Raw genomic sequence first — 55,784 nt, 5'->3', positions numbered from 1 at the left:
CTTGATCCCCCTTCAAGCCGCTTCGAACCGGATCGAGCGGCGCAGGAATTGCGTTGCCTTGCCGGAAACACGCACCGGATCGCCCGTGGTCAGGTATTTCGACACCTGCCCGGCCCCAATGAATTCAGGCCTGCGCTGCAGATAATCCGCGAGGCTTTCCGCCACCAGCCCTGCCTGGCTGTAAACCTTGACCTGGGGGCCAAGCGCGGCTTGGAAAGCCCCTTCCATCAGGGGATAATGCGTGCAGCCCAGAATGGCGGCCTCGGGCGACGGCATGCGGCGCAACAAGGCCTCGACATGGCTGTGAACCAGCGCTTCGGCCAAAATTTCGTCACCCATTTCAATGGCATCGACCACACCGCCGCAAGGCTGCGCCTCGACATCGACCCCGACCGCGCGAAATGCCAATTCGCGCTGGAACGCCCGGCTGGCCACGGTTGCGGGCGTTGCGAACAACGCCACGTTATTGACGGCCACACGACGGGGCGGCGAATTGTCGCCCCAGCCACGTTCCGTCAGGGCTTCGATCATCGGGACGAACACACCCAGCACCCGCTTGTCCTTGGGCAGCCATGTTTCCTGCATCCGTCGCAGGGCGGCGGCGCTCGCCGTGTTGCAGGCCAGAATAACCAGATCGCACCCTTCGTCCCACAGCCGTTCGACCCCGGCGCAGGTCAGGTCAAAGATGTCGTCCGAGGTCCGCACCCCATAGGGCGCATGCGCATTGTCACCCAGATAGACCAGCGGCAGATCCGGCAGACGCGCCGCAATCGCCTGATGGACCGTCAGCCCGCCAAGCCCTGAATCGAAAACCCCGACCGCCATTGCCCGCTCCCTCGTATCGCGTGTCGCCCTTCATAGGGCGACACGTCGCTTTTGCAAACGGTCCCGTTCACTCGGCCGCTTCACGGATCGGTGCATGCCCGTCGCGGAATTGCCGAAACAGTTCGGCACGTCGGGCGGCTGCCAGATCGGCGGCCTTGTCCTTGACCGGACCGTAACCCCGCACCGACATCGGCAGCTGCGCCAGTTCGACGGCGATCGGCATGGTGGCATCCGTCACGGCAGCAAAGATTTCGGTCATGTCACGCTCATATTCGCGGATCATCGCGCGTTCCCGCCGCCGTTCCGCGGAATATCCGAACGGGTCCAGCGGCGTGCCGCGCAAGCCCTTCATCGCGGCCAACACCTTGAACGCCTTCAGCACCCAGGGCCCGAACTCGCGCTTCTTTGGGCGGCCGTTCGCATCCTTTCCGGTCAACATCGGCGGCGCCAGATGCAGCGACAGCCTGACGTCGCCATCCCATTTCTGCGCCACCTGTTCAGCGGTCGTCAGGTGAAGACGCGCGACCTCGTATTCATCCTTATAGGCCAACAGCTTGTAGTAGCTTTCCGCGACGATTTCGCGCATCGGCGCGGGCGCTGCCTGAACCAGCTTGGCAAACCGCTTGGCCAGCCGCTTCCCTTGGTACCCGACCAGCCGCTCTGCGCGCAGGGCCACGGGATCGGTCGGCAAGGCCGTGACCGTCGCTGGTTTGCGGGTCTGATTGGGGAAGGCCATGGCCCAACGCCCAATCTGGAAAGCACGCTGGTTTTCATCAACCTTCGCGCCGTTCAGCCGGATCGCCTGCATGATCGTGTCCAGCTGCAGCGGGATCAGGCCGAGCTGCCAGCACGCCCCCAGCACCAGCATGTTGGAATAGATCGAGTCCCCCAGCATCCGCAGCGCCAGATCATTGGCATCAAAAAAGGCGACCCGATCCTGCAGACGCGCCTGCAGCGACACTTTCAACCGGTCCGAAGGCACCTGGAAGTCCCGGAAACGGGTGAAATCGCCGGTGATGATCTCGTGGTCGTTGACCACGGCGCCGGTGCGCCCCTGGGTCATCAGCCCGATGGTCTTGGCGCCGGCGGTCACGACCAGATCGCCGCCGATGACACAGTCAGCCTCTCCCACGGCGACACGGATGGCGCTGATATCGCCCGGCTTTTCGGCCAGGCGCAGGTGGATATGAACCGCGCCGCCCTTCTGGGCCAGACCGGCCATCTCCATCATCCCGGCGCCCTTGCCGTCCATATGCGCGGCCTGCGCCAGAACGGCGCCCACGGTCACGACGCCGGTGCCCCCAACGCCGGTGATGACGATGTTATGGGTGCCATCAATCGCCGGCAGGTCGGGTGTCGGCAGGTCCGGCAGCTCGAACGCCTCTGCCTTGGGCTTGCGCAGCGTTCCGCCACTGACGGAAACAAAACTGGGGCAGAAGCCCTGCACGCAGCTGTAATCCTTGTTGCAGCTGGACTGGTCGATCTGCCGCTTACGCCCCAGTTCGGTTTCCAAGGGCACGATCGACACGCAATTCGACTGGACCGAACAATCGCCGCATCCCTCGCAGACCTCGGGGTTGATCCAGACACGGCGATCCGGGTCGGGGAACTGACCTTTCTTGCGGCGGCGGCGCTTTTCCGCGGCGCAGGTCTGGATATAGAGGATCGCGCTGACCCCCTTGCTGCCTTCGATCTCGCGCTGGACCTGCGGCATCTGGGCACGCTCCTCAAAGCGCAGGGCCTTGGGGAACTGGTCGCGGTCGACATCCTCCTTCTCGTCATAGACGACGACCACCGGATCGACGCCCATGGCGACCAGCTCGCGCGCGATCTGGGGCGCGGTCAGCCCGCCTTCGTTCGGCTGCCCACCTGTCATCGCGACAGCGTCGTTATACAGGATCTTGTAGGTGATGTTCGTGCCCGCAGCCAGCGCCGCGCGAATGGCTAGGATCCCGGAATGATTATAGGTTCCGTCGCCAAGGTTTTGAAAAACATGACCTCTGGTGCTGAATGGCGCTTCGCCGATCCAGTTCGCACCTTCACCACCCATATGGGTGAAACCCTCGGTGTCGCGGCCCATCCACTGAACCATGTAGTGACATCCGATCCCCGCATAGGCGCGGCTTCCCTCGGGCACCTTGGTCGAGCTGTTATGCGGGCAACCCGAACAGAACCAAGGCGTGCGCGTGGCGATCTCTGGCGCATTGTCGTTTCGGCGCACCTCGGTCAGACGGGCCAGACCGGCGCGGACGCGTTCGGTGCCGCGCCCTTCCTCGATCAGGATGCCCCCGATCTTCTGGGCGATCATCACCGGGTCCAGCGCATAGCGGGTAGGGAACAACTCCTCACGGGTACGGTCGTGCTTCCACCCGTGGACGCGGCGACCGTGGCGGTTGTCGAAGATGGCTTCCTTCAGCTGCACTTCGATCAGCTTGCGCTTCTCCTCGACGCAGACGACCAGCTCCAGGTCTTCGGACCATTCCTGGATGGACTTCATATCCATTGGCCAGGTCTGACCGACCTTGTAGGTGGTCAGGCCCAACCGCTCCGCCTCGGCCTCATCGATGCCCAACAGGGACAGCGCATGCACCAGGTCCAGCCAGTTCTTCCCCGCGGCCACGAAGCCGATCTTGGCGCCGGGCTTGCCCCAAACCTTGCGATCGATGCGGTTGGCGCGCGAAAACGCCTCGGCGGCCCAACGCTTGTGGTCGATCATCCGCGCTTCCTGCGCGACCGGCGTGTCGCCAAGCCTTATGTTCAACCCACCCTCGGGCATGGCAAAATCGGGCGTGACGAAGCTCAGGCGGTGCGGGTCGCCGTCAACCACTGCCGTCGCCTCGACCGTGTCCTTCATCGTCTTCAGGCCCGTCCAGACGCCTGCAAAGCGCGACAGCGCAAAGCCATAGAGACCGTAGTCCATGATCTCCTGCACGCCCGCGGGCGACAGGACGGGGATATAGGCGTCGATCATCGCCCAATCCGACTGGTGCAGCACCGTCGAGCTTTCGCCCGTATGGTCATCCCCCATCGCCATGACGACACCGCCATGTCTGGACGATCCGGCCATGTTGGCGTGCTTCATCACATCGCCCGTGCGATCGACGCCCGGTCCCTTGCCATACCACAGGGCAAAGACACCATCATGGCGCCCCTCGCCGCGCAGTTCGGCCTGCTGGCTGCCCCAGATTGCCGTTGCGGCAAGGTCCTCGTTCAACCCCGGCTGGAACAGGACATTCGCCTCGGCCAGACGCTTGGCCTCGCGCGTCATCTGAAGGTCAACCGCCCCCAACGGCGACCCCCGATATCCCGTCACCAACCCGGCCGTGTCCAACCCGGCCAGTTTGTCGCGTGCCGATTGCATCAGCATCAGGCGCACCAATGCCTGCGTTCCGTTCAGCAATACATGACGTTTTGATAAATCAAGGCGGTCCGCTAGCGAAAATTCCTGCTTGCTCATCCTGCCTATCCTCCAATGCCTGATGACCTTTATGCCAGTATAGGTCAGAATTGCTGACCGACGAAGACAAAAAACTGTCCGTGAGCTTATCTTGCGAGAAAACCGTCCGCGGGTTAGGTCTGCAATAAGCGCATGGCTGATATGGCAGGATTGTAATAACGATGGACTGGGACAAGCTCAGAATCTTTCACGCGGTCGCGGATGCGGGCAGCCTGACCCATGCGGGAGACGTGCTTCACCTGTCCCAATCCGCCGTCAGCCGCCAGATCCGCGCGCTCGAGGAAGGGCTGGGCACGACCCTGTTTCATCGCCACGCCCGCGGGCTGATTCTGACCGAACAGGGCGAACTGCTGTTCGAGGCGACCTCGTCGATGGCGCGCAAGCTGGACAGCGCCTCGGCGCGCATCCGCGACAGCGAGGAGAATGTCTTCGGCGAATTGAAGGTCACGACCGCCGTGGGCTTCGGCACGCTGTGGCTGGCCCCGCGCCTGGTCAAGCTCTATGAAAAATATCCCGACCTGCGCATCGACCTGATGCTGGAGGAGCGGGTTCTGGACCTGCCCATGCGCGAGGCCGACGTCGCCATCCGCATGAAGGAACCCAGCCAGTCCGACCTGATCCGTCGCCGGCTTCTGAACATCCGCATGCGTCTCTATGCCAGCCCCGGTTATCTTGAGGCCCGCGGCATGCCTCAGTCGCTGTCCGACCTGACCGATCACCGCCTGATCTGTCAAAAGCCGGATGTGCCGCAAGTGACCGCCGGTGCGCGGCTGGTTCAGGACCTGATGGCGCAGAATGTCGGATCGACGCTGACGGTGAACAACTATTTCGGCGTCCTGCAAGCGGTGTTGGCCAATCTGGGCATCGGTGTGCTGCCCGACTACCTGACCGCCAGCCACCCCGATCTTGTCCGGGTCTTCCCCGATCACGAATCGGGCGAGGTTCCCGTTTTCCTTGCCTATCCCGAAGAACTGCGTCAGACCCGCCGCGTCGCCGTCTTCCGCGATTTCGTGCTGGAAGAGATCCAGGCCTATCGACGGCATCAGAGCCAGGCCGGCGTCGAATAACGCCATTCGCCCACCAATCAGGCACCTTCGTTCCGCAGGGTGCTGAAATCTTCGGCATTTCAACCTGAAAGTGCAGCCATTACACCACTGCATGGCCGCTATGCTGCAATTGCAGCATCAAAAAGCTTGCGGAGTTCACATCATGCACATAAATCAGGCTCAGAAGGCGATGTTCAGCGTAATCGCTAATCACCTTCTACCTCCCTGTTGGACTTAGGCCGGGCCTTGTGCCCGGCTTTTTTTTGTCCCGACGATGGCACGGCCACCCTTCCCATGACCGCGACTAGGGCCTAAAAGGCCCGTGATTTCATGCGCAGGAAGGGCCCAACCATGCAGGAACCGTCGATCACCCCGGAACTGATCGCCGCGCACGGGCTCAAGCCCGAAGAATATGACAGCATCCTGCAGATCATCGGCCGCGAACCGAGCTTTACGGAACTGGGCATCTTCAGCGCCATGTGGAACGAGCATTGTTCCTATAAATCCTCCAAAAAATGGCTGCGTACGCTGCCCGTCGACGGCCCTCAGGTCATCTGCGGACCCGGAGAGAACGCGGGCGTGGTCGATATCGGCGACGGCCAGGCGGTGGTATTCAAGATGGAGAGCCACAACCACCCCAGCTATATCGAACCCCATCAGGGCGCCGCGACCGGCGTGGGCGGCATCCTGCGCGATGTCTTCACCATGGGCGCCCGTCCCATCGCCGCGATGGACGCACTGTCCTTCGGCCGCCCCGAACACCCCAAGACCCCGCATCTGGTCAAGGGCGTGGTCGAGGGGATCGGCGCCTATGGCAATGCCTTCGGCGTCCCGAACGTGGGCGGCGAGGTCCGCTTCCATTCCAGCTATGACGGCAATTGCCTGGTCAACGCCTTCGCGGCGGGCCTGGCCGATGCCGACAAGATCTTCTATTCGGCCGCGTCCGGCGTCGGTATGCCCGTCGTCTATCTGGGTGCCAAAACCGGTCGCGACGGCGTCGGTGGTGCGACCATGGCCAGCGCGGAATTCGACGACACAATCGAAGACAAGCGTCCCACCGTGCAGGTCGGCGACCCCTTCACCGAAAAATGCCTGCTGGAGGCCTGCCTTGAGCTGATGGCATCGGGGTCGGTCATCTCGATCCAGGACATGGGGGCCGCGGGCCTGACCTGTTCGGCCGTCGAAATGGGCGACAAGGGCGGGCTGGGCATCAAGCTGGTGCTGGACGACGTCCCGCAGCGCGAAACCAACATGACCGCCTATGAGATGATGCTGTCGGAATCCCAGGAACGGATGCTGATGGTGCTGAAGCCCGAAAAGGAAGCCGAGGCCCGCGCCATCTTCCAGAAATGGGACCTGGACTTCGCCATTGTCGGTGAAACCATCCCCGAGGATCGCTTCCTGATCGTCCACCGCGACACCGTCATGGCCGATATCCCCCTGTCCAAGCTGGCCTCCAGCGCGCCGGAATACGACCGTCCCTGGGTCGAGACGCCCCCTGCAGGCGACATGCCCGCCCTGCCCGCGATCACCCCGATCGAAGGCCTGAAGGCGCTGATCTGCAGCCCGAACCACGCGCACAAGGCTTGGGTCTGGCAGCAATACGATACGCAAGTCGGCGCAGACACCATCCGCCGTCCCGGCATGGGCGCAGGCGTCGTGCGGGTTCACGGCACCCGCAAGGCGCTGGCCTTCACCAGCGACGTCACCCCGCGCTACGTCAAGGCGAACCCCTTTGAGGGCGGCAAACAGGCCGTGGCCGAGGCCTATCGCAACCTGACCGCCGTGGGCGCGCTGCCCTTGGCCACCACGGACAACCTGAACTTCGGCAATCCGGAAAAGCCCCAGATCATGGGGCAGCTGGTGGGTGCCATCAAGGGTATCGGCGAAGCCTGCCGCGCGCTGGACTTCCCCATCGTTTCGGGCAACGTGTCGCTCTACAATGAAACCGACGGCAGCGGCATCATGCCGACCCCGACCATCGGGGGCGTGGGCCTGATCGCGGATCTGGACGACCTGATCGCAGGCCTCCCCGACAAGGGCGACGTGGCGCTGGTCATCGGCACGACGACAGGCCACTTGGGCCAATCCGCCCTGGCCGCCGAAGCCTTCGGCATCGAGGCCGGCGATGCCCCCCATGTCGATCTGGCGGCCGAACGTCTGCATGGCGAATTCCTGCGCGCCAATCGCGGGCTGTTCAGCTCGGCCACGGACCTGTCCGACGGCGGCCTGGCCCTGGCGGCCTTCGAGATGGCCGAGGCTGCCGGCTTGGGCGTCACGCTGGACAGCGCCGACATCGCCCAGCTGTTCGGCGAAGATCAGGCCCGCTACCTGGTGGCCTGCACGGCCGATGCCGCCGAACAGTTGACGGATGCCGCGCGGAAAGCTGGCGTTCCCGTCGCGGTCATCGGCCGCTTTGGCGGTGACAAGATCACCATGGGTGACGACAGTGCCGATCTGGCCGATCTGTCCGGTCTCTATCGCAGCGCCTTCGCCAAGGCGATCAAGGGCGACATGCCCGACCACGCATGACCGTCACGGCCCCCGCGGGTTACGCCGCCATCGTCACTGCGGCCGGTCGCGGCACCCGTGCCGGGCCGGGCGACCCCAAGCAATGGCGCGAAATCGCAGGGCGTCCGGTTCTGGACCGAGCGCTCGCGGCTTTCGCAGGCTTTCCACGCGTGGTGCTGGTGGTCCATCCTGATGACATGGGCGCGGCCATCGCACGCTATGCCGGTCCGGTCACCATCGTCACCGGAGGCGACAGCCGATCCGACAGCGTCCGCGCGGGCCTTGAAGCTCTGGAGGGACAGGCCAGCCACGTCCTGATCCACGATGGCGCTAGGCCGCTTGTGGACGATGACGTCATTTCCAGCGTCATCGACGCCCTGCAGGCGGGATCAGTCGCGGCGGCACCGGCGCTGCCCGTGTCCGATGCGCTGTGGCGCGCGAATGGCAAGCGGGTTGCGGGGGCTGCGCCGCGCGACGACCTCTATCGCGCCCAGACCCCGCAGGGGTTCCGGCTGGACGCCATTCTTGCGGCGCATCGCGCCCATCCCGAAGGGGCCGCCGACGACGTCGAACTGGCACAGCGTGCCGGGCATCCGGTGGACATCACGCCCGGATCGGAAGACAATCTGAAAATCACCTGGCCCGCCGATTTCGCGCGGGCCGAACGCATCCTTGGGGGCCGCATGGATATTCGCCTTGGCAATGGCTATGACGTTCACGCCTTCGGACCGGGCGACCATGTCTGGCTGTGCGGTGTGCAGATCCCGCATGACGCGGGGCTGGTCGGCCATTCCGACGCCGATGTGGGGATGCACGCGTTGACCGATGCCATCTATGGCGCCTTGGCCATGGGCGATATCGGCCGGCATTTCCCGCCCTCGGACCCGCAATGGAAGGGGGCCGACAGCCGCATATTCCTCGAACATGCGGCCAATCTGGCGCGTGAACAGGGGTTCCGCTTCGGCAATGCCGACGTGACCCTGATCTGCGAGGCGCCCAAGATCGGCCCCCACGCTGGCGCCATGCAGGACCGCCTGGCTGCCATCATGGGGCTTGAGGGCGGACGCATCAGCGTCAAGGCCACCACCTCGGAACGGCTTGGCTTTACCGGCCGTCGCGAGGGGATCGCATCGATCGCCACCGTCACCCTGATCAAGGATTAGACCATGGAACGCCTGCTTTGCATCTGGTTCGGCGCGGGCCTGCTGCGCCCGGCACCCGGCACCTGGGGATCGGCCGTCGCGGTGGCGCTTGGGCTGCTGTTGCACCGGATCGGGCATTTTCCGCTGCTGGCGGCGGCGACCGTCGCCGTGACGGCCACCGGCTTCTGGGCCATCGGTCGCCACACGCGGGGCATGACCGACCCCGACCGCAGCGAGATCGTCATCGACGAGGTCGCGGGCCAATGGATCGCCCTGCTGTTTCCCTCCTTCGGTTTCTGGATGATGGGCCTGCCGGCGGAAAACTTCCCCTATCCGGGCTGGGTCGCCGCGTTCCTGTTCTTCCGGATCTTCGACATCTGGAAGCCGGGCATCATCGGTCGCGCCGATCGCCGCCATGACGCCAAGGGGGTGATGATGGATGACCTGTGGGCCGGGCTTTTCGCAGGCATTGCCACAATGATCGCCGCCGCAGCCTTCCACATTCCGATGATGCTGTGATGCAGGCCGCCGATGTTTTGCAGGCCGCGCGCGACCGCGGCGTCATGATCGCCACCGCGGAAAGCTGCACGGGTGGCCTGATCGCGGGCGCCCTGACCGAGGTGCCGGGATCGTCGGACGCGTTCGACCGCGGCTTCGTCACCTATTCGAACGGCGCCAAGCAGCAGATGCTGGGCGTGACGTCGGATACGCTGTCCGAATTCGGCGCTGTCAGCGAAGAGGTCGCAGCCCAGATGGCCGCAGGCGCGCTGCGGAATTCCGATGCGGGCATCGCCGTGTCGGTCACCGGCATCGCGGGTCCCGGCGGGTCGGAGCACAAGCCCGAAGGCCGCGTCTGCTTCGGCATCGCCCAGGCCTATGGCACGCGCACCGAAACGGTCGAATTCGGGGCGATCGGCCGCCACCGCGTTCGTGCCGCGACCGTCGAACACGCCCTGCAGCTGTTGCTGGACGCCTTGCGCGGCTGATCAGCCCGCCAGGATCTCGGACATCGCCCTGATCTGATCGTCGGGCGTATCCCAGGCACAGACCAGACGGATGGAGACCAGATCCGGACCTTCAACCGACGGGTCCGGCCAGGGATAGTAATATGCCCCCGCCGCCTGCGCGCGGCGATGGGCCTCGACCGGAATTGCGGCAAAGACGCCGTTCGACTGAACCGGCTGCAACAGCCGTCCGCCACCGGCCTGCACCGCCTGTCCCAACAAAGCGGCCTTGGCATTCGCCTGCCCCGCCAGGTCGCGCCATAGCCCATCGGTCGCCAGCGCCAGCATCTGCGCCGCCAGGAAACGGTTCTTGGAAAACACGTGCCCGGCCTGCTTGCGCCGATAATCAAAGCCGGCCGCGCGGTCAGGGTCGAAGAAAACCACCGCCTCGGCCCCCATGGCACCGTTCTTGGTGCCGCCGAAACACAGCGCATCGACGCCCGCGCGCCAGGTCAGATCGGCGGGCGAACAGCCAAGATGCGCCGCGGCGTTGGAAAACCGCGCGCCATCCATGTGCAGCGGCAGCCCTGCCCCATGCGCCACATGCGCCAGCGCGGCCACCTGATCGGGCGTATAGACCGTGCCCCATTCGGTCGCGTTGGTGATCGAGACCATGGCGTTCATCCCGCCGTTCAGACCTTCCTCGGCCCCTTCGGCGATGGCGCGCGACAGAACATCGGGGGTCAGCTTTCCACCCTGACCGGGCAGCGTGACCAGTTTGGCCCCATGCGAAAAGAACTCGGGCGCGCCGCATTCGCTGGTCTGGATATGGGCGTCGTCGTGGCAATAGATCCGGCCATAGGGGGGCGACAGCTGCGCGCAGACCAGCGCATTCGCCGCCGTTCCGGTCGCCACGAAGCGGACCTCGGCATCAGGCGCTTCCAGCAGCTCGCGGATGGCGGCGCGGGCCTGATCGGTGACGTGATCGGCGCCATAGCTTTTCGCCGCACCCGAATTGGCGCGCACCAATGCCTCGATCACCGCCGGATGGGCGGCATGCACGTTGTCGGATGCGAAATTCATGACAGGTCCTCGATGATGTGATCTTCCCAGTCATCCTCGTCGACCGAAAGCTCGTTGACGGTCCAGCCGCGCACGCTGGCCCCGGCCTGATGCACCGTCTCGCGGTCGCCCGAAATCAGGTAATGCCAGTCGTAGAGGGGCTTCCCTTCATGGCGCAGGCGATAGGCGCATGTGGCGGGCAGCCACCAGGCGATCTCCTTGATCTTCTTGGGGGTCAGCACCACGCAATCGGGCACATAATCATGGCGATTGACATAGCTGCTGCATTGGCAGGCCTGCCCGTCCAGCAGCTTGCAGGCGACGCGGGTGAAGGCCAGTTCGTTCGTATCCTCGAACTCGATCTTGTTCAGGCAGCATTTGCCACAGCCGTCACACAGCGCCTCCCATTCGACCGGAGTCAGCTTGGGAAGGGGCAGTTCCCAGAAACGATCGCGCATCAGCGGCCCGCCAAAATGGCTCGGGCGTCGCTGGCGTCCTGAGCGATCTGGTCGATCAGCGCCTGGATACCGTCGAACCTGGCCTCGTCGCGCAGGAAATCGACCAGCGCCACGGACAGGTGCTGACCATAGAGATCGCCGTCGAAATCGAAGAGATGCACCTCAAGGTTCGGTTCGTTGCGCCCGAACATCGGACGCACCCCAAGCGATGCAACCCCCTGGCAGGACATGCGATCAGGCCCCGTCAGCACGTCGACCAGCACGGCATAGACCCCAAGCCGGGGCAGATGCAGGTCATCCATCCGCAGGTTGGCGGTCGGCCAGCCAAATTCGCGACCACGCTTCTCGCCATGAACGACCTCGCCTTCGATGCGGTGCCAATGGCCCAGCATCCGCTCGGCGTCATGCGTGCGGCCTTCGGTCAACGCTTGGCGGATCGCGGTCGAGCTGTAGCGCGCATCGCCCGACCCGATCAGCGGCACAACCGTGACGCCGAAACCCAGTTCCCGCCCCAGCTCCTCAAGGGTCTGCGCCGTCCCCTGCCGATCCTTGCCAAAGCAGAAATCCGCGCCGATCGTGACATGCGACACGCCCAATCCCTGCGCCAGGACCTGCCGGGCAAAGCCTTCGGGCGTCAGCCCGGCCAGCACCGTGTCGAAGGGCAGTTCATACAGATGATCGACGCCGAGCCGCGCCAGGCGATTGGCGCGCGCCTCGGGGTTCATCAGGCGGAAGGGCGGCGCGTCGGGGACGAAATACTGCCGGGGATGCGGTTCGAAGGTGACAACCCCCAAAGGCGCGTCGCCAGCTGCGCGGGCGGCGTCGATGACGGCCCGGTGGCCTTTGTGAACGCCGTCGAAATTGCCCATGGCAACGCTTGCCCCGCGGGCATCAGACGGCTGTCCTGTCCAGTCTCGATGGATCTGCAATGCGCCCCCAATGGAACGCCCCTGCGTCCCGTCAGTCGAACTTGCGGCTTGGGGCCAGCACGACCGCCTCGCCTTTCAGCACGACCCTATCGCCCACGAGGCAGCGGGTTGCAAGCGTGACACGCCTTTTTGAGTGATCGATCGTCTCGACCGTCACTTCGGCGCGCACCACGTCGCCGGGACGCACCGGCGCCAGGAACTTCAGCGTCTGTCCCAGATAGACCGTGCCATGACCGGGCAGCTGTTCCCCGATGACCGCCGAAATCAGCCCCGCCGTCAGCATCCCATGCGCGATGCGCCCTTCAAAGATCGTGTCCTGCGCATAGTCGTCGTCCAGATGGACGGGGTTGTGGTCGGTCGAAACGGTGGCAAACATCTGGATGTCCTCATCGGTGATCTGCTTTTGCAGATGGCGGGACATCCCCACCTCCAGATCCTCGATGACGATCGTGCCCTTGGGGAAATTGTCCAGCATGTCGTGATCCATTCGCCTGATGCCGTTTCATCCGTCTGATGCTGCATAGCAGAATAAAATCCGCATCGCAACAATGTGTCGAATGATCCGACATCAATGCAATTATCTTCCGCGCTGATCCCATAAAAAAGCCCGCCGGGTGGCGGGCTTTCCAAGGCGATGGTATGATGGATCAGCGCAGACGGCCGATGGCATAGGCCGGCGTCCGTTCCCGCGCCGCCAGCCAGTCATCCAGCTGGTCGGCTTGCGGATTTTCGACATCGCTGCCAAAGGCATCTGCGGCCAGCCCGCCCGTCACGAAGATCGCGTCGATCCCCTGCTGCATCGCACCCAGGATGTCCGTATCGATCCCGTCGCCCACCGCAAGGCAGCGTGCCTCGGAGCCAAGATCCATCAACCGACGCGCCCGGTCATAGATCGGGGCGTGCGGCTTGCCGTAATACAGCGCCTTGCCGCCCATGCTCTCATAGAACTCGGCCAAGGCCCCGGCGCAATAGATCCGGGTTTCACCCATATCCACCACCAGATCGGGATTGGCGCACAGCATCGGCAGCCCGCGATCCAGCGCTTGCTGAAAGCGGTCGCGATAATCCTCGGGGGTTTCGTTCAGCTCGTCAAAGGGACCCGAGGCGACGATGCCTTCGGCTTCCGACAACCCCACCCTTGAAACAGCTGGGCTGTCGGCATGACCCTTGGGGATATCGGTAAAGAAACCGAAATCCTTCTCGGTCCCGATATGCCACAGCTTGCGGCCCACGGCGCCCTCGAACATCGCATCCTGCGCCGCGTCGCCGGAACTGACGACAAGGTCCCAGGCATCGCGCGGCACGCCCATGCGGTCCAGCTGGGCGACCACATATTGGTTCGGCCGCGGGGCGTTGGTCATCAGGCAGACCTTGCCACCCTGGGCGCGGAACGCCTGCAGCGCGCTGACGGCGGCCTGATAGGGCTGCTTGCCATTGTGCAGGCATCCCCACAGATCGCAGAACAATGCGTCATAGCTGGCCGAGATCTCGGCCAGCGACTGGATGATGCGGGTCATCAGACGGCCAGGACCGGGATGATCTGCTTCTTGCGGCTCATGACGCCGGGCAGAACCACGCTATCGCCGGTGACGGTGACGGCAAAGCTGCGCTCGGCCACCTGTTTGACGAACTCGTTCGGGACCAGCAGCGTCGCTTCCTCGCGCAGGATGTCAACGATGAACAGCAGGATCTCGTCGGCACCGTCAGCGGCGGCCACGGCGGGCATGGCGGCCATCAGCGCGGCCTTGCGGTCCAGAAGGACCTGCGGAGCCGTCGTTTCCAGAACCGAAACACGCAGCTGCTTGCCGCCCAGTTCATATTCCTTGCTGTCCATGCGCAGCAGCGCGTCGTCGCCAAAGGCGCTGACGTCGGATTTGGCTGCAAACATCTCGTTCGCGAATTCGTGGATGTTCACGCCCAGGTCGGCGGCCAGCTTTTCGGCGACGGCGCGGTCATGGGCGGTGGTGGTCGGGCTGCGGAATTCCAGCGTGTCAGACAGAATGCAGGTCAGCATCGCGCCTTTGACGCCTTCGGGCGCGCGGGCCATGTCGTCACCGATCAGGTCGTGCATGATGGTCGCGGTGCAGGCCAGCGGACGGATGGTGATGTTGATGGGCGCACGGGTCTTGATGCCGCCGGCCAGCAGGTGGTGGTCGATGATCTCGATCACGTCAGCCTCGGCCAGCGAGGCAGGCAGCTCGGCGGGGTTGTTGGTGTCGACGATCACACATTGGTCGCCCGCTGCCACATCCGCGATGATCTCGGGCTTGTCCAGGTTCCAGCGGTTCAGCATCCAGGCCGCTTCGGTATTGGGTTCGCCCTGCAGGACCGCCACGGCGGGGGTCTTGCGGACCTCGTTCAGGTACCATGCCCAGATGATGGGCGAGCCGGTGGAATCCGTGTCGGGGGAAGTGTGGCCGAATACCTTGATCATCATACGCCTCGATCGTTCTTCAGGGTGAGTTTCTGGCCGGGGTTATAGGCGGGACGCAAAGCGTTGTCCACGTTTGGAACATCGCCCTGCCATCAGAAAAGGGCGCCCCGAAGGACGCCCTTTTCCGTTCTGAGGTTCTGACGATCAGGCGGCGGCGCGCGAGGTCAGGACATCTTCGACGCGCTTCTGGGCGCCACCTTCGTCGATGCCGACGACGGCTGCGACTTCGCGGGTCAGCCGGTCCAGGGCCGCTTCGTACAGCTGGCGCTCGGAATAGGACTGTTCGCGCTGATCGTCGCTGCGGTGCAGGTCGCGCACCACTTCGGCGATGGCCATCAGGTCGCCCGAGTTGATCTTCTGTTCATATTCCTGCGCACGACGCGACCACATCGCCCGCTTGACGCGGGCCTTGCCCTTCAGCGTCTCCAGCGCGCGATCGATCAGGTCGGGCGTGGACAGGCTGCGCATGCCGATTTCGCTGGCACGGGCCGTCGGGACGCGCAGGGTCATCTTGTCCTTGTCGAACGAAATGACGAACATCTCAAGCTTGAGCCCTGCGACCTCCTGTTCGTCGATGGACACGATCCGGCCGACACCATGGGCAGGATAGACGACGAAGTCATCGGGGCGGAACTCGTTCTTCTTGGATTTCGACATCTGGCTTCCTTATGATAGTGCCCTAGGGACGGACACAAAGGCCCGCAGGGGGCTGTCGCCACCTTGGGCCCGTTCGGTTTGGTCTATGGCTCTGCCCCGGCAGAAGGCGCAGAGAACGGCAGCATCGGGCATCAACCCGAAAGTGCCCCTGACTGTCGCCAGAAGCACGTCTGCTGCATATATAACATAAAAATGACGCCAAAAAAAGCGTCGGCATGCAAATTGGAAACGGTGACCGGAAAATGCGTTCTCCAGTCACCCCAATGGCTTGCCGTTCAGCGCCGGCGGGGTTGCCCCCTGCCCGCGCGAATCACCTCAGTCGCCCGCACCCGGCGCTTCCGAGAAATACTTCTCCAACTTGCCGTCCTGGCCATCCATTTCGGTGGCGGTCGGCAGCGGGTCCTTCTTCTGCGTGATCACGGGCCACTGCTCGGAATACTTGCGGTTGAACTCGACCCATTTCTCCATGTCCGGCTCGGTATCGGCACGGATCGCGTCGGCGGGGCATTCGGGTTCGCAGACGCCGCAGTCGATGCATTCGTCGGGATGAATGACCAGCGTGTTCTCGCCCTCATAGAAGCAATCCACGGGGCAGACTTCGACGCAGTCGGTATATTTGCACATGATGCAGTTGTCGGTCACGACATAGGTCATCTGGGCACTCTTGTCTTGAGGTTCGCGACGTCACTAGACCCATCCGGCGGATCATTCAACCCGTCGTCATCGTCCAGATACATCAGGCTTGCTTCCGAGGCGGGGCCGCGACGGTCGGCGAAATCGACGACCGTCACGTTGCGGATCTGCTGATAGGCCGAGATGCGCAGCTTGTCACCGATGCGCACAGTCTTTCCGGGCTTGCGGCAGGGCTGGCCGTTCACCCGGACGCCGCCCCCTTCGATGCGGTCGGCAGCCAGGCCGCGGGTCTTGAAGAACCGCGCGTAGAACAGCCATTTGTCCAGCCGCAATCCCGCAGCCGCGTCGGTCACGTCAGGATTTGTCCTTCAACGCCGCCAGGATCGCGAAGGGGCTGTCCGGGTCGGCCTTCTTTTCGGGACGCGAGGAGAAGGATTTGGGACCGGCATTCGCAGGCTTGCCACCCTTCTTGGGACCGCCGGGCTTGCCCTGACGGTCGCGGCGTTCCCCCTGAGGCGCAGCGTTCTTGCCGGCCTCGCGGCGCGGACCGCGGTTGCCCTGCGGACGCTCGGCACGATCACCTTGCGGGCGATCGCCTTGCGGACGGCGGTTGCCGCGCGGCTTGGGGGCCCATTTGAAGGTGTAGAACACCTCGGTCTCGGGCGGGGTGATCTCCTCGGCGGGGGTCTCGGTCTCCTCGGCCACCGGCGTGGTGGGGTGTTCGGCTTCCCACTTGGCGCGCGTTTCCGCAGCCAGGACCGATTCCTCCTCGGTCATCGGCGCTGCCGAGGCATCACCCTCGGGTGCCGGCGTCACGACCGGCGCCTCGGTCGCCTTGACCTTGGGACGTTCGCCCTTTTCGGCCGAATAGCCCAAACCCTGCATCAGTCCCGAGAACTGCTCCAGAGTCATGCCGGTGATCGACAGCATGTCGGGGTTGGCCTCGAAGCCGCCGCGGGTATCCTGTGCGCGCAGCAGATCGGCCAGACGTTCCAGCATGTCGATGCGGATCGCCCGTTCGCCCGCTGGACGATAGCCGGACAGGGTGTACACTTCGGCGGGCAGATCGCTCAGATGCGGGATCGTCACCAGGCCCGGGGGCGGGCTTTCGGGGAATTCGTTCAACCCCTTGGAAAGCGACCACAGCACCAGACGCAGGCGCGTCGGCGCGGGCTTCAGCAGCGCGGGCATGAAGATGGTGAACTGGCCAAAGCGCACGCCATGCTTGCGCAGGGCGCCGCGCGATTCCTGATCCAGCTCCTTGACCTCGGTGGCCACCCCGTCGCGCGGCAGGACGCCAAGCGCCTCGACCATGCGGAAGGCGAAACCGCGGGCCAGACCGGTCAGGGTCTCATCCTTCTGCAGGCCCAGCAGGGGCTCGAAGGCGGCCGCGATCTTGCGGTCGATGAAATGCTGCAGGCGGCGCGTGACCTTTTCCGTGATCTCGGTGCCGGCCTCTTCGTCGACGAAGGCCTGGACGCCGGGATGCAGGGGATCAGACCCCGCGATCAGCTTGCCGATCGCCTGGTCGCCCCACATCAGGCCGCCCTGTTCGGTAAAGTCCATCTCGGTGTCGGGCGCGTTGTAGAAACGGTCCGCCCGCAGGTGGAATTCGGGGCGCAATGCCTCGTAGCCGGCGCGGTTCAGCATCTTCGCCTCGTCCGCCGAGGCGGTCTGGTCGGGTCGGAAACGGAACCCTTCAAGACGGCCGGCGAACTCGCCCTCGACCGTCACTTCGCCCTTGTCGTTCACTTCGGCCACAAGGCTCTCCTTCTGCTTGAGCCGGCGCATCAGCACGGATGTGCGCCGGTCCACAAATCGTTGGGTCAGCGCCGCGTGCAACGCGTCTGACAGGCGGTCTTCTACAGCGCGCGTTTCCCCGCGCCAATGCTTTTCGTCCTGAACCCACCCGGTTCTTTGCGCGACATAGGTCCAGGTCCGGATATAGGCCAGCCGCTTCGAGATGGCATCGATGTCGCCATGGGTCTTGTCGATCCGCTTGATGGACCGGTCCAGCCAATCGGCCGGAATCGTCCCATCCTGAAGGAAACCGAAGATTCGCGCCAGCAGCGTCGCATGCTCCATCTGGCTGATGCCACGAAAATCGGGCACCCGGCAGACATCCCACAGCAGTTTCACGTCCTTGCCGCCGCGCACACGGTCCTTGATTTCAGGCAGTTCGCGCAAGATCTTCAACGTGGCGACATCGTCTGCCTCGCGGCCGCGGCCCAGCAGTTCCTGGCCCGACGCGGCCTCCAGGCTCTCGACCAGCCGATCCATCGTACCGAATTCCAAGCGCCCGTTGCGCCAGGTCAGGCGGCTGATCGGGGCAAAGCGGTGGTTTTCCAAGGCATCGACCAACCCCTCGTCCAAGGGCTCGGCCTCACCCGTCACGCCGAACGTGCCGGATTCGGTATGCCGCCCCGCCCGGCCGGCGATCTGGCCCATCTCGTGCGGAAACAGGGGGCGGACGCGACGCCCGTCGAATTTATGCGTGGCGCTGAAGGCCACGTGCTTGATGTCCAGGTTCAAGCCCATGCCGATGGCGTCGGTCGCGACAAGATAATCGACCTCGCCGTTCTGATACATCTCGACCTGGGCGTTGCGGGTGCGGGGCGACAGCGCGCCCATGACGACCGCACACCCCCCCTTCTGACGACGGATCAGCTCGGCCATGGCATAGACGTCATCGACGCTGAAACCGACGATGGCGCTGCGGGCCGGCATGCGCGACAGCTTCTTCGACCCCGCCCAGGACAGCTGGGACATGCGGGGGCGCTGGACGAAATGCACGTCCGGGATCAGCGCCGCAATGGCGGGCCGCATGGTCGAACTGCCCAGCAGCAGCGTCTCCTTGGTGCCGCGCATGTTCAGCAACCGGTCGGTGAAGACATGGCCGCGCCCTGGATCGGCGCAAAGCTGGATCTCGTCGATGGCCACGAAATCGGAGGCGATGTCGGGCATGGCCTCGGTGGTGGCCACCCAGTATTGGACGCGGTCCGGGATGATGCGTTCCTCGCCGGTGACCAGCGCCACCACGGATGGACCGCGTGCCTTGACGATGCGGTCATAGACCTCGCGCGCCAGAAGGCGCAGCGGCAGCCCGATGACGCCAGTGCGATGGCCCAGCATCCGCGAGATGGCCTCATGCGTCTTGCCGGTGTTGGTGGGGCCCAGAATGGCGGTGACCCGTCCGCGCGTCATCATGTTCATTGCCTAGATATCGGTACCAAGTGCCTTGCGTTCCAGACGTGCCACGCCATCGATCGCTTCTTGCTGGTGGGGGTGGATCGTCAGGCTTTGACGATATGCGGTCAGGGCGCGGTCATCCTCGCCCATTTCCTCCAGCATGCTGCCCAGTTGGGTCAGCGCCTGGAATTGTCGGGGCTCCAGTTCAAGCGTGCGTCCCAGATCGGCCATGGCGGGTCCGTATTCGCCCGCCGCGGCATAGGCCGCCGCCCGAGCCTGGAACCCTGCGGCGAAATCGGGCGCATAATCGGTCAGCGCTGTCAGATGCCCGATGGCCGTCGGGATGTCGCCCAGGTCCAGCGCCTCTTCTCCGCGCTTCAGCAGCAGGTCCATCGACGCGGAACCCGACCGCGACCAGTCGCGCAGGATGTCGCTTTCCGCGATGCGCCAGCCCTCGCCCTGGGGTTCGGCCAGCCGGGCAAAGGCATCGTCTTGGGACAGCGCAGGCAGCGATGCGGCAAGAACGATGAAAATCGTCAGTACCTTCTGTCGCAATGCCGCGACGGCAGTATGGAAAAGCGGACCGGACGTCTTCATATTGCAAGCTGTAACCCGGCCAGCAGGCGGGGTGCCAGCCAAAGCGCACCATGAGGTACAAAATGAGCGATGTTGTGAACGCAGCCGTCCGCAAGCTGAGCGAGAAGATCGACAGCTTCGATTCGACCGCCAAATTCGTGATCGAGGATGAAGGCGCGATCATGATCGACGAAAGCGGCGTGCGCGCTGGCGACGAAGAGTCCGAAGTGACCCTGACCGCCAACCGCGACACGTTCGAAGGCATCCTGAACGGCGACATCAACCCCGCCACCGCCTTCATGACCGGCAAGCTGAAGGTCGACGGTTCGATGGGCGTCGCCATGCAGTTGGGCCAGAAACTGTCCTGATAACAGATGCAGCAGGCGCCCTTTCATCAGCTTCCCGACGATCGGCTGGCCCCGGCCAGCGCCTTCTTCGTCACGGCAGATGATGGAAAGCGCCTGCGCCTTGCCCTTTGGGAACCAGAGGACAGCGCCGCGTACGGCACTGTCCTTCTGTTTCCCGGCCGCACCGAGTATATCGAAAAATACGCCCCCGTCGCCCGACGGTTGACCGATCGCGGATATGCGGTCCTGGCCATCGACTGGCGCGGTCAGGGCATGTCCGAGCGGTTGCAGGATGATCCTCGGCCCGGTCACATCATCGAATTTTCCGACTATCAGCGCGACGTGATCGAAATGGTCGTCGCCGGGCGGCATATCGGATTGCCTGAACCCTGGCATCTTCTGGCCCATTCCATGGGCGGCTGCATCGGCCTTGCCGCGCTGGAAAACGACCTTCCGGTTCAAACCGCGGTCTTCTCGGCCCCGATGTGGGGGATCAACCTGCGCCGTTTTCAACACGGGGCGGCCCTTGGCATCGCCTATCTGGCAGGTCGCCTGGGGCGCGGTGGGCTGGTTGCGCCCGGCAGCGGCGGCGCCAACACGACCTATGCCTTGGAGGAAAGCTTCAACGCCAACCTGCTGACCGGCAATGCGGATGAATGGGCCCGCCTGATGCGCGAGGCCGCACATTGGCCCGACCTGACGATCGGCGGGGCCAGTTTCGCCTGGGTCGGCAAGGCCCTGAACGAATGTTCGCGCCTGTCAGCCATCGCCTCGCCGACGCTTCCCATGCTTGTCGGACTGGGATCCGAGGAAAAGGTGGTTTCCGCCGCGTCCATCCGTGACCGCGTCGCGAAATCACCCCGCGCCAGCCTGTTCGAGGTCAGGGGCGCCCGGCACGAAATCCTGCTGGAAACCCCCGACCGGCGCGATGCCTTCATCCGCGCGATGCTGGACCATTTCGACGCCGGCTGACCGATCAATCCTCGCGGTCGGGATCGGGTCGCCGCATCGCGGGGCGTTCGGATGGCGTGGCGACGCTTGGCATGCGCAGCCGGATCCGCTTCAGGCGACGCGGATCGGCCTCGACGACCTCGAATTCCGCGCCTGACGGGTGGCTGATCACCTCGCCGCGAAGCGGAACGCGCCCGGCCAGCATGAAGATCAGCCCGCCAAGCGTATCGACCTCTTCATCGACCTCGGCATCCAGCAGGTGCAGTCCGGTTTCCTCTTCGATGTCGGACAGGCTGGCGCGGGCCTGGATGAACCATTGGCCGGGCTTTTCGCGGACCCAGAGGCCGCCTTCGACCTCGTCATGTTCGTCCTCGATCTCGCCGATGACCTGTTCGATCAGATCCTCGATGGTGACCAGACCATCGACCCCGCCATATTCGTCGATGACCAGCGCCATATGCGTCCGCTTCTGCTGCATTTGCTGCAGCAGGACGCCGATGGGCATCGAAGGCGGAACGTAAAGAAGCGGCCGCAGCATCGGCCGCAAGGTGAACTTGCCGCCCTCGCCGAACCCGTGCTTCAACGCCAGGTCTTTCAGGTGGATCAGGCCAAGCGGGCTGTCCAGCGTCCCGCGAAAGACCGGAATTCGCGAAAATCCGTGTTCGCGGAACATTTCGACCAAGTCGGGCAAGGTTATGTTGGCAGGGGCGGCGATGATCTCGACCTTGGGAATGGCAACGTCATCGACGCGCATCCGGCGCAGGTTGACCAATCCGGGCTTGCCCGAATGGCGATCCTCGGCGGCATCGCCTTCATCATCCTGGGATTCCGAATTCGTCAACGCGTGAAAGACCCGACCGAAGAACCCGCGATTTGGACTTTCACGTTCCTCCTCGGTGGTGTCCGCCGCTCGGCCTGGGGCGTCATCGGCGGAATAGTCGGGTAATCGGGCTTCCGAATTCATCAATCTGTCTCCCGGTAGGGGTCTGCTATGTTCAGGGTCGCAAGGATTGCGCGCTCGGATGCTTCCATCAGTTCGGCATCCGGGTCGTTCAGGTGATCATACCCCACCAGATGCAAAGTTGCATGCACCAGCAGGTGGGTCACGTGATCGTCAAAGGTTTTGGACTGCGCCTGTGCCTCGGCCATGCAGGTTTCATAGGCGATCGCGATGTCGCCCAACTCGTCGTCCTGCGGCAGTGCCGGGCGTTCGCCGGGCGCATGCGGCTCATGCTCCTCGGCGGGCCAGGACAAGACGTTGGTGGCCTTGGGCTTGCCGCGGAAATCGGCGTTCAATGCCGCGATCCGGGCGTCATCGCAGCCCATGACCACAACCTCACCGCCGGTTTCCAGCCATGTCAAAGTGGCCGTCACTGCGCGGGCCGCCAATCCTTCCAGATCGGCGGCCTGCCATCTGTCGTCTTCCAGGACGCAGTCGACCGTTATGTCCTCAGCCATCACTTCGCATTGCACGGCGCGGAACATATTGACCGCGCGCTTCCTCTGTCTGGCCGCGGGCCACTGCCGCGATTTCCTCGGCGTCATACGCCTTGATGATGCGCGCGACAAGCGGATGGCGCACGACGTCATCTGCGGTGAAATAGCTGAAGCTGATGCCCTTGACGTCCTTCAGGACCTTTTCGGCATCAATCAGCCCCGACTGCATCCCGCGCGGCAGGTCGATCTGGGTCCGGTCGCCGGTGATGACCATCCGCGACCCTTCGCCAAGACGGGTCAGGAACATCTTCATCTGCATGCTGCTGGCGTTCTGCGCCTCGTCCAGCACCACGAAGGCGCGCGACAGGGTGCGCCCGCGCATGAAGGCCAGCGGCGCGATCTCGATGCGTTTTTCCTCCATCAGCTTCTGCATCTGCTTGCCGGGAAGAAAGTCGTTCAGCGCGTCATAAAGCGGCTGCATGTAGGGATCGACCTTCTCCTTCATGTCGCCGGGAAGAAAGCCCAGCCTTTCGCCCGCCTCGACCGCAGGACGCGACAGGATGATCTTGTCGACCTCGCCTTGGATCAGCATGGTGACGCCCACCGCCACGGCCAGATAGGTCTTGCCCGTGCCCGCAGGTCCGATCCCGAAGGCCAGCTCATTCTGGAACAGCGCCCGGACATAGGCCTTTTGCGCATCGGTGCGCGGCTCGACCGATTTCTTGCGGGTGCGCAATTCGAAATTGCCCTGCGCGAACATTTCCAGCTGTTCGTCGCGGGTCACCTCGCCGGCGGGTTCGATGCCCATGCGCAGCGCGGCCTCGACCTCGGCGGGGGTGACGGGGCGGTGCTGTTCAAGACGCGCGTAAAGACCGTTCAGCAGCTGCGCCGCCTCGGACTGCGCCTCGGGGCCGCCGACGATGGCGATCTGGTTGCCGCGGCGCAGGATATGCACGCCCAAGGCTTCCTCGATCCGGGCCAGATGGGTGTCATTGGCACCGCACAGGTCGATCAGCAGACGGTTGTCAGGAAACTCCAGCAGGGTTTCTGCAGAAGGGGTGGTGACGGGGGGCGTTGGGGAAAGACCCAAATGTTTCTCCTGCTCAGGCGTCTGTTGTGATGGTGGCAAGCCACGGGGATTCGCACAAGCCGATCTTGAAGGCATCGGCGGCAGCAATGCCGCCGTTTACGGCAAAACTTTTGCAATCGCACAAAAGTTGCATCCGATATTGGCATTGCGGGTCTATTTCGCCACCCCGACGCCCAAAAAATCGGCCAATTCCGGCGCGTCCGACATTCCGGCGACCGGTCCGTCGTGAACGATCCGCCCGCCCTGCAGCAACGCCACCCGGTCACCGATGGCGCGGACCGAGTCCATGTCATGGGTGATGGTGATCGCCGTGGCGCCGGTCTGGGTGACGATGTCGCGGATCAGCGCGTTGATGGCGCGCGCCCGGATCGGGTCCAGCCCCGTGGTCGGTTCGTCGAAGAAGATGACCGACGGATCGTCGGCGATGGCACGGGCAAGCCCCACCCGCTTGGCCATGCCGCCCGACAGCTCGGCCGGCATCAGGTCGGCGGTCTCGGCACCCAGCCCCACGCGGGCCAGCTTGTCCAATGCGATGGCGCGGGCCTTGGCGTCAGACATCCGCTGGCGCAGCCGGAACGCGACGTTCTGCCAGACGGACATGCTGTCAAACAGCGCGGCCCCCTGAAACAGCATGCCGAAACCGGCCATGAAGGCCGCACGGTCCAGCGGCCTGCCGTTCCAGGTGATCCGGCCGCGGTCGGGTTGCACCAGGCCCAGGATGCATTTCAGCAGCACCGATTTGCCCGTGCCCGACTGCCCGATGACGCAAAGACTCTCGCCCTGCCCCACCTGCAGGTTCACGCCGGCAAGCACCTGCTTGTCGCCAAAGGATTTGTGCAGGTCCTGCAGCGCGATCATTGGAAGAACAGCCCGGTCAGGACGAAATTTGCCGCCAGGATGCCCACCGCCGCGGCGACGACGGCCTGGGTGGTGGCACGGCCAACGCCCGCGGCCCCGCGCGACGACCGCATGCCGAACCAGCAGCCCGACAGCGCCACGATCAGCCCGAACACCGCGCCCTTGATCAGCCCCGAGGCGACGTCCCAGAATTCCAGATAGGCCCAGCTGTTCGCGATATAGGTCGTCGAATTGAACCCAAGGGACCCGGTCCCCACCAGCCAGCCGCCCATGATGCCGATGATGTCGCCCACCGCGACCAGAACCGGCAATGACAGGATCGCCGCCCACAGGCGCGGCGTCACCAACCAGCGGATCGGGTCGGTGGAAAGGGTCACCAACGCGTCGATCTGTTCCGTGACGCGCATCGTGCCGATCTCGGCGGCGATGCTGCTGGCGACCCGGGCGGCGACCATCAGGCCGCCCAGAACGGGGCCCAGTTCGCGCACCATGCCGATGGCGACGATTGCCGGGACCACGTCGCCCGCCTGGAACCGTTCACCCCCGGAATGGATCTGCAGCGCCAGTGCGGCGCCGGTGAACAGGGCTGTCAGACCCACCACCGGCAGCGACAGCCAGCCGATCTGGATCAGCTGCAGGCCAAGGGCGCGACCGGGAAAGGGGCGCAGGCCGCCCAGCCCCCGTCCCGCAAAGATCGTCACCGCACCGATACCGCGCGTCAGCCGCAGCGCCGCGCGTCCGACCGTCCGGATGGGGGTCACGGATAGGTCCGCTGATAACGCTGGCGAAGGGCTGTCAGGATCTCGTATCCGATCGTGCCGGCCAGATCGGCCAGACGATCGATGGGTTGATGGGCGCAGATCAGGTCCAGCGTCGGTGGCACCGTCCCCAGCCCCGTCACGTCCACCGTGATCAGGTCCATGGAAACCCGCCCCACGATCGGACAGGCGACGTCACCGACATACATCCACGCGCCGCTGCCAGACAGCGCCCGCAGGATGCCGTCGGCATAGCCCGCATCGACGGTGGCGATCCGGCTGTCGCGTTCCGCGTGCCAGGTGGCGCCATAGCCGACCATCTCGCCGGCCTTGACGTCGCGGGTCTGGATCACCCGCAGGGACAGGGTCGCCACCTGCCGCGCATCGGCATAGGGCAGACCGCCATACATGCCGATCCCTGCGCGCACCATGTCGAAATGATAATCCGGCCCCAACAGAATGCCGCCCGTCGCCGCAAGCGATCGCGGGACGTTGCAGCCTTCGGTCATCTTGCGAAAGGCCGCCAACTGGGCGGCGTTGGCGGGGTGGCCGGGTTCATCCGCGCAGGCCAGGTGCGACATGATGAAGGCGGGACCGGCGGCCAAGGCCTCGGCGCGGATGGCGGCCCATTCGGGCGCCTCCATGCCAAGGCGGTTCATGCCGGTATCCAGCTGGATCGCAAAGGGCTTGCCCGGACGCATGGCGCGGTCGCGGAAGAATTGTTCGGGGCTGTTCAGGACCGGGACCAGACCGGTCAGGTCCTCTCCCTCCATATGGCCGGACAGGACGTTGATCGTGGCATCGGCGGGGATCAGGGGGCGAATGGCACGCCCCTCGGACGCCAGTGCGACGAAGAAGTCGCGTGCCCCTGCCTGATAGAGGGCGGGCACGATCCGTGCTGCGCCCAACCCGTAAGCGTCTGCCTTGACCACCGCTGCGGCCCGCGCGCCGGGGGCTTTGGCCGCCAGCGCCTGGTAATTGGCCGTGACGGCCGAAATGTCGATCTGCAATCCCATGTCGCTGGATTGCCCCCGCGCCGTCCCCGCGTCAAGACCCGCGCGGCATTCGCAATTTTGCAGTTTGCATCCACCATTTTGCGTGCGGTTTGCAAATGTTCCCGAATTTTCTTTGCTGCACCTGCATCACCCGCTAGCGTGGGCGGATGACATCAAGGGGGCTTTCATGACCGACATTCTGCAAGAGCTTGAGCGCCGTCGCAGCCAGGCCCGTCTGGGCGGCGGACAGCGGCGCATCGACGCCCAGCATGGTCGCGGAAAGCTGACGGCGCGCGAACGCATCGAACTGTTGGTGGACGAGGACAGCTTCGAGGAATTCGACATGTTCGTCGCCCATCGCAGCACCGATTTCGGCATGGAGGCGGACCGCCCCTATGGCGACGGCGTGGTGACGGGCTGGGGCACGATCAATGGGCGCATGGTCTATGTCTACAGCCAGGATTTCACCGTCTTCGGCGGCAGCCTGTCGGAAACCCACGCCCAGAAGATCTGCAAGATCATGGACATGGCCATGCAGAACGGCGCCCCGGTGATCGGCCTGAACGATTCGGGCGGTGCGCGCATCCAGGAGGGCGTGGCCAGCCTTGCGGGCTATGCCGAGGTCTTCCAGCGCAACGTGATGGCATCGGGTGTGGTCCCCCAGATCAGCGTCATCATGGGCCCCTGTGCGGGCGGGGCGGTCTATTCGCCGGCGATGACCGATTTCATCTTCATGGTGAAGGACACGTCATACATGTTCGTGACCGGCCCAGATGTGGTCAAGACCGTCACGAACGAGGTCGTGACCGCCGAACAGCTGGGCGGTGCCAGCACCCATACCAAGAAATCATCGGTTGCGGATGGCGCCTTCGAGGATGATGTCGAGGCCCTGGCCGAGATCCGCCGCCTGTTCGATTTCCTGCCGCTGAACAACCGCGAACGTGCGCCCACCCGCCCCTTCTTCGACGATCCCGCGCGCATCGAACCCAGCCTGGACACGCTGATCCCCGACAACCCCAACCAGCCTTATGACATGAAGGAGCTGATCGCCAAGGTCGCGGATGAAGGTGACTTCTACGAGATCCAGAAGGATTTCGCCGCCAATATCCTGATCGGCTTCGTGCGCATTGAAGGCCAGACGGTCGGGGTCGTCGCCAACCAGCCGATGGTGCTGGCGGGCTGCCTGGACATCGACAGCAGCCGCAAGGCGGCGCGTTTCGTGCGCTTCTGCGACGCCTTCGAAATTCCGATCCTGACCCTGGTCGACGTGCCGGGCTTCCTTCCGGGCACGGGCCAGGAATATGGCGGCGTCATCAAGCACGGGGCGAAACTTTTGTTCGCCTATGGCGAGGCAACGGTGCCCAAAGTCACGGTCATCACCCGCAAGGCCTATGGCGGCGCCTATGACGTGATGTCGTCGAAACACCTGCGCGGCGATTTCAACTATGCCTGGCCCACCGCCGAAATCGCGGTCATGGGCGCCAAGGGCGCGGTCGAGATCCTGTATCGCAGCGAACTGGACCAGCCCGACAAGATCGCCGCCCGCACCAAGGACTACGAGGACCGCTTTGCCAACCCCTTCGTCGCCGCTGAAAAAGGCTTCATCGACGAGGTGATCCAGCCGCGCAGCACGCGCAAGCGCGTCGCCCGCGCATTCGCCAGCCTGCGCGGCAAGCGGCTGACGAACCCGTGGAAAAAGCACGACAACATTCCGCTGTAAGCACCGGGGACGAAACGCTGATGCACAACTGCGTGAATGATGCAGCCAGGCCACAGGGTCGCCCGCTTTTGCCGGGGGCGGTGACGGATGCCTGTCTGATGAACGGGCGGGATTGTATCATCGCGCGCAAGTCGGCCATCCAACAAGCCGACTGTAACCCGAGCAGAAGGACGCCACCGCGTCCCCATCACAGGAGCGTTTCTCCATGTCCAAAAAAATCATCCTCGGCCTGGTGCTGGTTTCCGCCTTTGCCGCCTGCCAGCGTCAGCAGCCCGCAGACGTCTATGTGCCGACCGCGCCTGCCGCGCCGATGGCCAACCCCGTCACGACCGAGCCTGTCTATCAGGGCAAATTCGGCTAAGACGCATCGTCCGACATCCGTGCGCGGGCGGCCAGCCTGCCCGCGCGCAGCCCAAGCCGCCCCCGTGCATCACAGCAAAGGGGCCATGCCATGCTGAAGCATCGCGGCTTTCCGGGGCGTCTTCCCGGTTCAGACTTTCAGTTCACCATTCGGCGGGAAAACCGCAAGAAGGGTGCCACCCCCATCACCAAGCGCGAACGCTTCCGCGACCGTCGGGCGCCCGACAAGCGCGCCGATGCGGCTTTTCTGTCCGCACTGATCGCCCATTTCGGTAACGAGCCCTTCGTGCGCGGCAACCTGGACGCGGGTCGTCTGGGCTGGCTGATCGGCCGCGAGGTCAAGGCCGTCGGCGAATTCGACCCCGCCGATTACGACCAGCTGCTGCAGGTCGACATGGCCGTCGCCGAAGCCTCCTTCCCCGAACTGTTCGCCAAGGACACGCCGCCCGAATTCAACTGGGACGACATGGATTGGGACGACATGGACGAGGACGGGGACGACGTCTGATGGGCGAATTGGCGCTGAACCTGTTGAAGTCACACGCATGTCAGTTTGACGTGACGGTTCGGTATGCGATAACCCGATGTAATTCACAACCGGCCGGCACACGGCCTCTCAAGACAGGCACATTCTCATGCAAAAATCTCTCTTCATCCGCATCGGTGGCATCTCGGCTCTGGTTCTGGGCCTGGCAGCCTGCGATCCCAGCATGCAGACCGGCCTGTCGCCGGACACGCAGCGCGCCGCAGGCGGTGCCGTTGCCGGTGCCGTCATCGCCAAGGCGCTGGACGAAGACATCGCGACCGGCGCCGCACTTGGCGGTGCAGCCGGCGCCCTGTGCGATGACGCAGGCGTCTGCCAGCGTCGCTACTGAGCCATCGGCCCTTCGGGGCGAACCCTTTCGTCGGGGACTGCGTCTGGTCCCCGACATCTTCAAGACAGGATCTGACACATGTCCAAGACATTTGCCGTTGCTGCCGTCCTCAGCGCCTTGGCGCTGGCTGGTTGCACCCAGAACATCCAGCCGACCGACGTCGATCGCGCGGCCATCGGCGCCGCTGCCGGTGCGACCATCGCCAAGGTCGGCGGTCGCAAGGAAAGCGACATCTACAAGGCCGCTGCCATCGGCGCTGCCGGCGGGGCGCTGTGCAACGACGTCCGTCTTTGCCAATAACACCCTGATCCGCGCTTCGGCGCGATCTGCACTGATTGCCGTCCAAAGCCATGCTTTGGGCGGCTTTTTCATGTCGCGTCCTGGGAGGAGCCGATGTTCAAGAAAATCCTGATCGCCAACCGGGGCGAAATCGCATGCCGCGTCATCAAGACCGCGCGCAAGATGGGCATCGCCACGGTGGCTGTCTATTCGGACGCCGACCGCAACGCCTTGCACGTCAAGATGGCGGACGAGGCGATCCATATCGGCCCCGCCCCCGCCAACCAGTCTTATATCGTGATCGACAAGATCATGGAGGCGATCCGCCAGTCGGGTGCCGAGGCCGTCCATCCCGGCTATGGCTTCCTGTCGGAAAACCGCAAATTCGCCGAAGCGCTGGAGGCCGAGGGCGTGGTCTTCGTCGGCCCGCCTTCGGGGGCGATCGAATCGATGGGTGACAAGATCACCTCGAAGAAGCTGGCGCAGGAAGCCGGCGTCAGCACCGTGCCCGGTTACATGGGCCTGATCGCCGATGCCGAGGAGGCCGCCAGGATCAGCGACCAGATCGGCTATCCGGTGATGATCAAGGCCAGTGCCGGGGGCGGCGGCAAGGGCATGCGCATCGCGTGGAACGCCGATGAGGCCCGCGAGGGGTTCGAAAGCTCCAAGTCCGAAGCCGCGAACAGCTTTGGCGACGACCGCATCTTCATCGAGAAATTCGTCACCCAGCCTCGCCATATCGAGATCCAGGTCCTGGCCGACAGCCATGGCAACGCGGTCTATCTGCACGAACGGGAATGTTCGATCCAACGGCGGAACCAGAAGGTGATCGAGGAGGCCCCCTCACCGTTTCTGGACGAGGAGACGCGCCGTGCGATGGGCGAACAGGCCGTCGCCTTGGCAAAGGCCGTCGGCTATACCAGTGCGGGCACGGTCGAATTCATCGTCGATGGCGACCGGAACTTCTATTTCCTGGAAATGAACACGCGGCTTCAGGTCGAACATCCGGTGACCGAACTGATCACCGGCGTCGACCTGGTCGAACAGATGATCCGTGTCGCCGCAGGCGATCCCCTGCCCTTTGAACAGGCGGATCTGAAGATCAACGGATGGGCGATGGAAAGCAGGCTCTATGCCGAGGACCCCTATCGCAATTTCCTGCCCTCGATCGGTCGCCTGACGCGGTACCGCCCGCCGGCAGAAATCGCCGCGGGCCCCATGGTCGCCAGCGGCAAGTGGCTGGCGCATGGCACGGCGCATGGCGAAACCGCCGTGCGAAACGATACCGGCGTCTATGAGGGCGGCGAGATCAGCATGTTCTATGACCCGATGATCGCCAAGCTGTGCACCTGGGCCCCCACCCGCCCGGAGGCGATCCAGGCCATGCGCGTGGCGCTGGATGAATTCGAGGTCGAGGGCATCGGCCACAACCTGCCCTTCCTGTCGGCGGTGATGGACCATCCCAAATTCGCATCCGGCAACATCACCACCGCCTTCATCGCCGAGGAATATCCCGACGGCTTCCAGGGCGCGCAGTTGGATGACGATGCGCTGGAACGCATCGCCGCCGCCGCCGCCGCCATGCACCGCGTTTCGGAAATCCGCGATACGCGCATCAGCGGGCGGCTTGGCAACCATGAACGGCGGGTGGGTGAAAACTGGGTGGTCTTCATCGCAGGGCGCGAATGGCCCACCCGGGTCATCGCCGACAGCGAAGGGGCGGATGTGCATATCAACGACCGCCGGGTCCGGATCGAAAGCGACTGGTTGCCCGGCCGGTCGCTGGCCGTGCTGGAGGTGGAGGGCCAGCGCATCGTCCTCAAGGTCGAAAAGATCGCCGCAGGTTTCCGCATCCGCAGCCGGGGCGCGGATCTGCGGGTCTATGTGCGCCGTCCCAAGGCCGCCGAACTGGCGCGCCTGATGCCGGAAAAGCAGCCGGCGGACACGTCGAAATTTCTGCTCTGCCCGATGCCGGGCCTGGTCGTGCGGATCAATGCCGCGCCCGGCGACGAGGTTCAGGAAGGTCAGCCCCTTGCGACCGTCGAGGCGATGAAGATGGAAAACATCCTGCGGGCCGAACGCAAAGGAGTGGTGAAATCCGTCAATGCCGCGCCCGGTGAAAGCCTGCGCGTGGACGACATCATCATGGAGTTCGAGTGACCATCGCCCCCGCATATCGGCATTCCTGCGCGCCATCACCTTTTGGTGGTTCGTCAGGGTGCCGTCATTCGGGGGATCAGTCGTCGGCCTCGCGCTGGCGCATGGGCATGGTGTCGATCAGGCTGATGATCTGCGCGGGATCGACCAGGGTGGTCTGGGACAGCTTGACGCCTCCGTCCTTGCCAATCAGCAGGACCGCAAAGCCTGCCCCCACGCGGTCGCGCAGATCGGCGGCACCCGGCCCTTCGGTCAGGACGACCACCTGGCGTTCGACAAGGGCGGGGGTTTCCGTCCGCAACGCGTCCAATTGCGCCTCGACCTCGGGGCCCTCGCCAAGGACCACGACGGGGCGGGATGTCCATTGCAATTTGGCCAGGGTATCGGGCTGGATCGGGGTGACGCTCAGCGTCATCGCTCCGCTGCGCATGGTGTCGGCAGGGGACATGGCGGGGGCGGATGCCAGAAACAGTGCTGTAAGGCAGGCCTGTCGCATCGGATTCTCCTATCGGTTGAGAATAGGACGCCCCGGCCCGCTGAAGGGTTCCCGCCGAGGTCGCGATGCCGCCGCTTGACGCCTATCTCAGCCCGCAATCCCAGCAGGCGGTCATCGCCGGGATGTTCCTGTCATTCGGCTGGCTGGTCGTGGCGGCCCAGACCCGTCGGCGCGACGCCCGTTTGCGGCGCGAGCGCGAAGCCGACATCCAGCGCGCCCTGCTGGCCGAGATCCGCGCCCATGTCGTGTCGCTGGAACAGCAGACCCCGTCGCACAGTGACGCCGCGATGCTGATCGCACGGATCCGGTCGGGTGACTTCGTGCCCACGCTGTCTCAACAGGCCAATGACCGCATCTTTGCGGCTGTCATCGGGGAATTGCACATCCTGCCGGCCCCGGTCATCGACCCGATCGTGCTGTATTACCGGCTGCTGTCGATCATGGAGGCTCTGGCCACCGATCTGCGCCGCATTGCACGGCGCGATGGCGAAAGGGCCGCTCAGATGATGGGGGATTACCTGTCGTTGATGGCCGAGACGCGCGATTGCGGCATTCACGCCATACGGGTGCTGACGGAGTGCCTGCGGGGCGGACCGGATGCGGTCGAGGCGATGCTGGACGCGGACGAGGCAGAGGCCGTCGCGCAGCTGAACCGTCACCTGCCCGACGAACTGGCGCAGATGCGCGCCCGTCTGGAGGCGGTCAGTACCCGATCTTCGGACCCGAGAGGCCGGTGATGGGACGCAACCCGATGGCCCGCACGATTTCATTGGCACGGCTGAGAACGGGCGTCTTGGCGTCGGGTCGGGTCGTCTGTTCAGGGCGACGGTCAGGCGCGGCCTGCGTCTTGGCGACGGTCCGGGTCGAAAGCTCCTTGCGCGGTTCTGCCATGATCGGTCCCCTTCTTCGCGCCGATGGTCGGTGCGTCATGTCTGATGATATAAGAAACGCGGGGCATTTCCACAAGTTTCATGGCCCCGCCTATCGCAGCACGCTGCCCCGGCCGATCTCTTGCCGGCGCAGTGGCAGCCGGTCGATGGCGCGGCCGATCTCGCGGACGTCCCAGGGCGAGGGTCGGCGGATCTTGATCTGCCCGTCCTTGTCGATCAGCACCAGCGAAAACCCCCGCGGATGCAGGTTCCGCCGCCAGATGCTGTCGGCCGAGGGATCGGTATCCAGGATCACCACCGCATCGCGGGCGGCCAGGGCCACGGCGCCGCGCTGCAACGCGTCCAGCTGTTCGACAAAGGCGGGATCCCCGGGCGTGTCGGCGAAGACGACGATGGGGCGCTGCTTCCACACAAAATCCTCGGGCGCGACATCGGCGGCATCAAGAAAGCTGGCCTCGGGGGCGGCAGGCGGCACGGGATCGGTGGGCTCGGTACTGCTTTGCGCGATGGGAGGCAGGCGCGCGGGGTTGGACCGGGGCACGCTGTCGGCATCGGGCGGCGGCGCATCGCGACCGGGTCCCATGGCCGAAAGGGCCATCACGAATAACAGGAATTTCAACTTCATCGGCACCTCGTCATACCTTGAATATAGGGTGGAACGGGCCGCGGGAAAGGACGGATCATGACAAAACCCACGCTGCAGGACTGGCGGAGCCTTGCCCAGAAGGAACTGAAGGGTCGCGATCCCGAGGATCTGACCTGGAACACGCTGGAAGGAATCGCGGTCAAACCGCTCTATACCCAGGACGACGTCGAAGGGTTGGACCATCTGGGCACCCTGCCCGGCTTTGGCCCCTTCACCCGCGGTCCGCGCGCCACGATGTATGCGGGCCGCCCCTGGACCATCCGGCAATATGCGGGCTTTTCCACGGCCGAGGAATCGAACGCCTTTTATCGCCGCGCGCTGGCTGCAGGGCAGCAGGGCGTGTCGGTGGCCTTCGATCTGGCCACCCATCGCGGCTATGACAGCGACCATCCGCGGGTCGAGGGGGACGTGGGCAAGGCCGGCGTCGCCATCGATTCGGTCGAGGACATGAAGATCCTGTTCGACGGCATCCCGCTGGACAAGGTCAGCGTGTCGATGACCATGAACGGCGCGGTCATCCCGATCCTGGCGAATTTCATCGTCACCGGAGAGGAGCAGGGCCATTCACGCGCCGTGCTGTCCGGGACCATCCAGAACGACATCCTGAAGGAGTTCATGGTCCGCAACACCTATATCTATCCGCCCGAACCCAGCATGCGGATCATCGCGGACATCATCGAATACACCTCGGCCGAGATGCCCAAGTTCAACTCGATCTCGATTTCCGGCTATCACATGCAGGAGGCCGGGGCGAACCTGGTCCAGGAGCTGGCCTATACCCTGGCCGACGGGCGTGAATATGTGCGCGCGGCGATTGCGGCGGGCATGGATGTCGACGCCTTCGCGGGCCGGCTGTCGTTCTTTTTCGCGATCGGCATGAACTTCTTCATGGAGATCGCGAAACTGCGCGCCGCGCGCCTGCTGTGGCACCGCATCATGTCCGAATTCGAACCCAAGAAACAGGGCAGCCTGATGCTGCGCACGCATTGCCAGACGTCGGGCGTGTCCCTGCAGGAGCAGGACCCCTATAACAACGTCATCCGCACCGCATACGAGGCGATGTCGGCGGCGCTTGGTGGCACGCAGTCGCTGCATACGAACGCGCTGGATGAGGCGATCGCCCTGCCCACCGATTTCAGCGCCCGCATCGCGCGCAACACCCAGCTGATCCTGCAGGAGGAGACGGGCATCACCCATGTCGTCGATCCGCTGGCCGGGTCGTATTACATCGAGAACCTGACGGCGGAACTGGCCGACAAGGCCTGGGCGCTGATCGAGGAAGTCGAGGAGATGGGCGGCATGACCAAGGCCGTGGCCAGCGGCATGCCCAAGCTGCGCATCGAGGAGACGGCCGCGCGGCGCCAAGCCCTGATCGACCGAGGGCAGGACGTGATCGTCGGCGTCAACAAGTACCGCAAGGAGAAGGAAGACCCGATCGACATCTTGGACGTGGACAACATCAAGGTGCGTGCGTCGCAAGTCGCGCGACTGGAACGCATCCGCGCCACCCGCGATCAGGCCGCCTGCGATGCGGCGCTGGCCGAACTGACCCGCCGCACCCGCGAGGGCGGCAACCTGCTGGAGGCCGCCGTCGAGGCCGCCCGCGCCCGTGCAACCGTCGGAGAGATCAGCATGGCCATGGAAGAGGAATTCGGGCGTCATCGCGCCGAAGTGCGCACCCTGGCAGGTGTCTATGGCGCCGCCTATGAGGGCGACGAGGGCTTTGCCCAGATCCAGCGCGACGTCGAGGCCTTTGCCGAGGAGGAAGGCCGCCGCCCGCGCATGCTGGTCGTCAAGATGGGCCAGGACGGGCATGACCGCGGTGCCAAGGTGATCGCCACGGCCTTTGCCGATATCGGTTTCGACGTCGATGTCGGACCGCTGTTCCAGACCCCCGAGGAGGCAGCCCAGGACGCCATCGACAACGACGTCCACGTGATCGGCATCAGCAGCCAGGCCGCAGGGCACAAGACACTGGCCCCCAAGCTGATCCAGGCTTTGAAGGATGCGGGCGCAGGCGACATTCTGGTCATCTGCGGCGGGGTCATCCCGCAGCAGGATTACGAATTCCTGCAGAAGGCGGGCGTCAAGGCGATCTTCGGGCCGGGAACCAATATCCCTTCGGCCGCGGCCGACATCCTGAAGCTGATCCGCGCCACGCGCCCCTGATTGCGTCCCGCGGTGGCCGGGGGGCTTCGCACCCCCCGGACCCCCTGCGCAATCACGCCGATATGGCCACGGCAGGCGTTGTCTTGGCGGCGGTCGTGTGAAACGCTGGCGGGCAAACGGCAAGGACCCGACATGAGCGACGGACGCAACGGAGCGATCAAGCAGATCATCTGCATCAAGTGGGGCACGAAATTCGGGCCCGAATACGTCAACCGCCTGCATGCGATGGTGGCGCGCAACATCACGCCGCCGTTCCGGCTGTTCTGTTTCACGGATGACGGGACGGGGTTGCATCCCGATGTCGCGGTCAGGCCGCTGCCCGAATTCGCCTATGACGCGCCGGTGCGGACCAAGGGCAAATGGCCCAAGTCGCGGCTGTGGGGCGATCTGGGCGACGTCACGGGAGTCGTTCTGTTCCTGGATCTGGACGTCATCGTCACGGGCAACCTGGACCCCTTCTTTGAATTCGGCGATCCGAACGACACCGTGCTGGGCCGCAACCCCAACACGCCTTTCGAAAAGATGGGCCAGACATCGGTCTATCGCATGACTGTCGGCAATCTTGCGCCGCTGCAGCAGATATTCCGCGCCGATCCGCAGGGCATCGCCGATCAGTACAAATACGAACAGCGCTTCGTGACCCGCAATGCGCCGGGCGGCGTCAAGTTCTGGCCCAAGGGCTGGCTGGCGCATTTCCGCTTTCACTGCATCCCGAACTTTCCGCTGAATTATATGAAGGAACCGCGCATCCCCAAAGGCACGCGCATCGTGATGTTCCCCGGCAACCTGAACCCGCCCGACGCCATCGCAGGCCGGTGGGACGAGGCCGATCCGGTGCGCAGCCCGTCCCAGCACCTGAAGGCGGCCTTTGCCCCAGACCGGCGCGAAAGCTTCCTGAAGCATATCCGCCATTTCGTTCGCCCGACCACCTGGGTGGACAAGCTGTGGCGCGAATGACCGATGGCGTTGCCGCGCGCCCCTGACCGTCTGCCCGACGAGATGGCGCTGGCCATCGGACATGCCGTCGCCGCCTTCGGTTTCCTGGAGGAAGCGCTGAAGCGCGCCATCTTTTCGCTGACCCGCAAGAGGTTGGGCCAGGATGCCGATGAAGCGGCCCTGCAATCCTGGCTGCAGCGGATGGAGGAAATTGCCGACGATACGCTTGGCACGTTGATCGACAGCTTCGTCGCGTCGGCCAAGGGGGCCGATGACCTGCATCAGTTGGCACGGGACCTGCGACGGCTGCGGGTGCTGCGCAACCTGCTGTGTCATGCGTCGTGGCGACCCGGCGACCGGCCCGGCATGTGGCATCCGACCTTCATCAACACCCGGGGCGAACGTCATCCCGACGACATGGGCGCCGATGACATCACGGCGATCCGCGACGACACGCTGTCGGCGGCACGGCGCGTCGTGCGGATCATGCGCGCCACCGGGATCGAGGGCCAGTGGGCCGGGATGGCGGATGTCACGCCCTAGGCCGCATCTGTGACATTTTCAGCGCGCCGGACCCGCCCCATGCGACATGAAGCACCGCCTTCCCCTGTTTCCCGCGTTGCAGAACGGCCCGTCACAGGCTAACACCCGCGAAATCAAAGACGAGAGGCACTCATGTCGTCCCCCCTCCGCCTTGGCATCGCCGGGCTTGGCACCGTCGGGATCGGTGTCGTCAAGATCATTCAGAAACACGCCGATCTGCTGGCCAAGCGGTCCGGCCGCCAGGTCAGCATCACCGCTGTTTCGGCCCGCGACCGAATGAAGAACCGCGATGCGGATCTGTCCGGCTATCGTTGGGAAAGCGATCCGATGACGGTGGCGACGGCCGACGATGTCGATGTCTATGTCGAACTGGTCGGTGGCGATGCCGGCGTGGCCCGCGACACGATCGAGGCCGCGCTGCGGTCCGGCAAGGATGTCGTCACCGCCAACAAGGCATTGCTGGCGATGCACGGTCAGCACCTGGCGCAACTGGCCGAGAGCCTGGGCCGTGTCATCCGTTTCGAGGCGGCGGTGGCAGGCGGCATCCCCGTCATCAAGACGATGACCGAATCCATGGCCGGGAACCAGATCAACCGGGTGATGGGCGTCATGAACGGCACCTGCAACTATATCCTGACGCGCATGGAAAGCGCCGGCCTGCCCTATGAGGCCGTTTTCGAGGAAGCCCGCCAACTGGGCTATCTCGAGGCTGATCCCAACCTGGATGTCGGCGGGATTGATGCGGGCCACAAGCTGGCGATTTTGTCCTCGATCGCCTTCGGGACCCAGGTCAGCTTTGGCGATGTCGAGCTGGAGGGGATCGAGCGCATCAGCATCGACGACATCCGCCGCGCGTCGGACATGGGATACCGCATCAAGCTGCTGGGCATCGCGCAGATGACCGCGCGCGGCCTGGAACAGCGCATGTCGCCCTGTCTGGTGCCCGCCGACAGCCCGCTTGGCCAATTGGTCGGCGGCACGAACATGGTCGTCATCGAGGGCGACGCCGTGGGTCAGATCGTCCTGCGCGGTGCGGGCGCGGGCGAAGGTCCGACCGCCAGCGCCGTCCTGTCGGACATTGTGGAAATCGCGCGCGGCGTGCGCCTGCCGGTCTTCGGCCAGCCTGCCAGCGACCTCAAGGCGGCCCAGCCCGCCCGGACGGCCATTCCCGCGGCCTATTACATCCGGTTGGAATTGCAGGACAAACCGGGCGCATTGGCAAAGGTGGCGACGGTCCTGGGCGATGCCGGGATCTCGATCGACCGGATGCGTCAATATGGCCAGCACAGCCCGGCCAGCGTGCCCGTGCTGGTCGTCACCCACAAGACCACCCCCGAGGCGATCGATTTCGCCATCGAAGCCCTGCCCCGCACCGGCGTACTGGTCAGCGACCCCGTCGAATTGCGGATCGAGGAAGTCTGAGCAAAGCCGGGGGCCTTCTCGGTCCCCCGGCCCCATGCCTCAGCCATGACAGAATCACCGAAGGCACCGCGCCGGTTCAGTTGACGATATTGCCGTCAAAGGCGTGCATCTTGCGGCCCGCAGGCGAAGACGGGCCAGATTTTTTCTTTGCATCCGAAGCTGGTCCCCGATGGGTGGCCAAGGTCGCCCGTCACGGGCGATCCCGCTGACAGGCTTGAAAAAAGTGCAGACATATCGATGCGGGGTCGGGACATGGCCAGGTTTCCCGCGATCTTGGTCAATAAAACCTTAACGAACATGTCGTGGCATTGCCGTTTTGACGGTCCGATAGGAATGGGCTCAGACAACTCGAACCCGTCGAAAGGCCAAAGAATGAGCATTCCGCTTGCAAACCAGCACCTGACATTGTTCGGCATCCGCCCTGCCGCAGCGGGGGATCTGACGGCAGATCAGCGAAACATCTTCCAACGTCCGATCACCGTCGCCACCGAAGGAGTCCCTGAAATCGGCCAAGGTCAGACCTCGGGCGAGATGACGGGCGAGACGTCGTCGGAATGGCTGCGGAAGGCGGAAAGCTATCGCAGCGGGGCGGCGGCAAGCCAGCAAGCCGCAGATGCGGTCGCACCGACCGAAACCCGACCGGAACCGGAGGCGGCGCGGCCCGAAACGACGGCGCAGCCCGAGCCGGCCCCGCAACCTGAACCGACCGCACGGACCGAAGAGCCAGCCAAAGCCGCGGACAAGGCTGAACCCGAACCCCCACGGCGCGGTGGACTGCTGGGTGGGTTCTGGCGCGACTGATGATCAAAAGAAAAGGGGGCCGCAACCGCGTCCCCCTTTGGCGTGGCGATACGCCCGTCTTAGTGCTTGGCCGCCTCCAGCGCCGCGACGCCGGGAAGGGTCTTGCCCTCCATCCATTCCAGGAAAGCGCCACCGGCGGTCGAAATGAAGGTGAAGTCCTGCGACGCACCCGCCTTGTTCAGCGCGGCGACCGTATCCCCACCACCGGCGACGGACACCAGCTGGCCATTGCGCGTCAGTTCGGCGGCAACCTGGGCTGCGGCATTGGTTGCGGCGTCGAAGGGCTCGATCTCGAAGGCGCCAAGCGGGCCGTTCCAGATCAGCGTCTTGCAGGCGGTCATCGCCTCGCGCAGGGCATCGACGGTCTGCGGACCGGCATCCAGGATCATGGCGTCGGCAGGGCATTCCGCGACGGGCAGAGTCTGGCTCTCGGCGCCGGCCTTGAATTCGCGCGCTACGACGATGTCGACCGGCAGGTGGATCTTGCAGCCGGTCTGCTCGGCCTTTTCCAGGATCGACCGTGCGGTGTCGGCCATGTCGCGTTCGGCCAGGGATTTGCCGACCTCGACGCCTTGGGCGACCAGGAAGGTGTTGGCCATGCCGCCGCCGATGACCAGGTGATCCACCTTGGCAACCAGGTTCGTCAGCAGGTCCAGCTTGGACGAGACCTTGGCGCCGCCGACGACCGCCATCACGGGACGTTGCGGATCGCCCAGGGCCGCTTCCAGCGCCAGCAGCTCGGCCTCCATCAGGCGGCCGGCGGCGGCGTTCAGCAGCCGTGCCAGCCCTTCGGTCGAGGCATGGGCGCGATGCGACGCGGAAAACGCATCGTTCACATAGACCCCGCCAAGGGCCGCCAGCGACGCGGCAAAGGTGGCGTCATTGGCTTCCTCACCCTCGTGGAAACGGGTGTTCTCCAGCAGCGCGATCTGGCCCGGCTCCAGGGCTGCGACAACGCGCTTGGCAGGACCGCCGATGCAGTCATCGGCAAAGACGACGGGCTGACCAAGCGCCGCTTCCAGCGCGGGCACGATCTGCTTGAGGCTCATGGCGTCGACCCGCTTGCCCTTGGGGCGATCGAAATGGGCCAGCAGGACGGGTATGCCGCCCCTGGCCTGGATGTCCTTGACGGTCGGGATGATCTTGTCGATGCGCGTGGTATCGGTCACCTGGCCGTTTTCCACCGGCACGTTCACGTCGACGCGCGTCAGGACGACCTTTCCTTCCAGATCCATGTCGTCGAGCGTGTTGAACTTGGGCATGAGACGTCCTTTCGGGCTGTGCGCGTTGTCTTGGCTTGTCCCCGATGGCGCGCGCGACGTCAACTGCGGGGATGTTCCGGCCTGCGCATCTTCCCGCCTGTGACGGCGCGCGGCGGACCCGTCACGGTTTCGCGCGTTGCCCTTGGGGCGGACAATGCCTAGATCAGGGGTCGAACATGCCAAAGGAGGGCCTTATGGCCGATTACAAAGACCCCGAGAATACCATCATCATCACGCTGAAGGACGGCCCCGTCGTCATCGAGCTGCTGAACGATGTCGCCCCCAAGCATGCCGAACGGATGAAGGAACTGGCCCGCGCCGGTGCCTATGACAATGTCGCGTTCCACCGCGTCATCGAAGGCTTCATGGCCCAGACCGGCGACGTCCAGAACGCCAACATGGAAAAGGACTACAACCCCGGTCGCGCAGGCACCGGCGGTTCGGACAAGCCCGACCTTCCGGCTGAATTTTCCAAGCTGCCCCATGACCGCGGCACGATCGGCGCGGCGCGTTCGGCCAACCCCAACAGCGCCAACAGCCAGTTCTTCATCAACTTCAACGACAACCACTTCCTGAACGGTCAGTACACGGTCTATGGCCGCGTGATTTCCGGGATGGAGCATGTCGACAAGATCCAGCGCGGCGAGCCGCCGGTGAACCCCGACCGCATGATCTCGGTCAAGGTGGCTGCCGATGCGTAACCTGGCCCTCATCCCCGCATTCATCGCGCTTGGTGCCGGATCGGCGCTGGCGCAGGCCGCCAACCCGCAGGTCGAGGATACCGACGGCCCGAACATGGTCATCGAGGTCGCCGATGCGGCCGGCGAATCCAAGGGCACCATCGTCCTGGACCTGCGCGAGGACCTGGCCCCGAACCACGTCGCCCGCCTGGTCGAACTGACCAAGGAAGGTGCCTATGACGGCGTCGTCTTCCACCGGGTGATCGACGGCTTCATGGCCCAGACCGGGGACGTCCAGAACGGCAAGCAGGGCGGCGACACCGCGCAGGCCGGCATGGGCGGCTCCGACAAGCCCGACCTGGAGGCCGAGTTCACCGAGACCGAGTTCGACCGCGGCACCGTCGGCATGGCCCGCGCCATGGACCCCAACAGCGCGAACAGCCAGTTCTTCATCGACCTGGCCCCTGCCCCCTTCCTGAACGGCGAATATACCGTCGTCGGTCAGCTGATCGAAGGCTGGGACGTGCTGGACGCCATCAAGAAGGGCGACAGCGCCGCCAATGGTGCGGTGTCCGAACCCGACTACATGATGACCGTCACCATTGCCGAAGAAGAAGGCGAAGACGCCTGATCCGACAGGAAAAGGGGGCCTTTGCCCCCTTTTTCGCACTTGCGGCACAGCCGTGGCGGGGCCATGCTGCTGCGCAATGAACAAGCTTGAACTCTCGGAGGCGACGTTGATCACCCCATCGGGGCGGATCGATCGCGAACGCCATGGCTGGCGGGCGAAATGCCTGCAACGGCTGGTGCGCATGGACCTGCCCGTGCCGCGCAGCTTTGCCATCTGCTGCAACACCGTGCGCCTGATCGCCCAAGGCCGCAGCATCGGCTGCGAGGTGCTGCAGGACATTCTCTCGGGCAGCGGGCTGGTCAGCGTGCGCCCCTCGGCGGTGATGCCAGAATGGGGCGGGCCGGGAACCGTGCTGAATGTCGGCATCAACGATGCGCTGCACAAGACCCTGGTCGACCGGATCGGACAGGCCAATGCCGATGCGGTCTATCTGTCCTTCGTGCAAAGCTATGCGATCCATATCGCGCGGCTGGACCCCGACATGTTCACCCAGGATGGCCCCGACGCCCTTGCACAGGCCCTGCGCAGCTATCACGATGAGATGGACGCCCCCTTCCCCCAGGACCCGGCCGAACAGCTGTCACAGGTTCTGCGGTCCATGGCGCGTGCCTGGGACGGCCCTACGGCGCGGCTGCTGCGCCAGGCCAAGGGTGCGCCCGCCGATGCGCCCCTGGGGTTGGTGGTGCAGGAAATGGCGCTGGCATTGGGACCGGGGCTGTGTGGGTCGGGATCGATCCAGTTCATCGACCCGGTGACGGGCACGCCGCGCGTCACGGGTCGTTTCCGCGGCCAGCATCACGGTCGCGCCATCGGCGAGGGCGCCGAAACGCTGTACCTGACCAAGGATGATCGCGGCCCGGCGCTGGAAGATACCGCGCCCGACCTTTTCGCCACGCTGTGCGAATTCGGCGCCGCCTGCCGCAAACGCCTGCGCGAGGAGATGCAGATCGAATTCGTGGTGACCGGCGGCCAAATTTCGGTCATCGATGCGGTGCGCGTGGCCCGCGGATCGCGGGCGGGCGTGCGGATCGCGGTCAGCCTGGCCCGCGACGGCATCATCCCCCATGACGAGGCGCTGATGCGGGTCGAACCCCGTGCCCTGGCCGACCTGCTGCACCACCAGGTGGACCCGCGCGCGCCCCGCGACCAGATTGCACGCGGCATCGATGCCAGCCCCGGCGCGGCTACCGGCAACCTGGTGTTTTCGGCCACTGCGGCGCAGGCCGCCAATGCGCGCGGCGACGCCTGCATCCTGGTTCGGCGCGAAACCGGCCCCGAGGATATCCGCGGCATGCATGCCTCGGTCGCGGTGCTGACGGAACGTGGCGGCACGACCAGCCATGCGGCGGTGATCGCCCGCGGGCTGGGTCTGCCCTGCATCGTCGGTGCGAACGGCATCGTTATCGACGCCCGCAACCGCACCCTGCGCGCCGGCGACCGCGTGCTGAAGGAAGGCGATGTCATCACCATCGACGGCAGTTCGGGCGAGGTGCTGGCGGGCAGTGCCGTGCTGCTGCCCCCGGCGCTGGACGATGCCTTCACCCAGCTGATGGACTGGGCCGCGCAGGCGGGGGGCCTCAAGGTTCGCGCCAACGCCGACACACCCGAGGACGCCAAGACCGCGCGCCGCTTTCAGGCCCAGGGCATCGGGCTGTGCCGGACCGAACACATGTTCTTCGATGCCGACCGCCTGCCCGCCATGCGCGAGATGATCTTTGCCGACACGCCCGAAGACCGCCGTCTGTCGCTGGATCGCATCCTGCCGATGCAGCGCAAGGATTTCAGCAGCCTGTTCGAGATCATGGCCGGCCTGCCCGTCACCATCCGCCTGTTCGACCCGCCGCTGCACGAATTCCTGCCCCATGAACGCGAAGGCATGCGCGAACTGGCGGAATCGCTGGACCTGCCGCTGTCGGACGTCATCCGCCGCGTCGAGGCCCTGACCGAGTTCAATCCCATGCTGGGCATGCGCGGCGTCCGCCTGGGGATCACCGTCCCCGAGATCTATGACATGCAAGCCCGTGCCATCTTCGAGGCGACGGTCGACGCCAGCCGCAAGGGCGACCCCGTCGTCCCCGAAATCATGATCCCGCTGGTCAGCGCCATGCGCGAGGTCGAACTGGTCAAGACCCGCATCGACGCCGTCGCCGCCGCCGTGCGCAACGAACGGCGCGTCGATTTCACCTATCGGCTTGGCGTCATGGTCGAAACGCCCCGCGCGGCGCTGCGGGCGGGGGACATCGCCGCCCATTCGGCCTTCCTGTCCTTCGGCACGAACGACCTGACGCAGATGACCTATGGCCTGTCGCGCGACGATGCGGGGCGGTTCATGGGCACCTATGTCGGTCAGGGCGTCTATGCCGAGGACCCGTTCCACGTCCTGGACGAAGACGGCGTCGGAGAGCTGATCCTGACGGGTGTCCAGCGCGCGCGCCGGCAGTCGCCGGGGATCACCATCTCGGTCTGCGGGGAACATGGGGGCAACCCGGAATCCATCGCCTTCTGCCATGATGCGGGCGTCGATTACGTGTCCTGTTCACCGTTCCGCGTTCCGGTGGCCCGTCTGGCCGCCGCCCAATCCGCCATCCGCAGCCGGAAAACGCGCGAATCCCATTGATTCTTCAACCTTTAGTTGCGACCCCAAGCCCCGCCTTTCAGGGGTGCTTTTGGCCGTTTGTGCCAATTCCCGCCGGAAGCTGAACATTCTGGCGGCGGATTCATGCCCAAAACGGTCCTGAAGGGGCCGGTTCCCCATCTCACGGGCTTGTGGGATAGCGCCCGGCATCAGGAAAATCCTAATCACTGCGTCAGACCGCGCGTCCGCTTCAGTCTGCCCTGAAGACCGCGCCTTAACGCCCTCTCAACGGGTTCCTGATATAGGACTATCCATGCCCATGCTGCTGTCACGGCTGGCGCACGTCTGCTTATGTGCCGCCACTGCCATACCCCTCATCGCGACAAGCGCCTCTGCCGGTGGCAGCGGATCGCTTTTCACCTCGGAAGCCGGGCTTTTCGGCTCGTTGCAGGCAGCGGCGAACATGCCGCGTCCTACGCCGCTTCTATACACGGATGCCGACCCTGTGGAAGTGCAAATTTCGCCCGATGAACCTGCTGCCCAGCTTCATCTTGCCAGCGCTAACACACGGTATTCAAAGGAAGATCTGAGCTGCTTGGCCGAGGCCCTCTATCACGAGGCCCGCGGCGAGGGTGCACAGGGACAGCGCGCGGTCGCGGAGGTGATTCTGAACCGTGTCGACAGCCGCTCTTTCCCGACCAGCGTCTGCGGCGTCATCAACCAGCCCAGCCAGTTCAGCTATACGATCGGCGGTCGCAAACCGATCCGCAACAAGGCCGCCTATCTGCGCGCCGTGGACATCGCGCAGGACGCCTTGTCGGGGGCACCGCGCCAGTTGACCGGTGGCGCCACCTATTTCCACACACCCGCCGTTCGCCCGGCCTGGTCGCGCCGCTTCCAGAAGACCGTCCAGATCGGCCGCCACATCTTCTATCGCACCGGCCAGCGGATCGCGTCGAACTGATTGGTGGGGCTTGTCGAACCGCGCGATTTCCTGTGAATGGCGGTCATGGAACAAGCTGACCGTATCTTTCTGCGCGACCACGTGCTTTCCGCCGAAATCGGCGCCTTCCAGTCCGAACGCGGGCTGGATCAGCGGTTGCGGTTCAACATCACAGTCGATCTGCGCGACAGCGTCGCGGGCACGGATGACCATGTCGATCACATCCTGTCCTATGACGTGCTGACGCAGGCTGTCACGACCGCGCTGGCCGACCAGCGTTATAACCTGGTCGAGACCCTGGCCGAAAAGATCGCCGCCGAGGTCCTGGCCCATCCCCGCGCCGCCCAGGTGGATGTGACGGTGGAAAAGCTGGATCGCGGGCCCGGTGCGCTTGGCGTGTCGATCACGCGCAAGGCGGGCCGTCTGGCGGCGACGGGCGTCGCGGTCGAACCCGCCATCCTGGTCCATGGCCCTGAGGCGCCCCTGCCCCAGGATGGCGTCATCATCGTTCCGTCCGCACCGGGCCTGCCCCTGCCAAAGGGCGGCGATCAGCGGCGCATCGCCCTCTTGGCGATGGACCAGGCAGCCTGGGCGCTGGCCGGCCTGCTGGACCTGGAGGTCGCCGAGACCCGGACCGAGTTGGATGCCGCCGCGCTGTCGGGCCAACAGGTGGTCTGGGCACCAAGCCGCCTTGCCGCCGATGATGCCGCGGCCGGCCAGACCAGCGAAAGCCTTGGGCTGTGGTTGGCCCGGCGCCTTCAGGCCGGATCGATCACCTTCGCCCTGCCGGGCGACGCCCCCCTTCCCGTTCCGGACGGGGATTTCCCTGGCAGGATCGGTCGCGTTGCGGTGCCATGAGAACCACCCCCATGACCGAAGATCACGCCTATTACCGCCCCATTCCCCAGGCCGAAGGAGGCCGCTGGCCATTGGCGGGCGGGTGGACCGGTTTTACCCTGCTGGAACGCCTTGAGCGCGGCAAGCCGCCCCAGGTGGTGGCCGAGGCCCCCGATGCCGTCATGCGCGCCTTGACCAGCCCGCGTCCAGAAATCACGGGGCTGACCATGGATCGCCCGCGCCTGATGGGCATCGTCAACGCCACGCCCGACAGCTTTTCCGACGGCGGCAGCTATGACGCCATCGCCCAAGCCCAAGCTCTGATCCGGGACGGCGCCGATATCCTGGACATCGGCGGCGAATCGACCCGCCCCGGCGCCTCCGAGGTGCCGGTGGCCGAAGAAACCGCCCGTATCCTGCCCGCCATCGCCGCGATGGCGGGGCTGGTTCCGGTTTCGGTCGACACCCGCAAGGCTGTGGTCGCCAGGGCGGCGTTGCAGGCCGGGGCGGCGATGGTCAATGACGTGTCGGGCTTTGATTTCGATGCCGATCTGCCCGGCGTCGTGGCCCAGAGCGGCCTGCCCGTCTGCCTGATGCATGCCCAGGGCCTGCCGCAGGACATGCAGGATGATCCGCGCTATGACGATGTGGTTCTGGACGTCTATGATGCGCTGCGGGACCGGATCGGGCGTGCCGTCGCGGCAGGAATTCGCGCAGACCGGATCGTGATCGATCCGGGCATCGGATTCGGCAAGACACAGGCGCATAATCTGGCGATCCTGCGGCGGATATCGCTGTATCACGGGCTGGGCTGTCCGATCCTTCTGGGCGTGTCGCGCAAGCGGTTCATCGGCCAGATCGGTGGCGCAGACACACCGCGGGACCGGGTGCCCGGCACGCTGGCTCTGACGCTGGCGGCTGTCGCGCAGGGCATCCAGATCCACCGCGTGCACGATGTCGCGGAACACGCACAAGGGCTGCGCCTGATCGCCGCCCTCAACGAGAACGGAAGGACGGGGACATGAGCAGGAAGTTTTTCGGAACCGACGGGGTGCGCGGACGCGCCAACACCTATCCCATGACCGCCGAGATGGCGCTGCGCCTTGGTGCCGCCGCGGGGCGGTATTTCCGCCGCGACGGTCGCAACCGGCACCGGGTGGTGATCGGCAAGGACACGCGGCTGTCGGGTTATATGCTGGAAAACGCGCTGACGGCGGGGCTGACCAGCACTGGCATGAACGTGCTGCTGCTGGGGCCGGTGCCGACGCCCGCGGTGGGGTTCCTGACGCGGTCGATGCGGGCCGATCTGGGGATCATGATCTCGGCCAGCCACAACCCGGCCGAGGATAACGGCATCAAGTTCTTCGGCCCCGACGGCTTCAAGCTGTCGGACGAGGCCGAGGCCGAGATCGAGGCCATCGTCGGCGGCGAGATCGAACCCGCCCAGCCCCGCAATATCGGTCGCGCCAAGCGTATCGACGACGGGCGCGGGCGCTACATGGAATATGCCAAGACCACCCTTCCCTCGGGTCTGCGACTGGACGGGCTGAAGGTGGTGCTGGATTGCGCGCATGGCGCGGCATATCGCGCAGCGCCGGACGTCCTGTGGGAACTGGGCGCGGACGTCATCCCACTTGGGGTCAAGCCCGATGGTTTCAACATCAATAACGGCGTCGGCAGCACCCACCCCGAGGCCTGCGCCGCCGCCGTGCGCGACCATGGCGCGCATCTGGGGATCAGCCTGGACGGCGATGCCGACCGCGTGGTGATCGTCGATCAGAACGGCAAGGTGGCCGATGGCGACCAGATCATGGCGCTGCTGGCGGCGCGTTGGGCCGAACAGGGTCGTCTGGCCGGCGGGGCGCTGGTCGCGACCGTCATGTCGAACCTGGGGCTGGAACATTTCCTGCAGGCCCGCAACCTGCGGCTGGAACGCACGCAGGTGGGCGACCGCTATGTGGTCGAACGCATGCGCGAAGGCGGTTTCAACCTGGGCGGCGAACAGTCGGGCCATATCGTCATGACCGACTATGCCACCACGGGCGACGGCCTGGTCGCGGCGATGCAGGTGCTGGCGGCCATGGCCGAAACCGGCCAGCCCGCAAGCGAGCTGGTGTCCCAGTTCCAGCCGGTGCCGCAGTTGCTGAAGAACGTCCGCTATGCTCAGGGCGCCGATCCGCTGGCCCAGGAAACCGTTCGCAAGGTCATCGCGGATGCCGAGGCGCGTCTGGCGGGTTCGGGGCGCGTCCTGATCCGCAAATCGGGCACCGAACCCCTGATCCGGGTCATGGCCGAGGCCGAGGACGAGACCACCCTGCACGAGGTCGTGGACGGCATCGTCGCGGCGGTCGAGATCGCGGCCTGACCCCTCAGGGACAATCCGTGACCGGGTCGTAATCGTAAAGCCAGTCAAAGCGTCCCGGCATCAGCCGGGGCGCGAAACGATCCGCCATCCGCAGCACGCCATGCGCCACCCGCCGCTTGGCCCCTTGCAGGTGATAGTTGCGGGCGTTGTCATTGGCCGTCTGAACGATGCGCGTCACGCGCGGCTGCCTGACCGCCTGATATCGTGCCAAGGCCGCCCGCGTGTCGGGGTCGGCGTCAAGACAGGCCGCGACGGTCCAGGCATCCTCGATCGCCATGCCGGCCCCCTGCGCCAGAAAGGGCAAGGTCGGATGGGCCGCATCGCCCAGCAGCGCTAGGCGGTCATCATGCCAACGTGCCGCGACCGGGTGGCGGAACAGCCCCCATATCGACACGTCTTCGACCTGTTCCAGCCAGCCCGAAACGGGGCTGCCGAATGCGGCAAAGGCCGCGCGCAGGTTGTCAGGGTCGTCCGCATGGGACCATCCCTCATCCTGCCAGTCGCGGCGTTCGACGACGGCGACGATGTTGCGCAGCCCATGCGCCAGCGGATAGCTGACCAGATGCCGCCCCGGCCCCATGAAGACCTGGGCGATGGCGGGGCCAGCGCCCGCATCGGGAATGGTGGCGCGCCATGCGCTCTGGCCCGTGAAGAACGGCACCTGCTGGCCATTCAGCAGCTGACGCATGGGGCTTTTCAGACCATCGGCGGCAATGACCAGACCGTCAGGCGGCGACTGGACGCGCTGATCCAGCCGGATCGTGACGCCCGCCTGGCGGGCAGCCTGTTCCAGAACCTGGATCAGGCGGGGACGATGGATGACCAGGAAACGCGCCTGGGGTCGGTGGCGCAGCAGATCCATGCGCAGCACCGGCTGCCCGCGCTGATCGTGCAGATGCACGCCCGTGTTGCGCAGTGCCTGCGTTTCCAGTGCCGGGGCCAGCCCCAACGCATCCAGCACCCGCACCGCATTGGCCGAGATCTGGATGCCCGCGCCCACGTCGGACAGCTGCGGGGCCTGTTCCAGCACGGTGACCTCGGCGCCACGACGGGCCAGCGCGATGGCCGCCGTCAATCCCCCGATGCCCGCGCCGATGACGCTGACGCGCCGGCCCTGCAATGCATTGGTCATTCCCGGCCCCCTGTCATGAAAAACCCCGCTGATGACCGGCATCGGCGGGGCGATAGATGCGCTGCGGCGCGACCTCAGTCGTCGCGATGCACGCGTTCCTTGCGCTCGTGACGCTCCTGCGCCTCCAGCGTCATGGTCGCGATGGGGCGGGCGTCAAGACGGCGCAGGCTGATCGGTTCGCCGGTCATGTCGCAATATCCGTATTCACCGGTTTCGATACGGCGCAGGGCCGCGTCGATCTTGCTGACCAGCTTGCGCTGACGGTCGCGCGTGCGCAATTCCAGCGCGCGATCGGTCTCCTCGCTGGCGCGGTCGGCCAAGTCGGGCACGCTGCGGGCGCTGTCTTGCAGCCCCTCCAGCGTTTCGGCCGAAAGATCCTGCAATTCCTGCTTCCAGGCTTCAAGCTTGCGACGGAAATATTCGAGCTGAAGCTCGTTCATGAACGGCTCGTCCTCGGCGGGGCGATAATCCTTGGGAAGGAAGGTCTGGGCTTTCATTACGTCCTCCGGCGGCGCCGGGCGGAGCAAAAATTACCGGCACCTTGCGCGCCCCATTAAAGTATGACTGCCTGCTTGTCACTATGTTTGCGTGGTCTAATTCGATGCATGGGACATGCGGCGGTCCTCCGTCAGGCAAATTCGGCCAAGCAGTTCACCAAAAAGGAGAGTCTTGATGCAATTCACCGGGACAGATCGATATGTCGCCCCCCCGGATCTGGCGGTCGCCGTCAATGCGGCCGTCACCCTTGAACGCCCGCTGCTGGTCAAGGGCGAACCCGGAACCGGCAAGACCGAACTGGCCCGGCAGGTCGCGGCCAGCCTGGGCATGCCGATCATCGAATGGCACGTGAAATCAACGACCAAGGCGCAGCAGGGCCTTTACGAATACGATGCCGTCAGCCGCCTGCGCGACAGCCAACTGGGCGATGCGCGGGTGAACGACGTCGCGAACTATATCCGCAAGGGCAAGCTGTGGCAGGCCTTCGAGGCACCGTCGCGTGTCGTCCTGTTGATCGACGAGGTGGACAAGGCCGATATCGAATTTCCAAACGACCTGTTGCAGGAATTGGACCGGATGGAGTTTCACGTTTACGAAATCGGCCAGACGATCCGCGCGGCGCAAAGGCCGGTCGTGATCATTACCTCGAACAATGAAAAGGAATTGCCCGACGCATTTCTGCGCCGCTGCTTTTTCCATTATATCCGTTTTCCCGATGCCGAAACGCTGAAGGCCATCGTGAACGTCCATTACCCGGATCTGAAACCCCGGCTGCTGGACGAGGCGCTGTCGCAATTCGTCGAACTGCGCCAGGTGCCGGGGATGAAGAAGAAACCCTCGACCAGCGAATTTCTGGATTGGTTGAAGCTGATCCTGGCCGAAGACCTGGCCCCCGAAGACCTGAAGCGCGACCCCGCCACGATGCTGCCCCGCCTGCATGGCGCGTTGCTGAAGAACGAACAGGATGTCGCCTTGTTCGAAAAGCTGGCCTTCATGGCCCGCAGGCAGCGCTGAGCTTTGCCGTTGCGGCGCGGGCCCTGCCCCGCCTAGGCTGGCGCCGCAACCAAACGGAGGGGGTTTCATGACACAGGGCTTCGACACGACGGCCATTCACGCAGGCGCGGCCGCCGATCCGGCCACCGGCGCAAGGCAGGTGCCGATCTATCAGACCACGGCCTATGCGTTCCGCGATGCCGATCACGCGGCGGCATTGTTCAACCTGCAAGAGGTCGGCTATATCTATTCCCGCCTGACGAACCCCACGGTCTCGGCGCTGCAATCGCGCATCGCGGCGCTGGAGGGTAGCGCGGGGGCGGTCTGCTGTTCGTCGGGGCACGCGGCCCAGATCCTGGCGCTGTTTCCGCTGATGGAACCGGGGCGCAACATCGTCGCCTCGACCCGGCTTTATGGCGGCACGGTCACCCAGTTCAGCCAGACGATCCGCCGCTTTGGCTGGTCGGCGAAATTCGTCGATCTGGACGATCCGCAGGCGCTGCGCGATGCCATCGACGACGACACCCGCGCGATCTTTTGCGAATCGATCAGCAATCCGGGCGGCTATGTGACGGACATTCCCGCAGTCGCGGCCATCGCCGATGATGCGGGCATCCCGCTGATCGTGGACAACACCCTGGCCACCCCCTATCTGTGCCGACCCATCGAGATGGGCGCGACGCTGGTCGTCCACAGCCTGACCAAATACATGACCGGCAACGGCACCGTCACCGGCGGCGTGGTGGTCGACAGCGGCAGGTTCGACTGGTCCGCCAGCGACAAGTTCCCCAGCCTGTCGGCCCCCGAACCCGCCTATCACGGGCTTCAGTTCCACAAGACCTTCGGCAACTTGGCCTTCACCTTCCACGGCATCGCCATCGGCCTGCGCGACCTGGGCATGACCATGAACCCGCAGGGCGCCCATTACACGCTGATGGGGATCGAGACGCTTGGCCTGCGCATGCCGCGCCATTGCGAGAACGCGCTGAAGGTCGCGCAATGGCTGGAAGAGGACCCGCGGGTCGTCAAGGTCACCTATGCGGGGCTTGAGAGTTCGCCCTGGAAGGCGACGGCGGACCGGCTCTATCCCAAGGGCGTCGGCGGGCTGTTCACCTTCGAGATCGCGGGCGGTTATCAGGCCGCCGTCAAGCTGGTGGGCGCGCTGGAGCTGTTCAGCCATGTAGCAAACCTGGGTGATGCGCGGTCGCTGGTCATCCATTCGGCCTCGACCACCCATCGCCAACTGACCGAGGATCAGCAGCGCGCCGCAGGGGCCGGCCCCGAGGTCGTGCGCCTGTCCGTCGGCATCGAGGACGTGGCCGACCTGATCGCCGATCTGGACCAGGCGCTGGCCAAGGCGACGGCCTGAAGGCATCGGGGGCCATCGCGGCCCCCGATCAACGTCAATTCGCGGGGGCGTCGGTTTCGGGCAGCGGTTCGACGATGCCGGGCGCGATGGGTTCATCGGGCGCAGGCGCGCCGTCGCCGGGCATCGGCATGTCGTCGCCCTTCTTGCCGTGATGGCCTTTGGGACCCTTCGGTCCTTTGGGCGCGCAGGCGCCGTCGCCCATCAGCGCGTATTCAATATCGACCTGCGACGACATCTCCATCTCTCCGGCCTGCACGGGCACGCTGTCGGCCATCGCGGCCTCCATGCGCATCATCGGACGGGGACCACCGCCGCTGTTCTGGTTGTCGCGGATGGTCAGGACCGGCCCCAGGGTCAGCCCCGCCGCCTCGGCCAGAACCTCGGCCTTGCGGCGCGCGTCGGCGACGGCCTGCTTGCGGGCGTCATCCTGCGCGTCCGCGCCGTCTTCGCGGGCGAAGACGATGCCGTTGATCTCATTCGCGCCGGCGCTGACGATGGCGTCCAGAACCTCGCCCAAGCGGGCCAGATCGGTCACGCGGACGCTGACCATGTTGCTGGCCTGGTAACCGGTGACGGTCGGGGCACGATCCTCGCCGTATTCCATCATCGGGTTCAGGTTCAGCCCCGAGGTCTGGATCTGGGCCTGATCGATCCCTGCATCGGTCAGCGCCTTGATGACCGCCGCCTGCTGATCCGAATTCTGGTCCATCGCCGTCTTGGCGCTGTCACCCTGCGTCGTGACGCCAAGCTGCACCGTCGCCATGTCGGGGGCGATGCGCGCCAGCCCGTCACCCGTCACCGACAGGCGGGATATCTGGGCACCGGGCCCGCATTGCATACCGGGGCCCGCGGCCAGTGCCGGGCCAGAGATCAGGCCGCATGCGGCCACGCCAAGGGCCAGCATGCGGGCCTTGGAAAATTGCAGGGACGGCGTCATGGAAGATCCTCCTTGATCGTTTCATTCCATGCAACATTCATGCACCCGGGCCGCGGTCATGCCTAGGCCGCTTGGCGTCGAAACCGGTCACAGTTCTGCCAGTTCTTCTTTCAACGTTCTACAATTTGCGGTAGTGATGGTTAAGGTCAACGACATCATGCGGCTTAAAATGCATGATGCAAATCGAGCAGCGAACCATACAGATGAACCAGCATGCCGCGCCCCCCGAATTTGCCATGAGCTTCACCCAGGAAGCCGTCCAGCTGGAGCGTCGAGAGGGGCCGGAATGGCGCCCCCTGGGACAGGCCCGGTTTTCGGGCGACGATCTGACCGCAGCCCTGATCGCCATGCGCGACCAGGCAGGCGGCGGCGGGGGCGAACTGGACACGGTTCTGGTCATCCCCGACGATCAGGTGCTCTACACCACGCTGACGGTGCCCTTCGGATCGGACACTCCGGCCACCATCGCCCGCACGCTGGAGGCATCGACACCCTACAAGGCGCAGGATCTGGTCTTTGACTGGTGCCCCGCGACCAATGGTGACATCGAAACCCTGCGCGTGGCCGCCGTCGCCCGCCGCACCCTGCACGAGGCCGAGGATTTCGCCCGCGCCCAAGGGTTCCGCCCTTCGGGTTTCCAGGCACGACCGGGTGACGACCGCTTTGACGGCCAGCCCGATTTCGGCACATCGCGCCTGGCGCAGGAACAGTTCGACCGCAGGCCCTTCAGCGACCCCGACCTGGTCCATGCCCGCGTCACCGCGCCCTTCATCGAACCCGCGACCATCAATGGTCCGGATGACGGGGATATCGGCGACGACGCCGTAGAAGTCACCGTCACGCGCATCACGCCCCATGTCGACGCGCCGGTGACACCCTCCAAGCCCGCCAGCGCGCGCACGCCGCTGGTCGCGACACCCCCTGCCGCTGCCGAAGGCGGTGCCGCGGTGATCCGCCACGGCCAGACGGCGCCCCTGACGGCCAAGCGCCTGTCGCCCCGGGCCGAGGCTGTGCACAACCGCGCGGCCGCCGCCCGTGCAAACCGCCAGGCGGACGCCTCGGCAGGTGCTGCGACGGGCGCCGTGGCCGGGCTGCGCAAGCTGGACCCGACCCGCCTGCCGGTGATGGTCGGCGGGCTGGCGGTTGCCGTGGTGCTGGGCCTGGTGGTCTTTGGCGGCGATTCACAACCCACGATCGAGGCCGATCCTGCGCCGCAGCAGACCGTCGCGGTTGAACCGGCCCCCGCGGCACCCCAGGAAGCGGCTGCCCCCGCGGCCCAACTGCCCGCCCAGGTTGAGCCGCAGGATCCGGCCGAGCCTGTTCCGACCAATGCATTGCCGCCGATCGAAATGCCCGCTCCGGTCGGGGAAGGCATCGTTCGCGACGCGTCCGACACCCCCGAAGCACGTGACGAGGATCCGCTGACCCGCGCGCTGGCCGAGGCCAACGCTGCGGACCCAACGCCCGGCGCGCAGGCCCTGACCGATGCGCAGATCGCCGCGGCGACCCTGCTGCAGCGGCAACCCGCCTTGCCCACCCCGGACGCCGGACAGCCGGTCAGCGAGACGCCCCTGGTCGAACGGCCGGGCCAACCGCAGACCGTCGGGGCCGAAATGCCGCCGGCGAACGCGCAGACTGCGCCATCGAATAGCGCGGATGCGCAGCCTGCCGCCCCTGCGACGCCTTCCGCAGAGGCCGAAGCCCCGGCGCCCCGTCCGCAATCGGCGCCTGCCGCCACCGCGATCAGCCGTGCCGTTAACCTGCAAAGCTCGGCCCGTCCGCCGCGCACGACGCCGGCGCGCGCGTCCACCCCTGCGGCCCCCGAGGCACGTCCAAGCGTCCCGTCGAACCCGCTGCCCTTCGAAGACAGCGCCAGAACGCCGACGCCGCGCGTCGCGGCCAGCCGCCCGCCCGAGCGCCCCGCACGTCCGACCCCGGCCGCCGCGCCAGCCGCCGCGACCCCGGCACC

At 65.1% G+C, this 55,784-nt stretch carries 54 protein-coding genes and 1 pseudogene; 29 read left to right on the top strand and 26 right to left on the bottom strand.

Features of this window, described 5'->3' with window-relative positions:
• Positions 1 to 12 precede the first annotated feature (12 nt).
• Together IE00_RS05260 and IE00_RS05255 are read right to left on the bottom strand one after the other, a co-directional pair.
• A complete protein-coding gene (locus tag IE00_RS05260) occupies positions 13 to 825 on the bottom strand; it encodes a glutamate racemase (protein ID WP_072296048.1) in 813 nt (270 codons plus the stop codon).
• Positions 826 to 892: 67 nt separating this feature from the next.
• The gene (locus IE00_RS05255) at positions 893 to 4,282 is read right to left on the bottom strand and encodes an indolepyruvate ferredoxin oxidoreductase family protein (RefSeq protein WP_072296047.1); all 3,390 of its coding nucleotides are present in this window, start codon (positions 4,280 to 4,282) and stop codon (positions 893 to 895) included.
• Positions 4,283 to 4,443: 161 nt separating this feature from the next.
• Between IE00_RS05255 and IE00_RS05250 the strand changes: the two genes are divergently transcribed.
• From IE00_RS05250 to IE00_RS05230, 5 genes are all read left to right on the top strand, one after another.
• On the top strand, positions 4,444 to 5,349 hold the full coding sequence (locus IE00_RS05250) for a LysR family transcriptional regulator (protein WP_072296046.1): 906 nt from the start codon (positions 4,444 to 4,446) through the stop codon (positions 5,347 to 5,349).
• A 330-nt stretch (positions 5,350 to 5,679) separates the two neighbouring features.
• On the top strand, positions 5,680 to 7,860 hold the full coding sequence (purL, locus tag IE00_RS05245) for a phosphoribosylformylglycinamidine synthase subunit PurL (protein ID WP_072296045.1): 2,181 nt from the start codon (positions 5,680 to 5,682) through the stop codon (positions 7,858 to 7,860).
• Positions 7,857 to 9,002: a bifunctional 2-C-methyl-D-erythritol 4-phosphate cytidylyltransferase/2-C-methyl-D-erythritol 2,4-cyclodiphosphate synthase gene (locus IE00_RS05240; protein WP_072296044.1), complete on the top strand. Its 1,146-nt coding sequence runs from the start codon at positions 7,857 to 7,859 to the stop codon at positions 9,000 to 9,002. Before purL ends, IE00_RS05240 begins: the two co-directional genes overlap by 4 nt.
• Positions 9,003 to 9,005: 3 nt before the next feature.
• Positions 9,006 to 9,500: a phosphatidylglycerophosphatase A gene (locus tag IE00_RS05235; protein ID WP_072296043.1), complete on the top strand. Its 495-nt coding sequence runs from the start codon at positions 9,006 to 9,008 to the stop codon at positions 9,498 to 9,500.
• A complete protein-coding gene (locus tag IE00_RS05230; RefSeq protein ID WP_072296042.1) occupies positions 9,500 to 9,967 on the top strand; it encodes a CinA family protein in 468 nt (155 codons plus the stop codon). The genes IE00_RS05235 and IE00_RS05230 overlap by 1 nt, the downstream gene beginning before the upstream one ends.
• On the opposite strand, the gene IE00_RS05225 is transcribed toward IE00_RS05230, so the two are convergent.
• From IE00_RS05225 to IE00_RS05175, 11 genes are all read right to left on the bottom strand, one after another.
• Positions 9,968 to 11,008, bottom strand: a complete 1,041-nt coding sequence (locus IE00_RS05225; protein ID WP_072296041.1) for a low specificity L-threonine aldolase — start codon at positions 11,006 to 11,008, stop codon at positions 9,968 to 9,970. It lies immediately after the preceding gene.
• Positions 11,005 to 11,445 (bottom strand): YcgN family cysteine cluster protein, encoded by a 441-nt coding sequence (locus IE00_RS05220; RefSeq protein WP_072296040.1) that lies wholly within the window; start codon positions 11,443 to 11,445, stop codon positions 11,005 to 11,007. The genes IE00_RS05225 and IE00_RS05220 overlap by 4 nt, the downstream gene beginning before the upstream one ends.
• Positions 11,445 to 12,374, bottom strand: a complete 930-nt coding sequence (locus IE00_RS05215; RefSeq protein ID WP_072296039.1) for a bifunctional riboflavin kinase/FAD synthetase — start codon at positions 12,372 to 12,374, stop codon at positions 11,445 to 11,447. The genes IE00_RS05220 and IE00_RS05215 overlap by 1 nt, the downstream gene beginning before the upstream one ends.
• A gap of 31 nt (positions 12,375 to 12,405) precedes the next feature.
• Positions 12,406 to 12,849 carry a MaoC family dehydratase gene (locus IE00_RS05210; protein ID WP_072296330.1) on the bottom strand — a complete coding sequence of 148 codons (444 nt, stop codon included), beginning with the start codon at positions 12,847 to 12,849 and terminating at the stop codon, positions 12,406 to 12,408.
• A gap of 172 nt (positions 12,850 to 13,021) precedes the next feature.
• Positions 13,022 to 13,891 (bottom strand): TIGR01459 family HAD-type hydrolase, encoded by an 870-nt coding sequence (locus tag IE00_RS05205; RefSeq protein WP_072296038.1) that lies wholly within the window; start codon positions 13,889 to 13,891, stop codon positions 13,022 to 13,024.
• Positions 13,891 to 14,808: a manganese-dependent inorganic pyrophosphatase gene (locus tag IE00_RS05200; RefSeq protein WP_072296329.1), complete on the bottom strand. Its 918-nt coding sequence runs from the start codon at positions 14,806 to 14,808 to the stop codon at positions 13,891 to 13,893. The genes IE00_RS05205 and IE00_RS05200 overlap by 1 nt, the downstream gene beginning before the upstream one ends.
• Before the next feature lie 144 nt (positions 14,809 to 14,952).
• A complete protein-coding gene (locus tag IE00_RS05195; protein WP_072296037.1) occupies positions 14,953 to 15,465 on the bottom strand; it encodes a CarD family transcriptional regulator in 513 nt (170 codons plus the stop codon).
• Between the two features lie 315 nt (positions 15,466 to 15,780).
• Entirely contained in the window at positions 15,781 to 16,119 is a 339-nt protein-coding gene (gene fdxA, locus IE00_RS05190) for a ferredoxin FdxA (protein ID WP_072296036.1), read from the bottom strand.
• Positions 16,116 to 16,451: an RNA-binding S4 domain-containing protein gene (locus IE00_RS05185; protein ID WP_072296035.1), complete on the bottom strand. Its 336-nt coding sequence runs from the start codon at positions 16,449 to 16,451 to the stop codon at positions 16,116 to 16,118. Before IE00_RS05185 ends, fdxA begins: the two co-directional genes overlap by 4 nt.
• A 1-nt stretch (position 16,452) precedes the next feature.
• Positions 16,453 to 19,305, bottom strand: coding sequence for a helicase-related protein (locus tag IE00_RS05180; RefSeq protein WP_072296328.1), 2,853 nt, complete (start codon positions 19,303 to 19,305; stop codon positions 16,453 to 16,455).
• A 9-nt stretch (positions 19,306 to 19,314) separates the two neighbouring features.
• Positions 19,315 to 19,842, bottom strand: coding sequence for a tetratricopeptide repeat protein (locus IE00_RS05175; protein WP_139291333.1), 528 nt, complete (start codon positions 19,840 to 19,842; stop codon positions 19,315 to 19,317).
• Positions 19,843 to 19,946: 104 nt separating this feature from the next.
• On the opposite strand from IE00_RS05175, the gene IE00_RS05170 reads away from it, so the two are divergent.
• Both IE00_RS05170 and IE00_RS05165 read left to right on the top strand, forming a co-directional pair.
• The gene (locus tag IE00_RS05170; RefSeq protein WP_072296033.1) at positions 19,947 to 20,231 is read left to right on the top strand and encodes an SCP2 sterol-binding domain-containing protein; all 285 of its coding nucleotides are present in this window, start codon (positions 19,947 to 19,949) and stop codon (positions 20,229 to 20,231) included.
• 6 nt (positions 20,232 to 20,237) lie between these two features.
• On the top strand, positions 20,238 to 21,182 hold the full coding sequence (locus IE00_RS05165; RefSeq protein WP_072296032.1) for an alpha/beta fold hydrolase: 945 nt from the start codon (positions 20,238 to 20,240) through the stop codon (positions 21,180 to 21,182).
• A 4-nt stretch (positions 21,183 to 21,186) separates the two neighbouring features.
• Here the strand turns inward: IE00_RS05165 and IE00_RS05160 are convergent, their stop codons facing one another.
• The 6 genes from IE00_RS05160 to alr all read right to left on the bottom strand — a co-directional run bounded on the left by IE00_RS05160 (position 21,187) and on the right by alr (position 26,320).
• The gene (locus tag IE00_RS05160; RefSeq protein WP_072296031.1) at positions 21,187 to 22,125 is read right to left on the bottom strand and encodes a hemolysin family protein; all 939 of its coding nucleotides are present in this window, start codon (positions 22,123 to 22,125) and stop codon (positions 21,187 to 21,189) included.
• On the bottom strand, positions 22,125 to 22,619 hold the full coding sequence (ybeY, locus tag IE00_RS05155) for an rRNA maturation RNase YbeY (RefSeq protein ID WP_072296327.1): 495 nt from the start codon (positions 22,617 to 22,619) through the stop codon (positions 22,125 to 22,127). The genes IE00_RS05160 and ybeY overlap by 1 nt, the downstream gene beginning before the upstream one ends.
• Positions 22,612 to 23,688 (bottom strand): PhoH family protein, encoded by a 1,077-nt coding sequence (locus IE00_RS05150; protein ID WP_072296030.1) that lies wholly within the window; start codon positions 23,686 to 23,688, stop codon positions 22,612 to 22,614. The genes ybeY and IE00_RS05150 overlap by 8 nt, the downstream gene beginning before the upstream one ends.
• Positions 23,689 to 23,841: 153 nt before the next feature.
• Positions 23,842 to 24,546, bottom strand: a complete 705-nt coding sequence (locus IE00_RS05145) for an ABC transporter ATP-binding protein (protein ID WP_072296029.1) — start codon at positions 24,544 to 24,546, stop codon at positions 23,842 to 23,844.
• On the bottom strand, positions 24,543 to 25,307 hold the full coding sequence (locus IE00_RS05140) for an ABC transporter permease (protein ID WP_072296028.1): 765 nt from the start codon (positions 25,305 to 25,307) through the stop codon (positions 24,543 to 24,545). The genes IE00_RS05145 and IE00_RS05140 overlap by 4 nt, the downstream gene beginning before the upstream one ends.
• Complete coding sequence (alr, locus tag IE00_RS05135) at positions 25,304 to 26,320, bottom strand: alanine racemase (protein ID WP_072296027.1); 1,017 nt, start codon at positions 26,318 to 26,320, stop codon at positions 25,304 to 25,306. The genes IE00_RS05140 and alr overlap by 4 nt, the downstream gene beginning before the upstream one ends.
• Positions 26,321 to 26,486: 166 nt before the next feature.
• Here alr and IE00_RS05130 point away from each other — a divergent pair, with 166 nt between their 5' ends.
• The 6 genes from IE00_RS05130 (at position 26,487) to IE00_RS05110 (ending at position 31,693) form a co-directional block, all read left to right on the top strand.
• Positions 26,487 to 28,019: an acyl-CoA carboxylase subunit beta gene (locus IE00_RS05130; protein WP_072296026.1), complete on the top strand. Its 1,533-nt coding sequence runs from the start codon at positions 26,487 to 26,489 to the stop codon at positions 28,017 to 28,019.
• A gap of 205 nt (positions 28,020 to 28,224) precedes the next feature.
• Complete coding sequence (locus IE00_RS20055; RefSeq protein WP_170864086.1) at positions 28,225 to 28,380, top strand: hypothetical protein; 156 nt, start codon at positions 28,225 to 28,227, stop codon at positions 28,378 to 28,380.
• A 90-nt stretch (positions 28,381 to 28,470) separates the two neighbouring features.
• Complete coding sequence (locus IE00_RS05125; protein ID WP_072296025.1) at positions 28,471 to 28,887, top strand: hypothetical protein; 417 nt, start codon at positions 28,471 to 28,473, stop codon at positions 28,885 to 28,887.
• 127 nt (positions 28,888 to 29,014) lie between these two features.
• On the top strand, positions 29,015 to 29,254 hold the full coding sequence (locus tag IE00_RS05120) for a hypothetical protein (protein WP_072296024.1): 240 nt from the start codon (positions 29,015 to 29,017) through the stop codon (positions 29,252 to 29,254).
• A 78-nt stretch (positions 29,255 to 29,332) separates the two neighbouring features.
• A complete protein-coding gene (locus tag IE00_RS05115) occupies positions 29,333 to 29,554 on the top strand; it encodes a hypothetical protein (protein WP_072296023.1) in 222 nt (73 codons plus the stop codon).
• Between the two features lie 93 nt (positions 29,555 to 29,647).
• Entirely contained in the window at positions 29,648 to 31,693 is a 2,046-nt protein-coding gene (locus IE00_RS05110; RefSeq protein WP_072296022.1) for an acetyl/propionyl/methylcrotonyl-CoA carboxylase subunit alpha, read from the top strand.
• 76 nt (positions 31,694 to 31,769) lie between these two features.
• Here the strand turns inward: IE00_RS05110 and IE00_RS05105 are convergent, their stop codons facing one another.
• Positions 31,770 to 32,186 carry a DUF4174 domain-containing protein gene (locus IE00_RS05105; protein WP_083554082.1) on the bottom strand — a complete coding sequence of 139 codons (417 nt, stop codon included), beginning with the start codon at positions 32,184 to 32,186 and terminating at the stop codon, positions 31,770 to 31,772.
• 65 nt (positions 32,187 to 32,251) lie between these two features.
• On the opposite strand from IE00_RS05105, the gene IE00_RS05100 reads away from it, so the two are divergent.
• The gene (locus IE00_RS05100; protein WP_072296021.1) at positions 32,252 to 32,923 is read left to right on the top strand and encodes a hypothetical protein; all 672 of its coding nucleotides are present in this window, start codon (positions 32,252 to 32,254) and stop codon (positions 32,921 to 32,923) included.
• Here IE00_RS05100 and IE00_RS19685 read toward each other — a convergent pair.
• Positions 32,889 to 33,077, bottom strand: a complete 189-nt coding sequence (locus tag IE00_RS19685; RefSeq protein ID WP_139291332.1) for a hypothetical protein — start codon at positions 33,075 to 33,077, stop codon at positions 32,889 to 32,891. The two genes, IE00_RS05100 and IE00_RS19685, sit on opposite strands and share 35 nt — an antisense overlap.
• Before the next feature lie 90 nt (positions 33,078 to 33,167).
• On the bottom strand, positions 33,168 to 33,701 hold the full coding sequence (locus IE00_RS05095) for a DUF4174 domain-containing protein (protein WP_072296020.1): 534 nt from the start codon (positions 33,699 to 33,701) through the stop codon (positions 33,168 to 33,170).
• A 57-nt stretch (positions 33,702 to 33,758) separates the two neighbouring features.
• Here IE00_RS05095 and scpA point away from each other — a divergent pair, with 57 nt between their 5' ends.
• The 5 genes from scpA to IE00_RS05070 all read left to right on the top strand — a co-directional run bounded on the left by scpA (position 33,759) and on the right by IE00_RS05070 (position 39,593).
• Entirely contained in the window at positions 33,759 to 35,891 is a 2,133-nt protein-coding gene (gene scpA, locus IE00_RS05090) for a methylmalonyl-CoA mutase (RefSeq protein ID WP_072296019.1), read from the top strand.
• Between the two features lie 132 nt (positions 35,892 to 36,023).
• The gene (locus IE00_RS05085) at positions 36,024 to 36,848 is read left to right on the top strand and encodes a glycosyl transferase (RefSeq protein WP_072296018.1); all 825 of its coding nucleotides are present in this window, start codon (positions 36,024 to 36,026) and stop codon (positions 36,846 to 36,848) included.
• Positions 36,849 to 36,851: 3 nt separating this feature from the next.
• Positions 36,852 to 37,370, top strand: coding sequence for a hypothetical protein (locus IE00_RS05080; RefSeq protein WP_072296017.1), 519 nt, complete (start codon positions 36,852 to 36,854; stop codon positions 37,368 to 37,370).
• A gap of 132 nt (positions 37,371 to 37,502) precedes the next feature.
• On the top strand, positions 37,503 to 38,792 hold the full coding sequence (locus tag IE00_RS05075) for a homoserine dehydrogenase (protein WP_072296016.1): 1,290 nt from the start codon (positions 37,503 to 37,505) through the stop codon (positions 38,790 to 38,792).
• 252 nt (positions 38,793 to 39,044) lie between these two features.
• Entirely contained in the window at positions 39,045 to 39,593 is a 549-nt protein-coding gene (locus IE00_RS05070) for a hypothetical protein (RefSeq protein WP_139291331.1), read from the top strand.
• Between the two features lie 59 nt (positions 39,594 to 39,652).
• Here IE00_RS05070 and pgk read toward each other — a convergent pair whose 3' ends face one another.
• Complete coding sequence (pgk, locus tag IE00_RS05065; protein ID WP_072296014.1) at positions 39,653 to 40,855, bottom strand: phosphoglycerate kinase; 1,203 nt, start codon at positions 40,853 to 40,855, stop codon at positions 39,653 to 39,655.
• Positions 40,856 to 41,049: 194 nt separating this feature from the next.
• Here pgk and IE00_RS05060 point away from each other — a divergent pair, with 194 nt between their 5' ends.
• The 7 genes from IE00_RS05060 to glmM all read left to right on the top strand — a co-directional run bounded on the left by IE00_RS05060 (position 41,050) and on the right by glmM (position 48,886).
• A complete protein-coding gene (locus IE00_RS05060) occupies positions 41,050 to 41,556 on the top strand; it encodes a peptidylprolyl isomerase (protein ID WP_072296013.1) in 507 nt (168 codons plus the stop codon).
• Positions 41,549 to 42,166, top strand: coding sequence for a peptidylprolyl isomerase (locus IE00_RS05055; RefSeq protein ID WP_072296012.1), 618 nt, complete (start codon positions 41,549 to 41,551; stop codon positions 42,164 to 42,166). Before IE00_RS05060 ends, IE00_RS05055 begins: the two co-directional genes overlap by 8 nt.
• 76 nt (positions 42,167 to 42,242) lie before the next feature.
• The gene (locus IE00_RS05050) at positions 42,243 to 44,783 is read left to right on the top strand and encodes a putative PEP-binding protein (protein ID WP_072296011.1); all 2,541 of its coding nucleotides are present in this window, start codon (positions 42,243 to 42,245) and stop codon (positions 44,781 to 44,783) included.
• 271 nt (positions 44,784 to 45,054) lie between these two features.
• Positions 45,055 to 45,705 carry a cell wall hydrolase gene (locus IE00_RS05045; RefSeq protein ID WP_240493799.1) on the top strand — a complete coding sequence of 217 codons (651 nt, stop codon included), beginning with the start codon at positions 45,055 to 45,057 and terminating at the stop codon, positions 45,703 to 45,705.
• Between the two features lie 45 nt (positions 45,706 to 45,750).
• Entirely contained in the window at positions 45,751 to 46,542 is a 792-nt protein-coding gene (locus IE00_RS05040) for a dihydroneopterin aldolase (RefSeq protein WP_072296009.1), read from the top strand.
• Positions 46,539 to 47,546 (top strand): dihydropteroate synthase, encoded by a 1,008-nt coding sequence (gene folP, locus IE00_RS05035; protein ID WP_371328427.1) that lies wholly within the window; start codon positions 46,539 to 46,541, stop codon positions 47,544 to 47,546. Before IE00_RS05040 ends, folP begins: the two co-directional genes overlap by 4 nt.
• Positions 47,543 to 48,886, top strand: coding sequence for a phosphoglucosamine mutase (glmM, locus tag IE00_RS05030; RefSeq protein ID WP_072296007.1), 1,344 nt, complete (start codon positions 47,543 to 47,545; stop codon positions 48,884 to 48,886). The genes folP and glmM overlap by 4 nt, the downstream gene beginning before the upstream one ends.
• 4 nt (positions 48,887 to 48,890) lie before the next feature.
• Here glmM and IE00_RS05025 read toward each other — a convergent pair whose 3' ends face one another.
• Entirely contained in the window at positions 48,891 to 50,018 is a 1,128-nt protein-coding gene (locus IE00_RS05025) for an FAD-dependent oxidoreductase (RefSeq protein ID WP_072296006.1), read from the bottom strand.
• Positions 50,019 to 50,092: 74 nt separating this feature from the next.
• Positions 50,093 to 50,515 (bottom strand): RNA polymerase-binding protein DksA, encoded by a 423-nt coding sequence (gene dksA, locus IE00_RS05020; protein WP_072296005.1) that lies wholly within the window; start codon positions 50,513 to 50,515, stop codon positions 50,093 to 50,095.
• Between the two features lie 175 nt (positions 50,516 to 50,690).
• Between dksA and IE00_RS05015 the strand changes: the two genes are divergently transcribed.
• Positions 50,691 to 51,530: a MoxR family ATPase gene (locus IE00_RS05015; protein ID WP_072296004.1), complete on the top strand. Its 840-nt coding sequence runs from the start codon at positions 50,691 to 50,693 to the stop codon at positions 51,528 to 51,530.
• 67 nt (positions 51,531 to 51,597) lie between these two features.
• A complete protein-coding gene (locus IE00_RS05010) occupies positions 51,598 to 52,878 on the top strand; it encodes an O-acetylhomoserine aminocarboxypropyltransferase/cysteine synthase family protein (protein WP_072296003.1) in 1,281 nt (426 codons plus the stop codon).
• Positions 52,879 to 52,912: 34 nt separating this feature from the next.
• On the opposite strand, the gene IE00_RS05005 is transcribed toward IE00_RS05010, so the two are convergent.
• Positions 52,913 to 53,815 carry an SIMPL domain-containing protein gene (locus tag IE00_RS05005; RefSeq protein ID WP_072296002.1) on the bottom strand — a complete coding sequence of 301 codons (903 nt, stop codon included), beginning with the start codon at positions 53,813 to 53,815 and terminating at the stop codon, positions 52,913 to 52,915.
• A gap of 203 nt (positions 53,816 to 54,018) precedes the next feature.
• Here IE00_RS05005 and IE00_RS05000 point away from each other — a divergent pair.
• A pseudogene (locus IE00_RS05000) lies at positions 54,019 to 55,784 on the top strand (hypothetical protein); the annotation flags it as partial.

This window comes from Paracoccus sp. SM22M-07, assembly GCF_001887735.1.
Lineage (GTDB): Bacteria > Pseudomonadota > Alphaproteobacteria > Rhodobacterales > Rhodobacteraceae > Paracoccus.
Note: the sequence above shows the minus strand (reverse complement) of the source record. Positions and strands in the feature narration are given on the sequence as shown.

Bases quoted from the DNA above. Each gene is read 5' to 3' on its own strand.
- IE00_RS05260 (WP_072296048.1), bottom strand. From the start codon at position 825: ATGGCGGTCGGGGTTTTCGATTCAGGGCTTGGCGGGCTGACGGTCCAT.
- IE00_RS05255 (WP_072296047.1), bottom strand. From the start codon at position 4,282: ATGAGCAAGCAGGAATTTTCGCTAGCGGACCGCCTTGATTTATCAAAA.
- IE00_RS05250 (WP_072296046.1), top strand. From the start codon at position 4,444: ATGGACTGGGACAAGCTCAGAATCTTTCACGCGGTCGCGGATGCGGGC.
- purL (WP_072296045.1), top strand. From the start codon at position 5,680: ATGCAGGAACCGTCGATCACCCCGGAACTGATCGCCGCGCACGGGCTC.
- IE00_RS05240 (WP_072296044.1), top strand. From the start codon at position 7,857: ATGACCGTCACGGCCCCCGCGGGTTACGCCGCCATCGTCACTGCGGCC.
- IE00_RS05235 (WP_072296043.1), top strand. From the start codon at position 9,006: ATGGAACGCCTGCTTTGCATCTGGTTCGGCGCGGGCCTGCTGCGCCCG.
- IE00_RS05230 (WP_072296042.1), top strand. From the start codon at position 9,500: ATGCAGGCCGCCGATGTTTTGCAGGCCGCGCGCGACCGCGGCGTCATG.
- IE00_RS05225 (WP_072296041.1), bottom strand. From the start codon at position 11,008: ATGAATTTCGCATCCGACAACGTGCATGCCGCCCATCCGGCGGTGATC.
- IE00_RS05220 (WP_072296040.1), bottom strand. From the start codon at position 11,445: ATGCGCGATCGTTTCTGGGAACTGCCCCTTCCCAAGCTGACTCCGGTC.
- IE00_RS05210 (WP_072296330.1), bottom strand. From the start codon at position 12,849: ATGCTGGACAATTTCCCCAAGGGCACGATCGTCATCGAGGATCTGGAG.
- IE00_RS05205 (WP_072296038.1), bottom strand. From the start codon at position 13,891: ATGACCCGCATCATCCAGTCGCTGGCCGAGATCTCGGCCAGCTATGAC.
- IE00_RS05200 (WP_072296329.1), bottom strand. From the start codon at position 14,808: ATGATCAAGGTATTCGGCCACACTTCCCCCGACACGGATTCCACCGGC.
- IE00_RS05195 (WP_072296037.1), bottom strand. From the start codon at position 15,465: ATGTCGAAATCCAAGAAGAACGAGTTCCGCCCCGATGACTTCGTCGTC.
- fdxA (WP_072296036.1), bottom strand. From the start codon at position 16,119: ATGACCTATGTCGTGACCGACAACTGCATCATGTGCAAATATACCGAC.
- IE00_RS05180 (WP_072296328.1), bottom strand. From the start codon at position 19,305: ATGATGACGCGCGGACGGGTCACCGCCATTCTGGGCCCCACCAACACC.
- IE00_RS05170 (WP_072296033.1), top strand. From the start codon at position 19,947: ATGAGCGATGTTGTGAACGCAGCCGTCCGCAAGCTGAGCGAGAAGATC.
- IE00_RS05165 (WP_072296032.1), top strand. From the start codon at position 20,238: ATGCAGCAGGCGCCCTTTCATCAGCTTCCCGACGATCGGCTGGCCCCG.
- IE00_RS05160 (WP_072296031.1), bottom strand. From the start codon at position 22,125: ATGAATTCGGAAGCCCGATTACCCGACTATTCCGCCGATGACGCCCCA.
- ybeY (WP_072296327.1), bottom strand. From the start codon at position 22,619: ATGGCTGAGGACATAACGGTCGACTGCGTCCTGGAAGACGACAGATGG.
- IE00_RS05145 (WP_072296029.1), bottom strand. From the start codon at position 24,546: ATGATCGCGCTGCAGGACCTGCACAAATCCTTTGGCGACAAGCAGGTG.
- alr (WP_072296027.1), bottom strand. From the start codon at position 26,320: ATGGGATTGCAGATCGACATTTCGGCCGTCACGGCCAATTACCAGGCG.
- IE00_RS05130 (WP_072296026.1), top strand. From the start codon at position 26,487: ATGACCGACATTCTGCAAGAGCTTGAGCGCCGTCGCAGCCAGGCCCGT.
- IE00_RS20055 (WP_170864086.1), top strand. From the start codon at position 28,225: ATGTCCAAAAAAATCATCCTCGGCCTGGTGCTGGTTTCCGCCTTTGCC.
- IE00_RS05125 (WP_072296025.1), top strand. From the start codon at position 28,471: ATGCTGAAGCATCGCGGCTTTCCGGGGCGTCTTCCCGGTTCAGACTTT.
- IE00_RS05120 (WP_072296024.1), top strand. From the start codon at position 29,015: ATGCAAAAATCTCTCTTCATCCGCATCGGTGGCATCTCGGCTCTGGTT.
- IE00_RS05115 (WP_072296023.1), top strand. From the start codon at position 29,333: ATGTCCAAGACATTTGCCGTTGCTGCCGTCCTCAGCGCCTTGGCGCTG.
- IE00_RS05110 (WP_072296022.1), top strand. From the start codon at position 29,648: ATGTTCAAGAAAATCCTGATCGCCAACCGGGGCGAAATCGCATGCCGC.
- IE00_RS05105 (WP_083554082.1), bottom strand. From the start codon at position 32,186: ATGCGACAGGCCTGCCTTACAGCACTGTTTCTGGCATCCGCCCCCGCC.
- IE00_RS05100 (WP_072296021.1), top strand. From the start codon at position 32,252: ATGCCGCCGCTTGACGCCTATCTCAGCCCGCAATCCCAGCAGGCGGTC.
- IE00_RS19685 (WP_139291332.1), bottom strand. From the start codon at position 33,077: ATGGCAGAACCGCGCAAGGAGCTTTCGACCCGGACCGTCGCCAAGACG.
- IE00_RS05095 (WP_072296020.1), bottom strand. From the start codon at position 33,701: ATGAAGTTGAAATTCCTGTTATTCGTGATGGCCCTTTCGGCCATGGGA.
- scpA (WP_072296019.1), top strand. From the start codon at position 33,759: ATGACAAAACCCACGCTGCAGGACTGGCGGAGCCTTGCCCAGAAGGAA.
- IE00_RS05085 (WP_072296018.1), top strand. From the start codon at position 36,024: ATGAGCGACGGACGCAACGGAGCGATCAAGCAGATCATCTGCATCAAG.
- IE00_RS05080 (WP_072296017.1), top strand. From the start codon at position 36,852: ATGGCGTTGCCGCGCGCCCCTGACCGTCTGCCCGACGAGATGGCGCTG.
- IE00_RS05075 (WP_072296016.1), top strand. From the start codon at position 37,503: ATGTCGTCCCCCCTCCGCCTTGGCATCGCCGGGCTTGGCACCGTCGGG.
- IE00_RS05070 (WP_139291331.1), top strand. From the start codon at position 39,045: ATGGCCAGGTTTCCCGCGATCTTGGTCAATAAAACCTTAACGAACATG.
- pgk (WP_072296014.1), bottom strand. From the start codon at position 40,855: ATGCCCAAGTTCAACACGCTCGACGACATGGATCTGGAAGGAAAGGTC.
- IE00_RS05060 (WP_072296013.1), top strand. From the start codon at position 41,050: ATGGCCGATTACAAAGACCCCGAGAATACCATCATCATCACGCTGAAG.
- IE00_RS05055 (WP_072296012.1), top strand. From the start codon at position 41,549: ATGCGTAACCTGGCCCTCATCCCCGCATTCATCGCGCTTGGTGCCGGA.
- IE00_RS05050 (WP_072296011.1), top strand. From the start codon at position 42,243: ATGAACAAGCTTGAACTCTCGGAGGCGACGTTGATCACCCCATCGGGG.
- IE00_RS05045 (WP_240493799.1), top strand. From the start codon at position 45,055: ATGCCCATGCTGCTGTCACGGCTGGCGCACGTCTGCTTATGTGCCGCC.
- IE00_RS05040 (WP_072296009.1), top strand. From the start codon at position 45,751: ATGGAACAAGCTGACCGTATCTTTCTGCGCGACCACGTGCTTTCCGCC.
- folP (WP_371328427.1), top strand. From the start codon at position 46,539: ATGAGAACCACCCCCATGACCGAAGATCACGCCTATTACCGCCCCATT.
- glmM (WP_072296007.1), top strand. From the start codon at position 47,543: ATGAGCAGGAAGTTTTTCGGAACCGACGGGGTGCGCGGACGCGCCAAC.
- IE00_RS05025 (WP_072296006.1), bottom strand. From the start codon at position 50,018: ATGACCAATGCATTGCAGGGCCGGCGCGTCAGCGTCATCGGCGCGGGC.
- dksA (WP_072296005.1), bottom strand. From the start codon at position 50,515: ATGAAAGCCCAGACCTTCCTTCCCAAGGATTATCGCCCCGCCGAGGAC.
- IE00_RS05015 (WP_072296004.1), top strand. From the start codon at position 50,691: ATGCAATTCACCGGGACAGATCGATATGTCGCCCCCCCGGATCTGGCG.
- IE00_RS05010 (WP_072296003.1), top strand. From the start codon at position 51,598: ATGACACAGGGCTTCGACACGACGGCCATTCACGCAGGCGCGGCCGCC.
- IE00_RS05005 (WP_072296002.1), bottom strand. From the start codon at position 53,815: ATGACGCCGTCCCTGCAATTTTCCAAGGCCCGCATGCTGGCCCTTGGC.